Origin of the sequence: Pseudomonas sp. PA-7-1E (assembly GCF_021605325.1) — a bacterium.
Lineage (GTDB): Bacteria > Pseudomonadota > Gammaproteobacteria > Pseudomonadales > Pseudomonadaceae > Aquipseudomonas > Aquipseudomonas fluorescens_BV.
Map to the genome: position 1 here is coordinate 1 of NZ_WKFA01000022.1, position 57671 is coordinate 57671.

Genomic DNA, 57671 nt, shown 5'->3' on the forward strand with positions numbered 1-57671 from the left:
CTTCCAACGGGGAGAGTTCAGGAATTCGGACGCGTTTATCGCCTTTCTTGGTATGGATTTGCGCGTCAACAAGTCAGGACAGAAGGATGGTCGTCGTAGTTTAAGTAAGCGCGGCGACTCAGAAGCTAGGCGCCTGCTGCATAACGCAGCGATGGCGGCTAGCCGAACAGAGACATGGAAAGCGTTTTATCAAGCACAGAGGGCGCGAGGCTATAGCACCACACAGGCGTTGGTAATACTGGCCCGCGAGCTTGCTCGGGTGGTATTCGCTCTGCTGAAAGGGCAAAGCGAATATCAGCCAAAAGTTGGTTGAGGGTTGCCCCTCAACCATAGAATCTCCCACAGTTGGAGTGTGGGAGTCAGGGAGATAAGCGTCGGCTGTCAGGTCTTCACGGGAGCAAGCTCCCTCGCCACAGGTGCAGCGTCGTGCCGAAGTTATTTAGATATTTATGCTGCGATGGCGGTGGGTCAGTTAACTCATCTGTCACTGATATACCGCTATCGCAGGCAAGCCAGCTCCCACATTGGCCATGTATTGCCCACAAAATCGGCGCCCGGCCCAGATCCCCGTGGGAGCGGGCTTGCTCGCGATGGCGATGGGGCAGTTAATTCGTCTGTTACTGATATACCGCTATCGCAGGCAAGCCAGCTCCCACAGTGGCCATGTAGCGCCCACAAAATCAGCGCCCGGCCCAGATCCCTGTGGGAGCGGGCTTGCTCGCGAAGGCGGCGTGTCAGTCACTGAATCTATAACTGAACCACTGCTTTCCCAGGCAAGCCAGCTCCACACATTGGTATTGTGTTCGCTTAGCTGATCGGTATTAGGTGAGCCGTTATTGACCGCCTTTCATCCGCCGGGCAATCAGGTAGAGGCCCAGCCCCACCAGCGCTGTAGCAGCACCGATGTAGCCGGTACTGGTCCAACCCAATCCTGCCGTAATCGCCATCCCCCCAAACCACGGCCCCAGCGCATTCGCCAGGTTAAACGCCGCATGGTTCGACGCTGCCGCCAAGCTCGGCGCTTCGTGGGCGATGTCCATCAACCGAATCTGCAACGGTGCCGCCAACGCGACCATGGTGCCCACCAGCCCCATGCTCACCAGTACGCCCCACAGCGACGCCGCGGCGAAGGGGAAGAACAACAACACCGCCATCGACCATACCAATATCAAACCCACCGCCCGAAACTGCATGCGATCAAACAGCTTGCCACCGGCAATGTTGCCGATGATGCCGCCCACGCCAAATGCCGCGAGGCCGAAGGGGATCCACTGCGGCGAGACTTTGGTCACTTCCAGCATGGTCGGCGCCAGGTAGCTGAATACGCAGAACATGCCGGCAAAGCCAATTGCGCCGATGGACAGGGCCATCCAGACCTGGGGTTTGGTGAAGGCGCGCAGTTCCTTGCGCGGGTCGCTGCGTTGTTCGTCGTGGCGGTGGGGCACGAATTGCCAGACCAGGGCGATGGTGAGCAGGGCGATCACGCTGACCAGAGCGAACGCCGAGCGCCAGCCCAGGTGTTGGCCGAGGAAGGTGGCAATGGGGTTGCCGAGCAGCATGGCCAGGGTCAGGCCCATCATTACGCGGGCCACGGCGCCGGCGCGTTTGTCGGTGGGCACCATGCTGGAGGCGACCACGGCGGCGATGCCGAAGTAGGCGCCGTGGGGCAGGCCGCTGATAAAGCGGAAGGCCACCAGCGAGCCGAAGGTCGGGGTGAAGGCGGTGGCGAAGTTGCCCAGGGCGTACAGGCCCATCAGCAACAGCAGCATGTGTTTGCGCAGCAACTTGGCGCCGAGGATGGCCAGCAGTGGGGCGCCGACCATCACGCCCAGGGCGTAGGCGCTGATGGCGTGGCCGACCTGGGGTTCGCTCAGGCCCAGGTTCTGGGCGATGTCGGGCATCAGGCCCATGATGGCGAATTCGCCGGTGCCGATCGCGAAGGCGCCCACGGCCATGGCCGCTTCCATTTTGGCGGCGCTGCGCGCGGGCAGTACCTGCCCGGATGATTGCTGGATAGTCATGGGTAACTCTGTGTGAAAGGTGTGCACGAAGGACAGTCGCCGATGCTACGCAAGCCGCGACGAAGGTGTCTAGAACCGCCATTTTCGGCAGAGTTCCACGCCTGTGACCGCAGGTCGCGGCTGCCAGGCTTGACAGGGGCGCATTAAAAGCCGCGATTTAGGCCTGTCAATTGGCCAAACGGCGCATAAACGCTGTTTAGCGTGATATTCTGCGCGCCGTCTTGGGCTAGTCTTTCCCTGGTGCGTACACCCGTATACGTCCCAGCGGTTGGCTGTCGCCCAGGTAGCTGAAGCCAATAATGATAAGAAGTCAGCGCAGAAGGGACATAACAGTGAGGTCGATCCATCGGCCTTGTGTGCCCACCCTGCAGCCTTTATGTGACTGTGCAGACCCCGCGGTACGTTGCCTGACGTAGCGTGAACGAGGGTTACTCATGATCGGGGGCGGTAGGGCGGATGGCGTTTTATCATAGGTGCTACTGATGTTTAAAAAAGTAAACACTGCCCTGCTGGGGCTGGCTTTGTCGATGGGGATCACGTCCGTTCACGCGGAAGAGGCAAAGAAAGTCGATGTGCTGCTGATCGGCGGCGGCATCATGAGTGCAACCTTGGGTGTCTGGCTCAATGAGCTGGAACCGGATTGGTCGATGGAGATGGTCGAGCGCCTCGATGGCGTGGCCGAAGAAAGCTCCAACGGCTGGAACAACGCCGGTACCGGTCACTCGGCCCTGGCTGAGCTGAATTACACCCCGGAAGACAAGAACGGCAACGTTGAGATCCCGAAAGCGGTCGAGATCAACGAAGCGTTCCAGATCTCCCGTCAGTTCTGGTCCTGGCAGGTTCAGCAGGGCGTGTTGAAGAACCCGCGTTCGTTCATCAACTCCACTCCGCACATGAGCTTTGTGTGGGGCGATGACAACATCAAGTTCCTGAAAAAACGCTACGAAGCCCTGAAGGCCAGCCCGCTGTTCGCCGGCATGCAGTACTCCGAAGACCCGGCGCAGATCGCCAAGTGGGTTCCGTTGATGATGGAAGGGCGTGACCCGAGCCAGAAAATCGCGGCCACCTGGAGCCCGATCGGTACCGACGTTAACTTCGGCGAGATCACCCGCCAGTTCGTCGCTCACCTGCAAACTACGCCGAAGTTTGACTTGAAGCTGTCGAGCGAAGTGCAGGACATCACTAAGAACGCCGACGGTTCGTGGCGTGTGAGCTACAAAAACCTCAAAGACGGCACCAAGACTGAAACCGACGCCAAGTTCGTGTTCATCGGCGCCGGCGGCGGTGCCCTGCACTTGCTGCAGAAGTCGGGCATTCCTGAAGGCAAGGAATACGCAGGCTTCCCAGTCGGTGGTTCGTTCCTGGTGACCGAGAACCCGACCATCGCCGAGCAGCACCTGGCCAAGGCCTACGGTAAGGCTTCGGTAGGTTCGCCACCGATGTCGGTTCCGCACCTGGACACCCGCGTGCTGGATGGCAAGCGTGTGATTCTGTTTGGCCCATTCGCCACCTTCTCGACCAAGTTCCTGAAAGAAGGCTCGTACCTGGACCTGCTGACCAGCACCACCACCCACAACATCTGGCCTATGACCAAAGTTGGTATTCGTGAATACCCACTGGTCGAGTACCTCGCCGGCCAACTGATGCTGTCTGATGATGACCGTTTCAAGGCGCTGCAAGAGTACTTCCCGAACGCCAAGCAGTCCGACTGGCGCCTGTGGCAAGCCGGCCAGCGCGTGCAGATCATCAAGCGTGATGAAGAGCAAGGCGGCGTGCTGAAGCTGGGTACCGAAGTGGTCAGCTCTGCCGACAACACCATCGCAGGCCTGTTGGGTGCATCGCCAGGCGCGTCCACCGCGGCTCCGATCATGCTGACCGTGCTGCAAAAAGTGTTCAAGGACAAGGTAGCAAGCCCGGCCTGGCAGGAAAAACTGCACCAGATCGTGCCAAGCTACGGCACCAAGCTGAACGACAGCCCTGAAGCGGTTGCCAAGGAATGGGCCTACACTGCCGGTGTGCTGCAACTGACACCACCGCCAGCGATCCCGCAATTGGCCGCTCCACAGGCTACCGAGGCTGCCAAGCCTGCGGCTGAGCCAAGCAAGCCGGTTTCTGACCTGGCGCTGTAAGCCTCACCCACGAAAAAGCCCGCTGAACCGGTGACGGTCAGCGGGCTTTTTTGTGGGGAAATGTTCAGGAGAGCGGCGGGTGTCGCTCCACCGGGGGCAGCTCAACCGCACGCTCGGCCGCCGCCAGCGCAGCCTTCAAGCCAGCCTGGTCCAGGCGCACGCAGTACGCCGGTTTGGCCCGCTCGAATCGCCAGCTTTCATCCAGCTCACCAGCGTCGACGGCATCGAACCCCAACTCATCGAGCAGCTGGGTCACGACGGCCTTCGCGGTGGCGTCATCCGCCGCGACGGGCAGCGCCCGCCGATCAGGTGCACCGTGAGGGCGGGCGTCTTGCGTCAGGTCGGGGGCGAAGATCGCGTTAAACACTTTCACCACGTGTGAATGTGTCAAATGGTCGGCCAGCAAGCGGCTGGTAGTCGTTTCAAAGCGGTCCAGCTCTGGGATATGCCCATCGCGGTCGGGGTAGTAATTGTTGGCATCCATCACCGTTTTACCCTCCAGCCATTGCGCGGGCACGCTGCGGTAGTGTTGAAAGGGAATCGCCACTAGCACCACATCGCCGAACCGTGCGGCATCGTCTGCGCTGCCAACTTGCACACCGAGTATGCCGCTTACCACGCTGCTCATGGTGTGCGGGCCGCGGGAATTGCTCAGCATCACCTCATGCCCGGCGGCCAAGGCCAGTTGTGCCACAGCACGCCCAATGAAACCTGCTCCAATTACGCCAATCTTCATGTGCTTGCTCCGATGGAAGTACGAAGTGGCTATGATGATTGGCAACCATTTGGTGATAAATCGCAGTTGTGGCGCGGCTGTTGTTACTAGGGGTAGGGAATGATGGATCGTTTATCAAGCATGAATGCCTTTGTGATGGCTGCTGAGCTCGGTTCCTACGTGCGTGCCGCTGAGCGCTTGAATATGTCACCGCAAATGGTGGCCAAGCATGTCACCGCCTTGGAACAACGCTTGGGCGCGCGCTTGCTTAACCGTACTACGCGAAGGCAAAGCCTTACGGAGTTGGGGAGCGCTTACTACGAACGTTGCAAGCACATCCTGACGGAGACTAAGGCGGCGGATTCCCTTGCGCAAATCATGAACGACACCCCGCGTGGCAAGCTGAAAATCACCGCTCCGGTGACGTTCGGCTCCTACAGCCTGATGCCGTTGATCACCGGATTCTTGCGTGACAACCCGGATGTGCAAATCGATCTGCACCTTACGGATCGTTTCGTCGACCTGGTAGAGGAGGGCTATGAGGCGGCCTTTCGTATCGGCCCCTTGGGGACCACTGGCCTGACCGCCCGGCCGCTGGCGCCGTATCGCCTGGTTGTCTGTGCGGCACCGGCCTATTTGCAGGCGCGGGGCACACCGATGACGCCGGCAGACCTTGAGCATCACGAATGCCTGGGCTATGCCTTCTGGTCACGCCCGGCAGATCGTGAATGGGTGTTTTACCAAGGTGCGGTCCCGCACAGGGTGCAGGTAAGCAGCCGTTTGCAGATCAACGAAAGCAGGGCGCTGATGTCGGCGGCGCTGGATGGTTTCGGTATCGTGCTCGGCCCTGAAGACTTCTTGCGCAGGGCACTGGCCGAGGGCCAGTTAGTGCGGGTGCTGCCGGACTTTGACGCGCCAAGTCGATCAATGCATTTGGTCTACACCGCGAATCGGCAGCGCACGGCTAAGTTGCGGCGGTTTGTCGACGCCGTATTACAACGTTTTGGCTCGGTTTAAACGCGCGAGCTCTCTCACCTGTTCATGCAGATTCAGCGCCAGCAGTGCCCGTTCGACTTGAGGCCGGTGGGTTCAGCAATCTGACAGACATTTCCTGTTAAAAATAATCAAAGCCCATGCAGGAGCCCGGCTGGAATAAAGGCGGATTACTTTCTGATGCAGGTGCAGGGCGTTCGCGCCCGAGGGTTTTGTATGTTGTTACGTTATGCAGCATTGGCCGCCATGGTGGTGGCGGCGTCCGGGTGTGTACAAGAGCGTGTAGTACATGAACGCAGGCCGGTGCAACGTGAGTATGTTGAGGTGGTGGCGCCGCAGCCGCCTCCGGTGCAGGTGATAGAAGTCGAACCGGCGGTACGCGAGGGTTATATCTGGTCACGCGGTTACTGGCGTTGGGAAGGCGGGCGCTATGTGGCGGTGCACGGCCATTGGGAGCCGGTGCGCCAGGGCTATCGTTATGTACACCCGCATTGGGTGCAGCGTAATGATGGCTACCACTGGCAGATCGGCGGCTGGATACGCTGACCAAACCTCCTCTCCCTCTTCTCTGTAGGAGCGAGCTTGCTCGCGAAAAACGTCAACGGTTACGCGGGCATTCAGATTGCACGCGGTGCCTGTGATTTTTTCGCGAGCAAGCTCGCTCCTACACAAACAAAGCGGGCTAGCCGAGCCGTTTCATCCCCGCAGCCTTGGCCGCGTTCAGATCAAAGGTGGCGGTGTACTCGCAGCCCGCCGCATGACCACAGCGTTCAACCAGGCAGTCGGCAAAGTCGGCTTTGCCTGCGCTGAACTTGCGCAATGCCTGCCAGATGATATCGGCGTGCTCGACGGTCAGTTCCCGCGTGTGCAACAAGGTTTCCAACACCATCACCACCTCGCTTTTGGCCGACTGGTAGCAGGACTGCAACACCCACACCAGCTCCGTAAGCGTCACCAGGCTGACAAAGCCTGGCGAGGCGGCGGTGAGTGATTCGATGAGCTGGGACGCCTTGGCTGATTGAACCGGGTCGTCCTGGGTCACGTAACGCACCAGCACGTTGGTATCCAGGCCGATCATCCAGCTGTTGCTCCCTGGGCCGCGATGGCGCGGTTCATGTCTTCGATAGACACGGCATGGGCAGGCTTGCGGATCAAACCCTTGAGGTCCTTGACGGTTTTGCTCGCGGCAATCATGGAAAACTTGCCGTCTTCCATTTCGACGAATTCCACCCGGTCGCCTGTTTCCAGGCCCAGGGCTGTCCTGACCTGGACTGGGATGGTGATTTGCCCTTTTGAAGTGAGTGTGGCGGTGGCCATAGTGAAGGTCTCCATCGTGACATTCCTTACCTTAAGGTAAGGAGTGACGGAGGACAATATCCGTTGGTCCATAGGTCGCTCGCTGAGGTGAATGAGTCAGAATAGTAAAACCTAGTCCGAACTCTCGTTCCTCACACGCGTTGCTATGTCCCAAACGAATACAAACTATGACCGACCGCCGCTGGCTTATTGCACCACGCGATAGCACGGCACATACGCCGCTCCGCCCGGCAGTTTCATGCGGTGCTGGGCCACGAACGCCTTCAATAATTCATCCAACGGTTTCATGATCGCCGGGTCGCCGTGGATCTCATACGGGCCGTTCTCCTCGATCAGGCGAATACCCTTGTCTTTGACGTTACCCGCCACGATCCCCGAGAACGCCCGGCGCAGGTTGGCCGCCAGTTCATGGGCCGGCAGCGCGTGGTTGAGTTGCAGGCTGGCCATGTTTTCGTGGGTGGGGTCGAACGGGCGCTGGAAGCCTTCGTCGATCTTCAGCAGCCAGTTGAAGTGGAACGCGTCGTTACGCTCGCGGCGGAATTGCTTCACCGCCTTGAGGCCGGTGGTCATCTGGCGGGCCACTTCAGCCGGGTCGTCGATGATGATCTGGTAATGCTTCTGCGCCGCTTCGCCCAAGGTGGCGCCGACGAACGCGTGCAATTGTTCCAGGTAAGGCGCGGCATGTTTCGGCCCGGTGAGCACCACCGGGAACGGCAGGTCGCGGTTGTCCGGGTGCATGAGGATGCCGAGCAGGTACAGGAACTCCTCGGCCGTGCCTGCGCCGCCGGGGAAGATGATGATGCCGTGGCCCACACGCACGAAGGCTTCCAGGCGCTTTTCGATGTCCGGCAAAATCACCAGCTCGTTGACGATGGGGTTCGGCGCTTCGGCAGCGATGATGCCTGGTTCGGTCAAGCCCAGGTAACGGCCATTGGTGATGCGCTGCTTGGCGTGGGAAATGGTTGCACCCTTCATCGGGCCTTTCATCACGCCGGGGCCGCAACCGGTGCACACGTCGAGGCTGCGCAGGCCCAGTTCGTGCCCGACTTTCTTGGTGTATTTGTATTCTTCGGTGTTGATCGAATGGCCGCCCCAGCACACCACGATCTTCGGCTCGACACCCGGGCGCAGCGTACGGGCGTTACGCAGCAGGTGGAACACGTAATCGGTGATGCCTTGGGAGTTGCTCAGGTCGATACGCTGGCTATCCAGCTCGTTCTCGGTGTAGACGATGTCGCGCAGGGCGCTGAACAGCATTTCGCGGGTGCTGGCAATCATTTCGCCATCGACGAAGGCATCGGCGGGGGCGTTGAGCAGTTCCAGACGTACGCCGCGGTCCTGCTGGTGAATACGCACTTCAAAGTCTTTGTAGGCGTCGAGGATGGTCTTGGCGTTGTCGATATGCGCGCCGGTATTGAGAATCGCCAGGGCGCATTGGCGGAACAGGGTGTAGATGCTGCCGGTACCGGCTTCGCTCAGTTGCTGCACTTCACGTTGGGACAGGGTTTCGAGGCTGCCCTTGGGGCTGACGGAGGCGTTGATGACTTGACGTTGGGGCATTCTGATTCCTTGAAAGCATAGCCACCGCGCCCGCTAGGGGGCGATGGCTTAAGAATGGTGAGCGCCAATTAAGGTCGCACGAGACGGTTATTTACCTCAGGCGCAAGGCCCAGCGCAAATGCCGTCCAACACCATCATGCCGCAGAACTTACTGAATCAGCTTCCAGTTTTTGTAGAAAACCCGACGCAGGGTAAAGACCAGGCCGGCAAACCCTGCGATCACGGCGTTGAGCACCGAGGGCAGCAGGGTCGGGCGCACAATATCAATGAACAGGCAGTAGCGTTTGGCGTCGTTTTTGTTGAAGGAGGCGTGCATCAGCGTGTCATCGAAAATAAACAGCGGGTCGTCGTGCCAGTAGTGCTTGTGCTTGCCCACCTGGATGTACACACCTTCATGGTGCGGTGCCGGCGCCATGTTGTAGAGCACACGGAACATCATGCGCAGGGGGCCGAAGTGGAACGAGGTCGAGCGGTTCTCGTTGAACACCGAGACGCCGATGGTTTTCACGAACGGCAGTTTCTTGCGCAGCTGCGGGATATCCAGGGTGGTTTCGATCGGGCGACCGTACCACTGGAAGAACAACATGCCGCGTTTCTTCTCGGCCATGCGCTCGTCCAGGTAGCTGATGATTTCATCCTTGCGGGCCATGGCGTCGTCGATCACCTGTTGCAGGTCTTCGCGCCAGGCCGGTGGCAGGTCGTTCATGGTGTAGACATGCCGGTTGCGGCTGCTGAGCAGGTCGAGCAGGGTGTTGAACGGTGCCAGCACCCAGGTATTACGACCGTTGCCGATAAAATACTTCTTGATGGTGTCGCGGTCGTACAGGCCGTTACGCAGGAAGTCATAAACGCCGCAGCACACCACCAACAGCAGAAACACCAGGCAACTGCGCGGGAAACAATAGATCAATAGCAGAACGCCGAGTACCCACGCCAGGGATACCAGCTTCTTGCCGACAGCATTTTTGCTCATGAAACGAGGCTCCAAAGCCGAAACATATTGAAACAATCTCGTCATCATAGGGGTTTATGGGGCCGGCAGGCGTTTTTAAATAGGGTGAAATTGTGAAGCTGCTGCACAATTTGTAACCGTTGCCGTGCAGGCTCCGACGTTTTGTGGATTGAATTTTGAGAACAGAAGATTTGCGACTATCGTGACGCTTCGGTTTTTCAGGCGTCATAGACCGGTACGATTGAAGTTGAATGGCCACTATTGGCCTTCGGCACCTTGGAAGAGGCAGAAATTTTTATGATCATCAAACCGCGGGTTCGTGGCTTTATCTGTGTGACCGCTCACCCTGTTGGCTGTGAAGCGAACGTCAAAGAGCAGATCGACTACGTAACCAAAAATGGCGTCATCGAGGGCGGCCCTAAAAAGGTACTGGTCCTCGGTGCCTCCACCGGCTACGGCCTGGCCGCGCGCATCAGTGCTGCGTTTGGCTGCGGCGCCGACACCCTGGGCGTGTTTTTTGAGAAAGAAGGCGAAGAAGGCAAGCTGAGCTCCGCCGGCTGGTACAACAGCGCGGCGTTCGAGAAGTTTGCCGTGGAAAAAGGTCTGTACGCCAAGAGCATCAACGGCGACGCGTTCTCCGACGAGATCAAGCGCCTGACCATCGAGACCATCAAGAAAGACCTCGGCAAGATCGACCTGGTGGTCTACAGCCTGGCTGCGCCACGCCGTACCGACCCGCAAGGCGTGGTGCACACCTCCACCCTCAAGCCAATCGGCAAGGCCGTGACCCTGCGCGGGATCAACACCGACAAGGGCGTGGTGGTCGACACCACGCTTGAGCCTGCGACCCAGGAAGAAATCGACGGTACCGTGAAGGTCATGGGCGGCGAAGACTGGCAGCTGTGGATCGACGCCCTGCGTGACGCCGATGTATTGGCCGAAGGCGCCAAGACCACCGCGTTCACCTACCTCGGTGAGAAGCTGACCCAGGACATCTACTGGAACGGCTCCATCGGCGAAGCCAAGAAAGACCTGGACAAGAAAGTGTTGACCCTGCGCGAAAACCTCGCTGCGCTCAAGGGCGACGCCCGTGTGTCGGTGCTCAAGGCCGTGGTCACCCAGGCCAGCTCGGCGATCCCGATCATGCCGCTGTACCTGTCGCTGCTGTTCAAGGTGATGAAAGAGCAGGGCACCCATGAAGGCTGCATCGAGCAGGTCTACGGCCTGTTCAAGGACAGCCTGTACGGCAGCGAGCCGAAACTCGACGCCGATGGCCGCCTGCGTGCCGACCTGGCCGAGCTGGAACCGAAGGTTCAGGACGCCGTGGCCGCACTGTGGAACCAGGTGACCGACGACAACGTCAACGAGATCAGCGATTTTGCCGGTTACAAGGCTGAATTCCTGCGCTTGTTTGGCTTTGAAGTCGACGGCGTGGATTACGACGCGGATGTGAACCCGACCGTCAAAATCAACGGCCTGATCCAGGCTTAAAGCGCGGTCAATAAGGTGGAAACTGGCTTGCCGTGATGCCAGTCAGTTAACGCAAATCCCCTGTGGGAGCGGGCTTGCCCGCGAAGGCGGTGTGTCAGTCGCAGCATCTGAGGCTGTACGACCGCTTTCGCAGGCAAGCCAGCTCCCACATTTGATCTTCGTTGTTTTGAGCATTGCGTCCGCTCAATGAGGCCATGCCTCCCCCCACCTGTCTTTTCAGACACTTCTTACGCCTCGGCGCGCGCCTCCCTCTTGTAGATCTGTCAGACTCCAGCAGCTATCAAGCCATGCTAACGGAGGATCTGATGACGATTCGTGCAGTAGTTTTTGATTTCGGCGGTGTCCTGTTCGACTGGAGCCCGCAGCACCTGTACCGCAAGCTGATTGCCAACGACGTCGAGCGCCAGTGGTTCCTCGACACCATCTGTACCCAGGACTGGAACACCGAGCAAGATGCCGGGCGCTCCCTGGCTGAAGCCACCCGCACCCTGGTTGCCCAATACCCCGAACACACGACCCTGATCCAGGCTTATTACGAGCGCTGGCCCGAAATGCTGCGGGCTGAATTACCCGAGGGCGTGGCGATTCTCGAAGCGTTGCATCAGGTTGAGATGCCGCTGTTCGGGCTCACCAACTGGTCATCTGAAACCTTCCCTTACGCCCGGGCCAACTATCCATTCCTGACGCGTTTTCGCGACATTCTGGTGTCCGGCGAGGTGAAGTTGATCAAGCCTGACCCGGCGATCTACCACGCCAGCCTCACCCAGGTGCGTGCGCACCTGCCGGATGTCCAGGCCAGTGAAGTGGTGTTTATCGACGACGTCGCCGGCAATATCGAGGCCGCTATCGCGTTGGGCTGGCAGGGCATTCACCACGTATCGGCCGAGCGCACCGCCGCGCGTTTGCGTGAGTTGGGCGTGGCGTTCTAGCGCGTCCATTTCTCCATCACAAAGTCGACGAACGCCCGCAGCTTGGGCAGGCGATAGCGGTCCTGGCGATACATCAGGTGCATGGGGCGGCTGGGCAGTTTATAGGTGGTCAGCAAGGCCACCAGCTTGCCGCTCTCCAGGTCCGGTTGCACCAGGGCATCGGCCAACATGCTGATGCCCATGCCGTTGATGGCGGCCTGGCGCAAGCCTTGGGAGCTGTTGATGGTCAATGAGCCAGACACCGGCACCTCCACTTCACCTTCATCGCCGGTCATGCGCCAGAGTTTATCGGTGTCGCGCCAGTTGTCGTTCGCGGGGTAGGCGAATGCCAGGCAGTCATGCTGCTGCAGGTCATCCGGGGTTTGCGGTGTGCCGCGTCGCGCCAGGTAGGCAGGGGAGGCGCAAAGGGTGAGGGTATAGGCCTGCAGAGGCCGGGCGATCAGGCTGGAGCTTTCCAGTTCGCCGAGACGGATCGCCACGTCAAAACCGCTGTCGACCAGGTCCATGCGCTCATTGCTCATCACCACGTACAGGTCGATAAGTGGGTAGCGCTGGGAAAACTCACTCAAGGCCGGCACTAGGCGTTCAGTGCCGAACACCGGGGGGGCGGTGATGCGCAGGCTGCCTTTGGGGGTTTCGCTGTGGACCTGCTCGGCCAATAACTCGGAGTCGGCCACCAGCCCCAGCACTTCCAGGCAGCGCTGATAATACTGCCCGCCAAATTCGGTGAGGTTCTGTTTGCGCGTGGTGCGTTTGAGCAAGCTGACGCCAAGCCGTTGTTCCAGCGCTCGCAGATGGTTGCCCACCATGGTGGTCGAAATCCCGCATTCCTGCGCGGCGGCGGTCATGCTGCCGGTCTCGACGACTTTCACGTACACCGACATTGCCTGGAACAGATCCATTATCAAGCCCTGGTTTAAAGTTATTGCAGCAATTCTGCGTTTATCCAGCGAGGGTGGTTAACCATACTTGATCCACCCCAACGATGCACTGGAGCCGCCACCATGACCGCCGCCTGCCTGATGAGCACTTATCAACCCCTGGCCCTGAGCTTCACCCGCGGCCTGGGCACGCGCCTGTGGGACCAACAGGGCCGCGAATACCTGGACGCCGTGGCCGGCGTGGCGGTGACCAATGTTGGCCATTCCCACCCCAGGTTAGTGGCCGCCATCAGCGAACAGGCCGGCTTGCTGCTGCACACCTCCAACCTCTACAGCATCGACTGGCAACAACAATTGGCCCGGCGCCTGGCCCAACTGTCCGGGCTGGACCGCGCGTTCTTCAACAATTCCGGCGCCGAGGCCAACGAGACGGCGCTGAAGTTGGCGCGTTTGCATGGCTGGAAAAAAGGCATCCAACAGCCGTTGGTGGTCGTGATGGAGAACGCCTTCCACGGCCGCACGCTAGGCACCATGGCCGCCAGCGACGGGCCGTCGGTGCGCCTGGGGTTCCAGCGTCTGCCCGGCGATTTCATCAAGATTGGGTTTGGCGACATGGCGGCCCTGGAGGCGGTCACCGCGCAGTTCGGTACACGCATCGCGGCGGTACTGCTTGAACCGATCCAGGGTGAAAGTGGCGTGTTGGTGGCGCCACCAGGCTACCTGAAAGCCATGCGCGATCACTGCACGCGCCACGGCTGGCTGATGATGCTCGACGAAATCCAGACCGGCATCGGGCGCACCGGCACCTGGTTTGCTTTCCAGCACGAAGGCATCGTGCCGGACGTGATGACCCTGGCCAAAGGCCTGGGCAATGGCGTGCCCATCGGCGCCTGCCTGGCCCGCGCTGCCGTCGCTGAGCTGTTCACCCCAGGCAGCCATGGCAGCACCTTTGGCGGCAACCCGCTGGCGTGTCGCGTCGGGTGTACGGTGCTGGAGATTATCCAGGAGCAAGGCTTGCTCGAGAACGCTGCGCGCCAGGGAGAACACTTACTGGCCCGGTTGCGGATGGAGTTGGAGGAACATCCGCAGGTGCGGGCGATTCGTGGCAAGGGCTTGATGATCGGCATTGAACTGGCCAGCCCTTACCGCGACCTGGCCCAACGGGCAGCGCAGGAGCACGGGCTGTTGATCAACGTCACGCGGGGCAAGGTCATTCGCCTGTTGCCGCCACTGACGCTGGAGCGCAAGGAAGTGGAGATGATCGTGCGAGCCATCACCCGCCTACTGGACTGAAAGACGATGCTCGTTCCCACGCTATGCGTGGGAACGCCTCCTGTGACGCTCCGCGTCACGCGTTAAGAGCGGACGCGGAGCGTCCAGGGCAGCATTCCCACGCAGAGCGTGGGAACGATCAGCAACGATCAGCAGCGTGGGAGCGATCAGAAACACTTACTGGCGCGGTTGCGGATGGAGTTGGAGGAACATCCGCGCGCAGGAGCATGGGCTGTTGATCAACGTCACGCGGGGCAAGGTCATTCGCCTGTTGCCGCCACTGACGCTGGAGCGCAAGGAAGTGGAGATGATCGTGTGAGCCATCACCCGCCTACTGGACTGAAAGACGATGCTCGTTCCCACGCTATGCGTGGGAACGCCTCCTGTGACGCTCTGCGTCACGCGTTAAGAGCGGACGCGGAGCGTCCAGGGCAGCATTCCCACGCAGAGCGTGGGAACGATCAGCAATCAGCAGCGTGGGAGTGATCAGAAAGAGGGGCCATTCAGCCATTCCTGGTTCATCGTTTCGGTGTCCCCCAAGTACTCCAACAACCACGCCATGGCCGGCGACAGTTTGTTCTGCGCCCACGCCACACACGACGGGCTGGCCGGAAATGGCCGGCTCAATTGCAGCGCCACCAACTCCCCGCGCTCGATCCATGGCAACACCTGATGGGCCGGCGCCATCCCTACACACAGGCCATCGCGCAGGCAATCCAGGGCCGACGCCCAGTTGGGCACCACCAGGCGGCGCTGGTTATCCAGGGTCCAGGTGTCGCGCTTGGGCAGGTTGCGGGAGGTGTCGGTCATGCACAGCGAGGCAAAGGGGCGCAGTTGGTCATCACTGAGCAAACCTTCCACCGCCGCCAGCGGGTGCCGGGCGCTGACCACGCACAGCCAGTTCAACAGGCCCATGTCGCGGAAGCTGAAGTGGCTGGCCACCGGCACCGCGCTGGTGGCGCCGATCACGATGTCGGTGCGTTCATCGGCCAACGCATCCCACACGCCGTTGTACACCTCGTATTCGAGCAGCAATTCCACTTCGGGAAACTGCCGATAGAAGTCGAGCACCAATTGCCGGCAGCGCTGGGGTTTGACGATGGAGTCCACGGCCACCTTCAACTGGCCGCTCCAACCATTGGCCACCTGTTGGCACAGGCGCCGGGTGCCGAGCATTTTTTTCATCACGCCGCGGGCTTCGTCGATAAACAGGCGGCCGGCAGGGGTCAGTTCCACGTCGCGATGCCGACGCACAAACAGCGGCACGGCCAACCATTCTTCGAGCTGACGCACGGTGTAGCTGATGGCCGACGGTACACGGTGCAGTTCCTGGGCGGCGGCGCTGAAGCTGCTGTGACGGGCGACGGCGTCCACCACATCCAGGGAATATTCCGACCACATAGGTACTGCCTTCAAAATTATTGATAAGAGTGTCCAATTATTATCGCTTCACACAGATATTGTCAGCCTCATAATGGGCGACAGTCAGCAAATAGTTTGATGGCAGTATCTACAAGGCTTCGATGAAAAATTCTTTTGGTTTTACCTGGTATCTGGCGGGGCTGAGCATGCTCGGTTATCTCGCCATGGACATGTACTTGCCGGCATTTGGCGCCATGGGCGAGCAGTTGAACATTGGTGCTGGCGCGGTGGGCGCCAGCTTGAGCATTTTTCTTGCCGGCTTTGCGCTGGGGCAGTTGCTGTGGGGGCCGCTCTCGGACCGCCTGGGGCGCAAGCCGATTCTGATCGCGGGCCTGAGCCTGTTTGTGCTCGGTTGCCTGGGCATGTTCTGGGTTCAGAGCGCGCCGCAACTGCTGGCCCTGCGCTTTATGCAGGCGATTGGCGTGTGTGCCGCCGCCGTCAGTTGGCAGGCCTTGGTGATTGATCGCTACCCGGCCGACAAGGCTCACCGCGTCTTCGCCAGCATCATGCCGTTGATGTCGCTATCGCCGGCCCTGGCACCGCTGTTGGGCGCCATGGTGCTGAATCACTTTGGCTGGCAGGCGATCTTCGGCGTGTTGCTGGTGGTGTCGTTGTTGCTGTTGTTGCCGACCTTGTTCCTGCGCAATGTGCCCAAGCGTTCGGAGCACAAGGGCAGCCCGGTGCGCCTGGGGTATGGGCAATTGCTCACTTCTCGGGTGTTTACCGGCAATGTGATGATCTTTGCCGCCTGTTCGGCCAGCTTCTTCGCTTGGCTGACCGCCTCGCCGTTCATCCTCGGTGGCATGGGTTACAGCCCGAATGACATTGGCCTCAGCTACGTGCTGCCGACCCTGGCGTTTCTCGTTGGCGGCTACAGTTGCCGCAGCGCCTTGCAGCGCCTGCCGGGTAAAACCCTGCTGCCATGGTTGCTGGTCGCCTATTGCTTGAGCATGGTGGCGTTGTACGTGGTGGCCACCTTGAGTGTGCCGACCCTGACCACCTTGTTGATCCCGTTCTGCCTGATGGCGCTGTGCAACGGCGCCAGCTACCCGATTGTGGTGGCGAATGCGCTGATGCCCTTTGCGGAAAATTCCGGCAAGGCGGCGGCCCTGCAAAATACCCTGCAATTGGGCTTGTGCTTCGTGGCCAGCCTGTTGGTGTCGTCGATGATCGAGCAACCGCTGTTGATCACGGTGATTGTGATGCTGGCGACGGCGCCACTGGCGGTGTTGGGCTATTGGCTGGCACGGCCGAAGGGCAACTCTTCCGAACTGGCCAACGCCTGAGCTGACAATACGATCAAACTGGTAGGAGCGAGCTTGCTCGCGAAAAACGTCAACGATAACGCGGGCTTTCTGAATGAACGCGGCGTCGGTGAGTTTTTCGCGAGCAAGCTCGCTCCTACAAAAAGCCTGCTTCTTCAGTTAGAACGTCACTTCCATGTTCAGCGTCGGTGTTGAGGTGCGGCTGCCACGGCCGCCGTCCACCCCAAACTTGTTATGCCAGTACTCATACCCCACCCCCAGGTACAGGTTAGGCTTGACGCTTTTACCCGGTCGCACCGCCACCATCAGCGCTGTACGCATCAAGGCCTCCGCTGCCGTATCGCGGCCATGGTAATCCTCACCTTTCTCCCCGACGTAATTGATAAACCCCTGGAATTTCGCCGCATGGTTGCCCACCTCGAACGGTCGCATCCAGGTCAGGTTGAGCATGTAGGTAGCGTCGAAGGTGTGGTTCGACTCTTGCGCGCCGGGAATGCCGGTGTGGTTCTTTTCCTTGTAGTACATCAGGCTCAGGTCCAGCACGCCGACAGTGTTGAACTTCAACGTAGGGCCAATCACCAGGGCGCGCTTCTTGGCGGAAGCGAAGTTGTTGTTGCGGTTGGCGTCGAAGCCCAGGGTCAGCGCGTAATCCTTGATCAGCGCCGTGCCCGGCGGCAAGTCGAACACGCGTGAGGCATACAGCTGATGCCGGTACACGGCGTACACCTCGCTGCCACCGTGGTCGGTGCCTTTGCGCGGGTCGCTGCTGTCGGACAGGAATACGTCGAGGTTGAGGAAATTGCTGCCGTAACGGTAGCCGCTGGCGTGGGTAAAACTGTAGATGCGCTTGCTGAAGTCGTCGGGGTTGTTCGGGTTGGTGAAGTGCTGCCCGTAGCGGAACCCGACGCTGTTGTTCATCCATTCCACCGCAACAGCCTCCCCGCCGCCGAGAAGGGTCAATGCGACGGTGGCGCCCTGTAGTGCCTTTTTCATTATTTTTGTCCTTTGGCGTTCTGGCTCGTGACGGCCGGATTGTTTTTGTAACGCCGTTGGAGGGTATCTTGTTCGATTGATTGTATACAACTCTATGGACATACAGTCTGAACATTGCATACAGTGAGCGCACAACAAAAACAGAGAACCCCTCACCATGACTATCCCGAAGGCGTCACCGCAGCGGCCCGAAGATGAAAATCTGGGCGTCGCCGCCAACATGGCTTACGGCCTGCAGCATGTGCTCACCATGTATGGCGGCATCGTCGCCGTGCCGTTGATCGTCGGCCAAGCCGCCGGGTTGTCGCCGGCGGATATCGGTCTGCTGATCGCTGCATCGCTGTTTGCCGGTGGCCTGGCCACGCTTTTGCAAACCCTGGGCCTGCCGTTCTTCGGCTGTCAGTTGCCGCTGGTGCAGGGCGTGTCGTTCGCGGGTGTGGCGACCATGGTGGCGATTGTCGGCAGCGACGGTGCCGGTGGTGTGCCAGCGATTCTCGGGGCGGTGATGGCCGCGTCCTTTATCGGTTTGTTGATTACCCCGGTGTTCTCAAGGATCACCAAGTTTTTTCCGCCGCTGGTGACGGGCATTGTGATTACCACCATCGGCCTGACCCTGATGCCTGTAGCGGCGCGCTGGGCCATGGGTGGCAACAGCCGGGCGGCAGATTTTGGCAGCATGTCCAACATCGGCCTGGCCGCACTGACCCTGGTGCTGGTGCTGCTGCTGAGCAAGATCGGCAGCGCAACAATCTCTCGCTTGTCGATCCTGCTGGCCATGGTGATCGGCACGGTGATCGCGGTGCTGCTCGGCATGGCGGACTTCTCTGGCGTCATGCAGGGGCCGATGTTCGGTTTCCCCACACCCTTTCACTTCGGCATGCCCACCTTCCATGTGGCGGCGATCATTTCCATGTGCATCGTGGTGATGGTGACGCTGGTGGAAACGTCGGCGGACATCCTGGCGGTGGGTGAGATCATCGACACCAAGGTGGACTCCAAGCGCCTGGGCAACGGCCTGCGTGCCGACATGTTGTCGAGCATGTTTGCGCCGATCTTCGGTTCGTTTACCCAGAGCGCATTCGCCCAGAACGTCGGCCTGGTGGCGGTGACAGGGGTCAAGAGTCGGTTTGTGGTGGCCACTGGCGGAGTGTTCCTGGTGGTGCTCGGCCTGTTGCCGTTCATGGGGCGAGTGATCGCGGCCGTGCCCACCTCCGTGTTGGGCGGCGCCGGGATTGTGTTGTTCGGCACAGTGGCGGCCAGTGGGATTCGCACGCTGTCCAAGGTGGATTACCGCAACAACATGAACCTGATCATCGTTGCCACGTCTATCGGCTTCGGCATGATCCCCATCGCCGCGCCGAGCTTCTACGATCAGTTTCCAAGCTGGTTCGCGACCATCTTCCACTCGGGCATCAGCTCGTCGGCAATCATGGCGATATTGCTGAACCTGGCGTTCAACCACTTCACCGCCGGCAACTCGGACCAGCAGTCAGTGTTTGTGGCGGGGACTGAGCGCAGCTTGTGCTTTCGCGACGTGGCTGCGTTGCGCGATGGGGATTACTACCGGGGTGGGAAGTTGTTTGATGCCGAGGGCAAGGAAATTCCCCTGGTAGCAGATACCTCAAAGAAAGCCGCAAAACCCGAAACCACTGAGGTTTAAACAGGTAGGAGCGAGCTTGCTCGCGAAAAACGTCAACGATGACGCGTGCTTCCTGAATAAACACGGCGTCTGATAGTTTTTCGCGAGCAAGCTCGCTCCTACAGAGGGCGGATTTCAGCCGGCCTTGAGGGCTTTGTGCGGCAACGAACACGCCTCATCCAGAAACTTCACCACCGTCCCCATGCACGCCTGGCGCTCTTCCACATGGGGCATGTGACTGGAGTCTTCAAACAGTGCCCAGCGCACGTCCGCTATCTCATCCAGGAATGGCTTGACCACCAACGGTGTGGCTTCGTCATGTCGACCGGAAATCACCAGGGTTGGCACCTTGATGGCTGACAGGCGGCCGATCACATTCCAGTCCTTCAAGCTGCCAATCACGTGGAATTCGGTCGGGCCGCTCATGGCGTGGTACACCGTCGGGTCGGCATCCACCTGGGCGAAGGTGCGTGCCACTTCTTCGGGCCACGGGTTGACCCGGCACACATGCTGGTCATAGAAAATCCGTGAGGTCGCCAGGTATTGCGGGTCTTGGTAGGTGCCGGCCTGCTCGTGCTTTAGCAGGGTTTCATGCACGCCTTCAGGCAACAGCTTGCGCAGGCGGTTGGCTTCGCTGACCCAGGTGCGCATGCAGGTGGGGGAGTTGGCAGGGATAAACGCGCGCAGGCCCTTGGGTTGCAAGATTGCGTGTTCGCTGCCGAGCATGCCGCCCCAGGATTGACCGAGGATCGCGTAGTTCTCACTGATTTGCAGGTGGTCCAGCAGGTTGTTCAACTCGTCGAGGAACAGGCCGATGGTCCAGAACGACGGGTCTTTTTCCGGTAAGTGCGTGGAGCGGCCGTTGCCCAACTGGTCGTAGTGGATGACCGCGTGGCCGCTGGCGGCGACGTCCTTGAAGGCGTCGACGTAATCGTGGGTGCAGCCCGGGCCGCCATGGATGATCACCATGGGCGTGCGGCCTGTGGTCAGGTCGCCGGTGACGCGATACCAGGTCTGATAGGCGCCAAAGGGCGCGTAGCCTTCGCGAACTTTTTCGATGAATTCCATTTCGTACCCTGCTCTGAAAAAAAGGATCAGGGTTACGATAGTCTGAACAAAAAGTTTAGGTAACTAGCAAAACAGATAGGTTTTTGCCGAAAGCTCAACCTTCCAGCAAGCGGTAGTGGGTGGCGCGAACCACGGCCTGAACACGGTTCTTGGCGCCCAGTTTGTGCATGGCCGAGGCCAGGTGCAGAGTGACCACCGCTAGGGAGCGGCTCAATTGCGTGGCGATTTCGGCGGCGGTCAGGCCTTCAGCCGCCCATTTCAGGCATTCGCGCTCGCGCTTGGTCAGGCGTATGTGCGGATAAGCCCGCACCTCCTTGCTGAACAGCGGGTAAGCCGCTTCCTGGAGGGCATGGGTAATCAGGCTGAAATCGGCCAGCGTATGTTGGGCGTCCTTCAATACCGTGCGCGCCTTGCCGGTGCGCAACCCGGTCAGCGAGGCGAAGCCGCCCCGGGGCAGATGAATCGGCACGCTGACGCCGCAGGTCAGCTGACGCTCATGCAGATAAGAAGAAACGGGGGCGTGGCAGGGGTCGATGATCTTTTGCAGGGCCGTCTCAGTCTTGGCCTCATAGGACCAGACAAACGGCGACACTGTGCTCAGCGCCAGGTGTTGCACCGGGTCGATCTGGTAAAACCCTTCGCTGCACCATAAGGCGTGCCAATCGCTCGGTGTGTTGCGCAGTTGCAACAGCGAGGGCGTGATCAGTGCGCCGTTGAGGTCGATGGGCACCGGGGTGTAGTCATACACCAGGGCATCGAAGCCCAGTTGTTGGGCAAGGATAAACGTATTGTCCATCTGTTCATCCAGGCTCCTGCCCGGTATGAGGCGATTATTGAAGGCGGTCAGCTTGGCCAGCATCCGTTCTGCTCCCGAATTCATTTGAATCTCGACTTGCTGCAAGTAGAATGCCACGCCCCGGCGAAGGACTGCCAGGCCAAACCTATAAGAAATACTAGGTTATGGACGCACGGCATCCTCGGTAGTGTTGACCTGATAAACGGCCGCTACCCGCCAGGCCGATACAACACAAGGAATGTATGCATGTGGCGTGAAATTGCCCCCGACCAGCAGTACAACGTGCAAGTCGACGGCCATAACCTCGTGGTCTACAGCTTTGGCGAAGGCGATGAGGTGCTGCTGTGTCTCAACGGCGGGCCGGGCCTGCCGTGTGACTATCTGCGCGACGCCCATGGCTGGCTCAAAGCACATAACCTGCGAGTGGTTGCATTCGACCAGCTTGGCACGGGCGCATCAGCCAGACCGACCGATGCCTCACTGTGGGAAATCCGCCGTTATGTCGAAGAAGTCGAGACCGTGCGCCAGGCGCTGGGCCTGGGCCGCGTGCATCTGCTCGGGCATTCCTGGGGCGGTTGGCTGGGGATCGAATATGCCGTGCATTATCCCGGTGCGCTCAAAAGCCTGATCCTGGAAAACACCGTCGGCGACATTCCCCACCTGTCCCAGGAACTGGAGCGTCTGCGCGGCGCCCTGGGCAGCGAAACCGTGGCCATGATGCAACGCCACGAAGCCATGGGCACCCTCGACCACCCGCAGTACCAGGCCGCCATCACCTTGCTCAACTACCGCCACGTGTGCCGGCTCGACGAATGGCCAGAGCCGGTCAAGCGCTCCCTGGGCGACTGGAACATGGGGCCGTACGAAACCATGCAAGGTCCCAACGAGTTCCTCTATATCGGTAACCTCAAGGACTGGAACCGCCTCAAGGAAATGGCCGAGTTCACGATGCCGATCCTGATCACCACCGGCCAGCATGATGAACTCACCCCCGCCTGTGCGATGCGCATGAAACTTGCAGCCCCCCACGCCGAGTTGCATGTGTTCCCCAACAGCAGTCATATGCCTTTTTACGAGGAGCCACAGGCGTACTTCCCGGTGCTGCTGGACTTTCTCGCTCGCCACCGAGGCTGACGCATGAACCTGGCGCGCTACCGTTTTGTGTTGTCCCGGCCCCTGCAATTGCTGCCGGTGCTGCTGGGCATCAGCCTGATCACCTTCGTGTTGGTGCGCTCGATTCCTGGCGACCCGGCGCGTGCCTTGCTGGGTGCGCGCAGCACGCCGGATGCGCTGCTGAAGATCCGCGCCCAGTTCGGCCTCGACCAGCCCTTGTGGCTGCAATACTTTTACTTCCTGAAAAACCTGCTCAAGGGCGACCTCGGCCAATCGCTGCTGTACAAGGTCGACGCCCTCAAACTGATCGTCACCCGCATCGAGCCGACGCTGGTGCTGGTGCTTGGCAGCGTGGTGCTCGCTTTGTTGATAGCGGTGCCACTGGCAACGATTGCGGCGCGCCAGCAAGGCCGTTGGGCGGACAAGCTGATCCGCGTGTTCACCACGGTCGGCCTGGGCATGCCGGCGTTCTGGCTGGGGTTGATGCTGATCCTGCTGCTCAGCGTGAAATGGGGCTTGTTCCCGGTGTCCGGTTACGGGCGCACTTGGCTGGATAAGGCGCACCACATGCTTTTGCCATGCCTGACCATCGCCCTGGCGCTGTCGGCGGTGCTGGTGCGCAACCTGCGGGCGAGCATGTTGATGGAGTTGCAGGCGGATCACGTCACCGCCGCACGTGCACGCGGGCTGGCGGAAGGCGCGGTGTTTCGCCGGCATGTACTGCCCAACGCTCTGGTGCCGGCGGTCAACCTGCTGGCGGTCAACATCGGTTGGCTGATCAGCGGCACGGTGGTCATCGAAAGCCTGTTCGCGATTCCAGGCATCGGCCAGTTGCTGGTGCGCGGCATTTTCACCCGTGACTACATGGTGGTGCAGGGTGTGGCGATGGTGCTGGCCTGTGCCACGGTGGTGGTCAACTTCCTGGCCGACCTGGTGACGGTGGCCCTCGACCCACGGGTAAAGATGCAATGAGCAGCCGCCCATTGATTGCCCCGTGGCGCTTGCGCCTGCGCTTTGGTTTTCGCAATGGCCGGCTGACCGCCGCATGGGGTTTGTTGATCCTGTTCGCGTGGTTGGCCCTGGCGCTGTTTGCGCCGTGGGTCGCGCCCTATGACCCTATCGCGCAGGACACCAGCATGAGTTTGCTGGCCCCCAGCCTTGCCCATCCGTTGGGTACGGACAATTACGGCAGGGACATCCTGTCGAGGGTGATCTGGGGTGCGCGCATCGACCTGCAGTTGGCGGTTATCGGGGTGATCTTCCCGTTCATCATTGGCACCTTTATCGGTGCGGTCTCGGGTTATATCGGCGGGCGTTTCGACAGTGTCTGCATGCGTGTGATCGATGTGGTGCTGGCGTTCCCGTTCCTGGTGCTGATGCTGGCGATCATGGCCATCCTCGGGCCGGGCTTGCAGAGTTTTTATATCGCCATGGCGCTGGTGGGCTGGGTGTCGTACGCGCGCCTGATTCGCTCGCAGATCCTGGTGCTCAAGGAAAGCGAGTTCGCCCTGGCCGCCAAGAGCCTGGGCTTTGGCCATGGGCGCATTCTGTTCCGGCATTTGCTGCCTAATGCGCTGTTTGGCTCCATTGTGTTTTCCATGTCCGACGCGGTGCTGGTGCTGCTCAACGGCGCCGCCGTCAGTTACCTGGGCCTGGGGGTGCAACCACCGACCGCCGAATGGGGGACGATGGTGGCCGAGGGGCAAGCCTTTATCACCACCGCCTGGTGGATCTGCACCTTTCCGGGCCTGGCCATCGTGACCTTGGCCATGGGCTTCAGCCTGTTGGCCGATGGTGTTGCGCAGGTATTGGGAGAGCGCTCATGAGCCTGTTGCAGGTGCGCGACCTCAGTGTGATCGCCAACAACGCCGGGCGTGAGGTCACCTTGGTGGATCGGGTGTCCTTCGACCTGGCCGAAGGTGAAATCCTTGGCCTGGTGGGCGAGAGCGGTTCCGGCAAGACCATGGCCTGTCGCGGCCTGATGCGTCTGTTGCCATCGCCCAATCTGCGCGTGCAGGGCGGCGCTGTGCAGTTGGCCGGCCAGGACCTGTTGGCACTGGATGATGCCGGCATGCGTGCCGTGCGCGGCGGGCAGTTGGGCATGGTCTTCCAGAACCCCAGCAGCCACCTCGACCCGTTGATGCGCATCGGTGAGCAGATCGCCGAGGGCATCCGCCTGCACCAAGGCGCGTCGAAAAAAGACGCGCGCTTGCAGGCGATCGAGGTATTGCGTCAGGTCGGGATTCCCGACCCGCAGGCGCGGGTCGACAACTACCCCCATGAGTTTTCCGGTGGCATGCGCCAGCGCGCCATGATCGCCGTGGCCCTGGGCTGCAACCCGAAGGTGTTGATCGCCGACGAACCGACCACGGCCCTGGATGTGACGGTGCAGGCGCAAATCCTGCGGCTGTTGCTCGACCTGCGCGACCAGCGTGGCCTGTCGATCATCATGATCACCCATGACCTGGGCGTGGTGGCGCAAACCTGCGATGCCATCGCCGTGATGTATGCCGGGCGCCTGTGCGAGCACGGCAGCAAATACGAACTGCTGGCCCAACCGCAACATCCGTATACCGCAGGCCTGATCGACTGCCAGCCGGCCCACAGCAGCGGGCATGCGTTGTTGCGCACCATTGCTGGTCAGCCGCCGTTGCTCGATGCATTGCCCGACGGCTGCCGCTTCCACCCGCGCTGCCCGCAGGCCGGCGCCTTGTGCACCGAGTTGCTACCCCAGGGCGCACGCGTGGCCTGTCACTACCCGTTGGGAGCGTGCCCATGAGCCTGTTACAGGTCAAGGATCTGGAAGTACGCTTTGCCGCGTCCGGCAGCGGCCTGTTTGGCCTCAACCGCCAGTGGGTGAGGGCGGTGAACGGGGTGTCGCTGAGCCTCGCCGCCGGTGAAACCCTGGGTTTGGTGGGCGAGTCCGGCAGTGGCAAGAGCACCCTGGGCCGGGCAATTCTGCACCTCAACCCGATCAGCGCCGGGCAGGTGTTGTTCGACGGTATCGACATGGCCCATGGCAGTGCCATCGACATCGCCCGGCTGCGGCATGAGACCGCGATGATTTTCCAGGACCCCTACGCCGCGCTCAATCCACGGCACAGCATTGGCGAAACCATCGCCGAGGTACTGCGTGTGCAGCGTAAGGTGGCGGCGCAGCAGATTCCTGATCGTGTGAATGAGTTGCTCGAACTGGTCGGCTTGCGTCCTGAGCTGGCTTCACGCAAGCCCGGCTCCCTCAGTGGCGGCCAGTGCCAGCGCGTGGGTATCGCCCGGGCGCTGGCGGTGGAGCCACGCCTGATCATTGCCGATGAATGCGTGGCCGCGCTGGATGTGTCTATCCAGGGCCAGATCATCAACCTGCTGCTGGAACTGCAACAGCGTATGAACCTGGCGATCCTGTTTATCGCCCATGACCTGGCCATCGTAAGGCGCCTATGCGACCGCGTGGCGGTGATGTACCTGGGCAAGATCGTCGAAGAAGGCCCGGTGGAAGCGGTGTTCACCGCGCCCCGTCACCCGTACACGGCGGCGCTGATCCAGGCCATCCCGGAGATCGATCCGCACCGGCCATTGCCTGCGCAGCCATTGCCCGGCGAACCGCCGAGCCCGCTGAATCTGCCGACAGGCTGTGCCTTTCACCCGCGTTGCCGGTATGCGCAAGCCATGTGTTCCTCGGTATTGCCCCCCACCCATTTCCAGCACGAGCATCGGTACAGTTGCGTGCTTGAAGACCCTTTGCTTTGACTTTCTGCCATTCATTAACAAGGAGTTGTGATATGCACTCGCGCCACTTGAAATTGCTCGCCGCCGCTACCCTCACGGCCTGGTCGCTGACCGCCGGCCTGGCCCATGCCGCCGGTGTGCTCACCATCGGCTGCCGTGAAGACAGTACCACTTTCGACCCGATCAAAAGCGCGCAAAACCGCGACACCTGGGTATTTGCCAACGTCTACGACACCCTGGTGCGCGTGGATAACCTGGGCACCAAGATGGAACCGGGCCTCGCCGAAAGCTGGGACATTTCCAAGGATGGCCTGACCTACACCTTCAAGCTGCGCGAGGCGAAGTTCTCTGACGGCTCGCCGATCACTGCCGCCGACGCCGCGTTCAGCCTGCTGCGCATCCGCGACAACAAGGCCTCGTTGTGGAGCGACCCGTTCAGCCTGATCAACACCGCCACGGCCAGCGATGCCAAGACCCTGGTGGTCACCCTGAAAACCCCGGCTGTGGCCTTCCTCTCGCAACTGGCGTCGCCGACGGTGTCGATCCTGTCGGAAAAAGCCATGACCAAGATGGGCGAAGACGCCTACTCGGAAAACCCGGTGACGTCCGGCGCGTTTACCGTGGACGAGTGGCGCAAGGGCGACCGCGTGATCCTGAAGAAAAACCCGAATTTCTGGCAGGCCGGCAGCGTGAGCCTGGACGGCGTGGAATGGGTGTCGGTGACCGATGACAACACGCGCATGCGCATGGTGCAGAACAACGAACTCGACACGGCGATCTTTGTACCGTTCTCCCGCGTGGAAGAGCTGAAGAAAGACCAGAACGTGGTGATCCACGCCGACCCGTCCACCCGTGAAGATCACCTGTTGATCAACCACGAGCACGGCTTGTTGGCCAAGCCGCAAGTGCGCCAGGCCCTGGACATGGCCATCGACAAGCAATCGCTGGTCAAAGCCGTCACTTACGGTCAAGGCACCGTGGCTTATTCCTACATTCCAAAGGGCTCGCTGTACCACTACGCCAACAACCTGCAACGCCCGTACGACCCGGCCGAAGCCAAGAAGCTGCTGGCCGCTGCGGGTGCCCAGGATTTGAAGCTCAACTACGTGGTCAACGCCGGCAACGAGGCCGACGAGCAGATCGCGGTGATCATCAAGGACCAGCTAGCCAAGGTCGGCGTGACCGCCAACCTGCAGAAAGTCGACCCCACCCAAAGCTGGCAGATGCTGGTGGACGGTGAATACGATATTTCGGTGATGTACTGGACCAACGACATCCTCGACCCCGACCAGAAAACCACCTTCGTACTGGGCCACGACACCAACCAGAACTACATGACCCGCTACAAGAACGACCAGGTCAAGGCATTGGTGGCGGCCGCGCGGATCGAGGCAGACCCGGCCAAGCGTGAGCAAATGTATGTGGAGTTGCAGAAACTGGCCAAGCAGGATGTGAACTGGATTGACCTGTACTACAGCCCGTACATCAACATCTCACGCAAGAACATAAGCAACTTCCTGCAGAACCCGTTGGGGCGCTTCACCCTTGAGGAAGTGGTCAAAAACTGAGTTTTTAACTACACCACAACGCAATGTGGGAGCTGGCTTGCCTGCGATGGCGATGGAATATTCACCACCGCTATCGCAGGCAAGCCAGCTCCCACCTTTGTTTTGCGGTGTGTCAGGGCTTATTGCGCATCGAAGGCCTGGCCATTGATGCCGGCACTGTCGGGTCCCATCAGGTACAGGTACACCGGCATGATCTCTTCCGGCGCCGGCCTTTCCATCGGGTTTTCCCCTGGGTACGCCTGGGCGCGCATGCTGGTGCGGGTGCCGCCCGGGTTGATGCTGTTGGCGCGCACTGCGGCCACATCTTCCAGCTCATCGGCCAGGGTTTGCATCAGCCCCTCGGTGGCGAACTTGGACACGCCATAGGCACCCCAATAAGCACGGCCCTTGCGCCCGACACTGCTGGAGGTGAACAACACCGACGCGTCCTGGGACAGTTTGAGCAGCGGCAGCAAAGTGCTGGTCAGCATGAACATCGCGTTGACGTTGACGTGCATCACCCGCATGAAATTCTCGCCGGACAACTGCTCGATGGGCGTGCGTGGGCCGATGATCGAGGCGTTGTGCAACAGGCCGTCGAGGTGGCCGAATGCCTTTTCGATCATCGCTGCCAGCTCATCGTATTGATGGGGCAGGGCGGTCTCCAGGTTGAACGGGATTACCACCGGCTGTGGGTGGCCCGCGGCTTCGATCTCGTCATACACCTGGGCCAGGTTGGCTTCGGTCTTGCCCAGCAACAGCACGGTGGCGCCATGGGCGGCATAGGTCTTCGCCGCTGCCGCGCCAATCCCGCGACCGGCGCCGGTTACCAGGATGGTTCGGCCTTTGAGCAGTTCTGGCGGTGCAGAGTAATCAAACATAAATAGCCTCGACAAAATTCAAGGTGATACACCACTTGAAGTGGAATCCATTTCCTGTGGGAGCTGGCTTGCCTGCGATGGCGGACTAACTGCCGCCAGATGTGCTGGCTGGCAGGCCGCTATCGCAGGCAAGCCAGCTCCCACATTGATCTCAGCGTTGTTGAGATCTTCGAACAATCAGCAACTGCACAGCGCGTTATCCAGCACCTTGCGCAATTCCAGCGGGTGATCCACCACCACATCCGCGCCCCAGTGGCGGGGGTTGTCATCCGGGTGGATATAGCCATAGGTGACCGCCGCCGTGCGCGTACCCGCGTCGCGGCCGGATTCGATGTCGCGCAGGTCATCGCCCACGAACAGCACGCTGGCCGGGTCCAGGTCGAGCATTTTGCACGCCAGGATCATCGGCTCCGGGTCCGGCTTGCTGTTTTTCACATGGTCCGGGCAGATCAGCACGGCCGAGCGTTCGGCCAGGCCCAGGCGCTGCATGATCGGTTCGGCAAAGCGAACCGGCTTGTTGGTGACCACGCCCCAGATCAGCTTGGCTTTCTCGATGTCTTCCAGCAGTTCGGCCATGCCGTCGAACAGTTTGCTATGCACCGCGCAGTCCTTGAGGTAGCGCTCCAGGAATTCCTGGCGCAGCTCTTCAAAGCCTGGGGATTCAGGATCCATCGAGAAGGTCACGGCAACCATCGCTCGGGCACCGCCGGAGATTTCATCGCGGATGTGCTGCGGGTTGATCGGCGCCAGGCCTCGGTCGGCGCGCATGGCTTGGCAGATGGCGATAAAGTCCGGCGCGGTATCCAGCAGGGTACCGTCCATGTCGAAGAGAACCGCTCGCAACTTCACAGGCTTACTCCTCGCGCAGGGTCTGGATCATGTAGTTGACGTCAACGTCGTTGGCCAGCTTGTAGTGCTTGGTCAGCGGGTTGTAGGTCAGGCCGATGATGTCCTTGACGGTCAGCCCGGCCTGGCGGCTCCACGCACCCAGCTCGGAAGGGCGGATGAATTTCTTGAAATCATGGGTGCCACGCGGCAGCAGCTTCATGATGTATTCGGCGCCAATGATCGCGAACAGGTAAGCCTTGGGGTTGCGGTTGATGGTGGAGAAGAACACCTGGCCGCCGGGCTTGACCATACGGAAACAGGCGCGGATCACCGAGGACGGGTCCGGCACGTGTTCGAGCATTTCCAGGCAGGTGACCACGTCGAACTGCTCGGGCATTTCCTCGGCCAGGGCTTCGGCGGTGATCTGGCGGTACTCCACGCTCACCCCGGATTCGAGCTGGTGCAACTGCGCCACGGCCAGCGGCGCTTCGCCCATGTCGATGCCCATGACGGTGGCGCCGCGCTGGGCCATGGCTTCGCTGAGGATGCCGCCGCCGCAACCGACGTCCAGCACCTTCTTGCCGGCCAGGTTGACGCGCTCGTCAATCCAGTTGACCCGCAGTGGGTTGATATCGTGCAGGGGTTTGAATTCGCTCTCGCGGTCCCACCAGCGGTGAGCCAGGGCTTCAAACTTGGCGATTTCGGCGTGATCGACGTTGCTCATGGTGAATCCTCTGAATCTGATAAGTCGGTGTGTCGCGGCTGAACCCAAGGCTTCAGCCACGTCGTTATTCGCTGTGCCCGCTGATGCGTTGGCCCCAGGCAATGGCCGTGGCGGTCAACTGTTGTTCATCCATGCGGGTCAATTGCCGGTCGTCGAGCAATGGCTTGCCGGCAACCCAAAGGTGTTTCACGCAATCGCGCCCGGTGGCATATATAAGCTGTGAGACCGGATCGTAGATCGGTTGTTGCGCCAGCCCGGAAAGATCAAAAGCGACGATGTCTGCCGCCTTGCCGACTTCCAGGGAGCCAATCTGGCTGTCCAGGCCCATCGCCCTGGCGCCGTTGAGTGTGGCCATGCGCAAGGCGCGGTGGGCATCCAGCGCAGTGGCCGAGCCGGCCACGGCCTTGGCCAGCATCGCCGCCGTGCGGGTTTCGCCGAGCAAATCCAGGTCATTGTTGCTGGCAGCGCCGTCGGTGCCGATGGCCACGTTGACGCCAGCCTGCCACAAGCGCTCCACCGGGCAAAAGCCGCTGGCCAGTTTCAGGTTCGATTCCGGGCAGTGAATGACGCTGGTGTTGCTTTCTACCAGTAAAGCCAGGTCGTCTTCGCTGATTTGGGTCATGTGCACGGCCTGAAAGCGCGGGCCCAGCAGGCCAAGGCGAGCCAGGCGCGCCAATGGCCGCTCGCCGGTCTGCTCGACGGCTTGCTGCACTTCAAAGGCAGTTTCGTGAACGTGCATATGGATCACGGCGTCCAGCTCTTCGGCGATCACCCGGATCTTTTCCAGGTTGGCATCGCACACGGTGTAGGGCGCGTGGGGGCCGAAGGTGATTTTGATGCGCGGGTGGTGCTTGAGGTCGCCGAACAGCTCGATACCCTGGCGAATCGCCTCGTCGGCACTGCTGGCGCCGGGGATCGGGAAGTCGAGGATCGGCAGTGCGATCTGTGCACGCATACCGCTGTTGTGCACGCAATCACTGGCGACCTTGGGGTAGAAATACATGTCCGAGAAGCAGGTGATGCCGCCCTTGATCTGCTCGGCAATGGCCAGATTGGTGCCGTCACGCACGAACGCTTCATCGACCCACTTGGCTTCGGCGGGCCAGATGTGCTTTTCCAGCCAGGTCATCAGTGGCAAATCGTCGGCCAGGCCGCGGAACAGGGTCATGGCTGCATGGCCGTGTGCATTGACCAGGCCGGGGCTGAGCAGCATGCCGGGCAGTTCGCGCACCTCTTGCGCTGCCAGCTTCAACGCCGCGTCCCGTGGCCCGATAAAGGCAATGCAGCCATCGCGGATACCCAGGCCGTGCTCCTTGAGCACCACCCCAGCGGGCTCGACGGGTACCAGCCAGGTCGGCAGCAGCAACAAGTCGAGCGGGGCGGCAGTGGAGGTCATCGCAGGCTTCTTCCCAGGCAGCTATAAAAGAAGGGCGAAGTATACCCGAGCGTCCCGGCTGGCGGATCGCTATAATCGGCGGCTTTTGTTCATGAGTGCGGGGTAAGGGATGCGCGACCGACTGTTGGCTGCAGAGAACGTGAAGGCCATCGAATGGCGTGATGGCGCGCTGCACCTGCTCGACCAGCGTGTTTTGCCGTCCCGGGAGCACTGGGTGGCCTGCGGTACCGTTGAAGCGGTGGCTGACGCCATTCGCACCATGGTGGTGCGGGGCGCACCGGCCATCGGCATCTGCGCTGCCTATGGCTTGGTGCTCGCCGCCCGCGAGCGCATCGCCGAGGGCGGTGACTGGCAGGCCGCGTGGGAAGAAGACTACGCCTTGCTGGCCCATACCCGGCCGACCGCATCGAATTTGTTCTGGGCCTTGCAGCGCATGCGCGACCGCCTGGATCGCCTCAAGCAGGACGCCGACCCGCTGGTGGTGCTGGAGGCCGAAGCCGTCGCGATCCATGAGAGTGATCGGGAAGCCAATGTGGTCATGGCCCAGTTGGGTATGGAGCGGATTCGCAAGCATCAGGGCAATGCCCAGGCGATCCTTACCCATGGCAATGCCGGCGCGTTGGCTTCCGGCGGCGTTGGCACAGCCCTCGGGGTGATTCACGCGGCGTATCTGGAAGGGTTGGTCGAGCAGGTCTATGTCAATGAAACCCGCCCATGGCTGCAAGGCTCGCGTCTGACGGCGTGGGAGTTGGCGGGCCAGGGCATCCCGGTGGCGGTGAATGCCGACTCCGCGGGGGCGCATATCCTCAAGACCAAAGGCGTGACCTGGGTGGTGGTGGGTGCTGACTGTGTTGCGGCCAATGGCGATGTGGTCAGCAAGATCGGCACTTATCAACTGGCCGTCTGTGCCATGCACCATGGCGTGCGCTTTATGGTGGTGGCGTCAAGTTCGACCCTCGATTTGATGATGGCTACGGGGGAGGATGTTGCGCTGGAGCAGCGCGATATGGGTGAGTTGCTTGAGGTTGATGGGCAGCGGTTGGATATCGCGGCGCTTAACCCTGTATTTGATGTGACGCCTGCGGACCTGATTGACGTGATCGTCACCGAAAAAGGCATTGTCGAGCGGCCAGACACCGCAAAACTGGCCAAGTTGATGTGTCGTAAGCGGCTGCATTGAGTGTGTGGGTGCCTGTGGGGGCGCCATCGCAGGCAAGCCAGCTCCCACCTTTAACTGTATTCACAAATCAAAGGTGGGAGCTGGCTTGCCTGCGATCGGCCCTTGCAGTCAACAAAACGTCTGCATTCCACCCTCGCAAAAAAGCACCATCGCGCCTCTGAGCCCCTCTCGTCCCCTTCAAGCCTGTCATCCGTCAAATTACTAGCCTCCATGCGCATCAGGGGGATAGGTGCGTGGCGGCGATTGTGATAACATCCGGCGGTTTCCAGGGCTGCCCCGAGGGGTTGCCTATAACGTGCAGATCCGTGTCATAACTCGTTGATTTGTCGTAAGTCGTTGTCAGGCACCGTGCCGGCAGCGGCGAGCTTCGTTCGTCCCGAATGGATGTGACGAGGTTTCACCCGAAAAAGGAATCAGGCTTCTCATGGGCGAACTGGCCAAAGAAATCCTCCCGGTCAATATCGAAGACGAGCTGAAACAGTCCTACCTCGACTACGCGATGAGCGTAATTGTCGGTCGGGCACTGCCTGATGCGCGCGATGGCTTGAAGCCCGTGCACCGGCGTGTGCTGTTCGCGATGAGCGAGCTGGGTAACGACTGGAACAAGCCGTACAAGAAATCTGCCCGTGTTGTCGGTGACGTGATCGGTAAGTATCACCCTCACGGCGACACTGCGGTGTACGACACCATCGTTCGGATGGCGCAGCCGTTTTCCTTGCGCTACCTGCTGGTAGACGGCCAGGGCAACTTCGGTTCGGTGGACGGCGACAACGCCGCAGCCATGCGATACACCGAAGTGCGCATGACCAAGCTGGCGCACGAGCTGCTGGCCGACCTGCATAAAGAAACCGTGGACTGGGTGCCGAACTACGACGGCACCGAAATGATCCCGGCTGTCATGCCCACCAAGATTCCCAACCTGCTGGTCAACGGTTCCAGCGGTATCGCCGTGGGCATGGCCACCAACATCCCGCCGCACAACCTCGGTGAAGTCATCGACGGTTGCCTGGCCCTTATCGACAACCCTGAGCTGACCGTCGATGAGCTGATGCAATACATCCCCGGCCCGGACTTCCCGACCGCCGCGATCATCAACGGTCGCGCCGGCATCATCGAAGCCTACCGCACTGGCCGCGGGCGCATTTACATGCGTGCCCGCTCGATGATCGAAGACATCGACAAGGTCGGTGGCCGCCAGCAGATCGTCATCACCGAACTCCCTTACCAGCTGAACAAGGCACGCCTGATCGAGAAGATCGCCGAGCTGGTTAAAGAGAAGAAGCTGGAAGGCATCACCGAGCTGCGCGACGAGTCCGACAAGGACGGTATGCGCGTGGTCATCGAGCTGCGCCGCGGCGAAGTGCCCGAGGTGATCCTTAACAACCTCTACGCCCAGACCCAGCTGCAAAGCGTGTTTGGTATCAACGTGGTTGCCCTGATCGACGGCCGCCCGCGCATCCTGAACCTCAAGGACCTGCTGGAAGCCTTCGTGCGTCACCGTCGCGAAGTAGTGACCCGCCGTACCGTGTTCGAACTGCGCAAGGCCCGCGAGCGCGGCCATATCCTGGAAGGCCAGGCGGTTGCGTTGTCGAACATCGATCCGGTGATCGCCCTGATCAAGGCCTCGCCAACCCCGTCGGAAGCCAAGGAAGCGCTGATCAGCACGCCTTGGGAATCCAGCGCCGTGGTCGCGATGGTTGAGCGCGCTGGCGCCGACTCGTGCCGCCCCGAGACCCTGGACCCGCAATACGGTCTGCGTGAAGGCAAGTACTTCCTGTCGCCAGAGCAGGCCCAGGCCATCCTGGAACTGCGCCTGCACCGCCTGACTGGCCTGGAGCACGAGAAGCTGCTGGCCGAGTATCAGGAGATCCTCAACCAGATCGGCGAGTTGATCCGCATCCTCAGCAGCGCCGTGCGCCTGATGGAAGTGATCCGCGAAGAACTGGAAGTGATCCGCGCCGAATACGGCGACGTGCGCCGCACCGAAATCCTCGATGCGCGCTTGGACCTGACCCTGGGTGACATGATCCCGGAAGAAGAGCGCGTGGTGACCATCTCCCACGGCGGCTATGCCAAGACCCAGCCGTTGGCGGCCTACCAGGCCCAGCGTCGTGGTGGTAAGGGTAAATCGGCTACCGGCGTGAAGGATGAGGACTACATCGCTCACCTGCTGGTCGCCAACAGCCACACCACGCTGCTGCTGTTCTCCAGCAAGGGCAAGGTGTACTGGCTCAAGACCTACGAGATCCCGGAAGCCTCCCGCGCTGCCCGTGGCCGTCCGTTGGTCAACCTGCTGCCCCTGGACAGTGATGAATACATCACCACCATGCTGCCGGTCGAGGAATACACCGAAGGCCACTTCATCTTCATGGCCACCGCCAAAGGCACCGTGAAGAAGACCCCGTTGGAATCCTTCAGCCGTCAACGCAGCGTGGGCCTGATCGCCCTGGAGCTGGATGAAGGCGACGTGCTGATTTCCGCAGCCATCACTGATGGCGAGCGCGAAGTCATGCTGTTCTCCGACGGCGGCAAGGTCACACGTTTCAAGGAATCCGACGTGCGTGCCATGGGCCGTACCGCCCGGGGTGTACGCGGCATGCGCCTGCCGGAAGGGCAGAAGCTGATTTCGATGCTGATCCCGGAAGAAGGCAGCCAGATCCTCACCGCTTCCGAGCGTGGTTATGGCAAGCGTACCGCCATCAGTGAGTTCCCGGAGTACAAGCGTGGCGGCCAGGGCGTGATCGCCATGGTCAGCAACGACCGCAACGGCCGTCTGGTCGGCGCGGTGCAGGTGCTCGATGGCGAGGAGATCATGCTGATTTCCGACCAGGGCACCCTGGTGCGTACCCGTGTGGCGGAAGTGTCGAGCCTGGGCCGTAATACCCAGGGCGTGACCCTGATCAAGCTGGCCAAGGACGAAAAACTGGTCGGCCTGGAGCGTGTGCAGGAGCCTTCGGAAGTCGAAGGTGAAGAGCTCGAAGGTGAGGAATTTGAAGGCGAGGTGATCGCAGCTGGCGATGACAACGTTGACGAGCCAACCCTCGACGCTGCCGCAGACGAAGAAGAACCGCAGGAGTAAGCGGACACACAGGGGGCGGATGAAGATTCGCCCCCTTGTTGTTTGTCCCGTATGAAATACAGCGCCCTTTGCCTGGACGCGGTCCATGTGGGAGCTGGCTTGCCTGCGATACAGGCGCCTCGGTCATTCAGTGATACCGCGGCGCTGCTATCGCAGGCAAGCCAGCTCCCACAGATGTCCGCTCCAGAACGAGGGCGTTGCTGACATGATTGCAGCCCCACCAGATCAGAGTGAGATTGGATGTGAGCAAGAGAGCCTATAACTTCTGTGCCGGTCCCGCGGCGCTTCCTGAAGCAGTCCTGCAGCGTGCGCAGGGTGAACTCCTCGACTGGCATGGAAAAGGCCTCTCCGTGATGGAAATGAGCCATCGCAGCGATGAGTTCGTGTCTATCGCCAACAAGGCCGAGCAGGACCTGCGCGACCTGCTGGACATCCCATCCAATTACAAAGTGCTGTTCTTGCAGGGTGGTGCGAGCCAGCAGTTCGCCCAGTTACCGCTGAACCTGCTGCCCGAAGGCGGCACTGCCGACTATATCGACACCGGTATCTGGGGGCAGAAGGCCATAGAGGAGGCCTCGCGCTACGGCCATGTGAACGTGGCGGGCACCGCCAAGCCCTACGACTACTTCGCCATTCCCGGTCAGAACGAGTGGAAGCTGACCAAGGACGCGGCCTACGTTCACTACGTCGCGAACGAAACCATCGGCGGCCTGGAATTTGATTGGGTGCCGCAAGTCGGTGACGTTCCGCTGGTGTGCGACATGTCTTCGGACATCCTCTCGCGCCCGATCGACGTGTCCAAGTACGGCATGATCTACGCCGGCGCGCAGAAGAACATCGGCCCGAGCGGCATCCTGGTCAATATCATCCGCGAAGACCTGCTGGGTCGCGCCCGCTCGGTGTGCCCGACCATGCTCAACTACAAGGTCGCGGCCGATAACGGCTCGATGTACAACACCCCGCCGGCGTTTGCCTGGTACCTGTCGGGCCTGGTGTTCGAATGGCTCAAGGAGCAGGGCGGCGTGGCGGCCATGGGCAAGCTCAACGAAGAGAAGAAGCGCGTCCTGTACGACTTTATCGACGCCAGCGGCCTGTACAGCAACCCGATCAACCTCAGCGACCGCTCGTGGATGAACGTGCCGTTCCGCCTGGCCGACGACCGCCTGGACAAGCCGTTCCTTGCCGGCGCCGACGCGCGCGGCCTGCTGAACCTCAAGGGCCACCGCTCGGTGGGTGGCATGCGCGCCTCCATTTATAACGCCGTTGACATCCACGCCATCAATGCGCTGGTTGCCTACATGGCAGAGTTCGAGAAGGAACACGGCTAATGTCTGAGCAAGAACTCAAGGCCCTGCGCGTACGCATTGACAGTCTGGACGAAAAGGTCCTGGAACTGATCAGTGAGCGCGCGCGCTGCGCCCAGGAAGTGGCCCGGGTGAAAATGGCGTCCCTGGCGGAAGGCGAAGTGCCGGTGTTCTACCGGCCCGAGCGTGAAGCCCAGGTGCTCAAGCGTGTGATGGAACGCAACAAGGGCCCGTTGGGCAACGAAGAGATGGCGCGGTTGTTCCGTGAAATCATGTCCTCGTGCCTGGCGCTGGAGCAGCCGCTGAAAGTGGCTTACCTCGGCCCTGAAGGCACCTTCACCCAGGCGGCAGCCATGAAGCACTTCGGCCATGCGGTGATCAGCAAGCCGATGGCGGCCATCGACGAAGTCTTCCGTGAAGTCGCGGCCGGTGCGGTGAATTTTGGCGTGGTGCCGGTGGAAAACTCCACCGAAGGCGCGGTCAACCACACGCTGGACAGCTTCCTTGAGCACGACATGGTCATCTGCGGTGAGGTGGAGCTGCGTATCCACCACCACCTGCTGGTGGGTGAAAACACCAAGACTGACAGCATCAGCCGTATCTATTCCCACGCCCAGTCCCTGGCCCAGTGCCGCAAGTGGTTGGACGCCCATTACCCGAATGTAGAGCGCGTTGCGGTGTCCAGCAACGCCGAGGCGGCCAAGCGGGTCAAGGGTGAGTGGAACTCGGCGGCGATTGCCGGCGATATGGCTGCCGGCCTGTACGGCCTGACGCGCCTGGCCGAAAAGATCGAAGATCGCCCGGATAACTCCACGCGCTTTTTGATGATCGGCAGCCAGGAAGTGCCGCCGACCGGCGACGACAAGACCTCGATCATCGTCTCCATGAGCAACAAGCCCGGCGCGCTGCATGAGCTGCTGGTGCCATTCCACGACAACGGGATTGACCTGACGCGCATCGAGACTCGTCCTTCGCGCAGCGGTAAGTGGACCTACGTATTCTTTATCGACTTCATGGGCCATCACCGCGACCCTCTGGTCAAGGGCGTGCTGGAGAAAATCAGTCAGGAAGCCGTGGCACTCAAGGTGCTGGGCTCTTACCCGAAAGCGGTTTTGTGAGGCTTTGACATGAGTGGCAACTTCCTCGCCCTGGCGCAGCCGGGCGTGCAACAACTCTCGCCTTACGTTCCAGGCAAGCCTGTGGACGAACTGGCCCGCGAGTTGAATCTGGACCCGTCCAAAATCGTCAAGCTGGCGAGTAACGAAAACCCGCTGGGCCCGAGCCCAAAAGTGTTGGCGGCGATTCGTGAAGAGCTGGCCGAACTGACCCGTTATCCCGATGGCAACGGTTTTGCGCTCAAGTCTTTGCTGGCGGACAAGTGCCGGGTCGAGCTCAACCAGGTGACCCTAGGCAATGGCTCCAACGACATCCTTGAGCTGGTCGCCCGTGCTTACCTGGCGCCAGGCTTGAATGCGGTGTTCAGCGAGCACGCGTTTGCGGTCTACCCGATCGTGACTCAGGCGGTGGGGGCGGATGCTCGCGTGATTCCTGCCAAGGACTGGGGCCATGACTTGCCGGCGATGCTGGCGGCCATCGATGCCCAGACTCGCGTGGTGTTTATCGCCAACCCGAACAACCCGACCGGCACCTGGTTTGACGAGCAGGCACTGAACGAATTCCTGCAGGACGTGCCGGGGCATGTGCTGGTCGTGCTGGACGAAGCCTACATCGAGTACGCCGAAGGCAGCGAGCTGCCCGACGGCCTGGATTTCCTCGCGGCCTACCCGAACCTGCTGGTGTCGCGTACGTTCTCCAAGGCTTATGGCCTGGCGTCGTTGCGGGTTGGTTATGGCTTGTCCACCCCCGTGGTCGCCGATGTGCTGAATCGCGTGCGCCAACCGTTCAACGTCAACAGCCTGGCCCTGGCGGCCGCCTGTGCGGCGGTGAAGGATGCCGAATACCTGGAAGAAGGCCGTCGTCTCAACGAAAGCGGCATGCTGCAATTGCAGGAAGGTTTTCGTGAGCTGGGCCTGGGCTGGATTCCGTCCAAGGGCAACTTCATCTGCGTCGACCTCGGCCAGGTGGCTGCGCCGGTGTTCCAGGGCTTGCTGCGCGAGGGCGTGATCGTGCGCCCGGTGGCCAACTACGGCATGCCGAACCATCTGCGTATCACCATCGGTTTGCCGGCTGAGAACAGCCGCTTCCTTGAGGCGTTGGCCAAGGTTCTGGCCCGTGGTTGATGTCACTGCATTGCAACCTGCTGTGCCTATGATCGGTCGCCTGGTGGTGGTCGGCCTGGGGTTGATCGGTGGCTCCTTCGCCAAGGGCCTGCGTGAAAGCGGGCTGTGTGGCGAAGTGGTGGGCGTGGACCTCGACCCGCAGTCGCGCACGTTGGCGGTGGAGTTGGGCGTGGTGGACCGCTGTGAAGCGGACCTGGCCGTTGCGTGCCAGGGCGCGGATGTGATCCAGCTCGCCGTGCCGATCCTTGCCATGGAGAAATTGCTGGCAGTACTGGCTGGTATGGACCTCGGGCAAGCGATTCTTACCGATGTGGGCAGCGCCAAAGGCAACGTGGTGCGTGCGGCACGATTGGCGTTTGGTGGGATGCCGCCGCGCTTTGTGCCGGGCCATCCAATCGCGGGGTCCGAGCAGAGCGGGGTGGAGGCATCCAATGCGCAGCTGTTCCGTCGGCATAAGGTCATCCTGACGCCGCTTGCGCAAACCGATCCCACGGCGTTGGCAGTTGTGGATCGTCTCTGGCGCGAGCTGGGCGCGGATGTAGAGCATATGCAGGTCGAGCGTCACGACGAAGTGTTGGCAGCGACCAGTCACTTGCCGCATCTGCTGGCATTTGGCTTGGTGGATTCTTTGGCCAAGCGCAACGAGAACCTCGAGATTTTCCGCTACGCCGCCGGCGGCTTCCGCGATTTCACGCGGATTGCCGGCAGCGATCCGGTGATGTGGCACGACATCTTCCTCGCCAATCGCGAAGCGGTGTTGCGCACTCTGGACACCTTCCGCAGTGACCTCGACGCCTTGCGCGATGCGGTGGATGCGGGAGACGGCCATCAACTGCTGGGCGTGTTCACCCGTGCACGGGTGGCGCGTGAACATTTCAGCAAGATCCTCGCGCGCCGGGCCTACATGGAAACCGCAGTGAGCACCGATGACTTGACCTTCATCGCCAGCCCGGGTGGCCGCTTGAGCGGGCGCATCCGCGTGCCGGGTGACAAGTCGATCTCTCATCGCTCGATCATGCTGGGGTCGTTGGCCGAAGGTGTGACCGAGGTGGAGGGCTTCCTTGAGGGTGAAGATGCCCTGGCGACCTTGCAGGCCTTTCGCGACATGGGCGTGGTGATCGAGGGCCCGCACCATGGGCGCGTGACCATTCACGGTGTCGGCCTGCATGGCCTGAAGGCTGCGCCGGGGCCGATCTATGTGGGTAATTCCGGCACATCGATGCGCCTGTTGGCCGGTGTATTGGCGGCGCAGCGCTTCGACAGCGTGCTGACCGGCGATGCCTCGCTGTCCAAGCGCCCGATGAACCGCGTAGCCAAGCCGCTGCGGGAAATGGGCGCAATCATCGAGACGGGGCCGGACGGGCGTCCGCCACTGAGCATTCGTGGTGGGCAGTCGCTCAAAGGCTTGAACTATGTACTGCCCATGGCCAGTGCCCAGGTGAAATCCTGCCTGTTGTTGGCGGGGTTGTACGCTGAGGGTAAAACCTCGGTGACCGAGCCAGCACCGACCCGCGACCATACCGAGCGCATGCTGCGCGGCTTTGGTTACCCGGTGGCGGTGCAGGGCGCGACGGCGTCGCTGGCGTCGGGGCATGGGTTGACCGCTACGCGTATTGAAGTGCCGGGGGATATTTCGTCTTCGGCGTTTTTCCTGGTGGCGGCCTCGATTGCCGAGGGCTCCGAGCTGCTGCTGGAGCATGTCGGTATCAACCCGACCCGCACCGGGGTAATCGATATCCTGCGGCTGATGGGGGCTGATATCGCCCTCGAAAATCAGCGCGAGGTGGGCGGCGAGCCGGTTGCGGATTTACGTGTGCGTGCCGCCGCGCTCAAGGGCATCGAAATTCCAGAGGCCCTGGTGTCGTTGGCGATTGATGAGTTCCCTGTGCTGTTTATTGCCGCAGCCTGCGCTCAAGGTCGCACCGTTTTGCGCGGTGCCGAGGAGTTGCGGCTCAAGGAGTCCGATCGTATCCAGGTGATGGCCGACGGTCTGTTGGCCCTGGGCGTGAAGTGTGAACCCACGCCTGATGGGATTATCATTGACGGTGGCCCGATGGGCGGCGGTGAAGTGCATGCCCATGGCGATCACCGGATTGCCATGGCGTTCAGTGTGGCTTCCCTGCGGGCGATGGCGCCTATTCGTATCCTTGACTGCGCCAATGTTGCTACGTCTTTTCCGAACTTTCTGACACTGTGTGCCCAAGTCGGCATCCGTGTTGCCCAAGAGGCTCAATTGTGAATATCAAAGCACCGGTGATTACCATCGACGGGCCTAGTGGCTCGGGCAAAGGCACAATCGCTGGCATTCTGGCCAAGCGCCTGGGTTGGTGCCTGCTGGATTCTGGCGCGCTGTACCGCCTGCTGGCGTTTGCTGCGCACAACCATGGTGTTGACCTGACCAACGAAGAATTGCTGACGAAGCTTGCCGCCCATCTGGATGTGCAGTTCATTGCGGCGACCGAGGGTCAGTTGCAGCGCATCATTCTGGAAGGTGATGAAGTCAGCGATGTGATTCGCACCGAGAGTATCGGCGCGGGCGCCTCCCAAGTGGCTGCGCTGCCCGCCGTGCGCGAGGCGCTGCTGCAGCGCCAGCGCGCATTCCAGGAGGCGCCGGGCCTGGTGGCCGATGGCCGCGACATGGGCACGGTGGTGTTTCCCGAGGCGCCGCTGAAGATTTTCCTGACCGCCAGCGCCGAGGAGCGGGCACGCCGCCGTTACTTGCAGTTGAAGGGCAAAGTCGATGGTGTTAGTCTGTCGAGTCTGCTAGATGAGATCCGTGCACGCGATGAGCGTGATACCCAGCGTGCGGTAGCCCCGCTCAAACCGGCGGCTGACGCCATACAGCTGGATTCCACGGAGCTGTCCATCGAGCAGGTGCTGGAACGCATCATGAGTGAAATCGCCATTCGCGATATCGCCGGGTGATCAAGAAGGCCGCAGGGGACCAGTCATAGTCCTGCGGTGGCTTCTTTTAACTGAAACTGACCCACACCGTCTGGGGTGTGGAGATGGGCGTATTCTTCGCCCTTATCAACAGGAATTAAAATGAGCGAAAGCTTTGCGGAACTCTTTGAAGAAAGCCTAAAAACCCTGAACCTTCAGGCAGGCTCCATCATCACCGGTGTTATCGTTGATATCGATTACCAAGCTCGCTGGGTAACCGTTCACGCTGGTCTGAAGTCTGAAGCTCTGATCCCGCTGGAACAGTTCTACAACGATGCTGGTGACCTGACTATCAATGTCGGTGACGAAGTTCACGTTGCTCTGGACTCGGTTGAAGACGGTTTCGGTGAAACCAAGCTGTCCCGTGAAAAAGCCAAGCGCGCTGAATGCTGGATTGTTCTCGAAGCAGCCTTCGCAGCTGAAGAAGTGGTCAAGGGCGTTATCAACGGTAAGGTTAAAGGCGGCTTCACTGTCGACGTTAACGGCATCCGTGCGTTCCTGCCAGGTTCTTTGGTCGACGTTCGTCCAGTGCGCGACACCACGCACCTGGAAGGCAAAGAACTCGAATTCAAAGTCATCAAGCTCGACCAGAAGCGCAACAACGTTGTCGTTTCCCGTCGCAGCGTGCTGGAAGCAGAGAACTCCGCCGAGCGTGAAGCTCTGCTGGAATCCCTGCAGGAAGGCCAACAAGTCAAAGGTATCGTCAAGAACCTCACCGATTACGGCGCATTCGTCGATCTGGGTGGCGTCGATGGCCTGCTGCACATTACCGACATGGCTTGGAAGCGTATCAAGCATCCTTCCGAAATCGTCAACGTTGGCGACGAGATCGATGTCAAGGTTCTGAAGTACGATCGTGAGCGTAACCGCGTTTCCCTGGGCTTGAAGCAGCTGGGCGAAGATCCATGGGTTGCTATCAAGGCTCGTTACCCAGAAAGCACTCGCGTAACCGCGCGTGTTACCAACCTGACCGACTACGGCTGCTTCGCAGAGCTGGAAGAAGGCGTGGAAGGCCTGGTACACGTTTCCGAAATGGACTGGACCAACAAGAACATCCACCCTTCGAAAGTCGTACAAGTCGGCGACGAAGTGGAAGTTATGGTTCTGGACATCGACGAAGAGCGTCGTCGTATCTCCCTGGGCATCAAGCAGTGCAAATCTAACCCATGGGAAGATTTCTCTGGCCAGTTCAACAAGGGCGATAAAATCTCCGGCACCATCAAGTCGATCACCGATTTCGGTATCTTCATTGGTCTGGACGGCGGCATCGACGGCCTGGTTCACCTGTCCGACATCTCCTGGAACGAAGTTGGCGAAGAAGCTGTTCGTCGTTTCAAGAAGGGCGACGAGCTGGACACCGTTATCCTGTCGGTTGACCCAGAGCGCGAGCGCATCTCCCTGGGTATTAAGCAACTGGAAAGCGATCCGTTCTCCGAGTACGTTCAAGAGAACGACAAAGGCGCCATCGTTAAAGGCACTGTGAAAGAAGTTGACGCCAAAGGCGCCATCATCGTTCTGGCCGACGATATCGAAGCGACTCTGAAAGCCTCCGAAATCAGCCGTGACCGCGTTGAAGACGCGCGCAACGTTCTGAAAGAAGGCCAGGAAGTAGAAGCCAAGATCATCAGCGTTGACCGCAAGAGCCGCGTGATTCAGCTCTCCATCAAGTCGAAGGACGAAGTGGAAGAGAAAGAAGCTATCCAGAGCCTGAAAGAAGCTGCTCCGGAAGCTGCTGCTGACACCACCATGGCGGCACTGCTGCGCCAGGCAATGGCTAAGCAGAACTAAGTTCTGTAAAGCTGTAGAAAAAGGGCGACCTCGGTCGCCCTTTTTTGTGCCTGAAATTTGATGAAGCAACTGCACCGAACGAAGGTGTTCAGCCCAATGTCAGAACTGACTATAGTTTTAAAAACGGCTATTTCGCGTTGCTGACTCAATAAGGGTTTGAATGAACAGAATTATCGTAGTATTCGCTTTGCTGGCGCTTGCAGGCTGCTCCTCTACCAGCGCCAAGACCCACGCCAAGCGTGGCGTCAGCGGCATCGAGATCGACTGCTCTGGCTTGGGTAATAAGTGGGAAAAATGCGAAAAACGCGCCGCCCGTGAGTGCAAGATGCAGGGCTATAAGGTCATTACCCGCTCCAGTGATGCGGAGGACGAAGAGGGCGACTACCTGTTCGGCTGGAACCCTGCTGGCGCGGTGACGCGGACCATGTTGGTGATCTGTAAGTAAGGGGTTGACCGCTCGCTGAGCGTGTTTATTCAGCCCCACATAAGTTGACGCATGGGCTGTTCAAATTCATCAACTCATGCTAAAACCTTCGGAGCGCTTTTCCTAGCTGCTTGAAAAAGAAGGGAAAAATATGACGAAGTCGGAGTTGATCGAACGAATTGTCACCCATCAAGGGCTGCTCTCATCCAAGGATGTGGAGCTGGCTATCAAGACCATGCTTGAGCAAATGTCCCAATGCCTGGCCACCGGAGATCGCATCGAAATCCGCGGCTTCGGCAGCTTCTCCCTGCACTACCGCGCACCGCGCGTAGGCCGCAACCCAAAAACCGGCCAATCCGTCAGCCTTGACGGCAAATTCGTTCCCCACTTCAAACCGGGCAAGGAATTGCGCGATCGGGTGAACGAAGAAGAGGAAGAAGGCGTCTGAGTGTTTTTGGGGAAGGAGAAGAGTATGCGTGGGGTTAAGCGCGTTGTTGCGGTGTTGATTGCAGTGCTTGCGGCTTTGGTGGTTCTGGCGTTTGTGCTGGAGAACCAGCAGGGCGTGGCGCTGTCATTCCTGGGGTGGAGTACTGCGCAGATGCCGGTGGCGGTGTTTGTGGTGGTGGCTTTGATTTTGGGGATGTTGATTGGGCCGCTGATTGCTATCTTCATCCGCGGTAGAAGAGGTGGGGCGATGAGGGCAGAGCGGGTTTAGAGTGGATTGTCACTAGCTCGTTCACCGGCTTTGTAGGCTGCAGCTTTTACCGCCTGTCAGATAAATATCTTCCACAAAGCTTTTCACGCCGCATTTGATCGGGATGCTGAATCAAGGGAGGGGGCGTGCGTGTCCATTTTATTGAATGGCGTGGGGCTGATTTAGAATTTTTTTCATGTTTGTGTCTGGGAGAGGGGCTAAAGCGATTTTTCTTTCGAATTTTAGGAAAGTTCCTATAGGAATTCAAGACTTGTATTATGGCTGGGAGATGGCAAAATGGAATCTGTTCTCGATAACGGGCATTTTGTGCGCTAAAAATTTGGCAGAGACGCTGAGTTTTTAGCGGTCATCCAACTAAAATAAAAGTACACACACAATCTTGTCTGCATAACGAGCCCGCAGTTTCTCTTTGAAGGCAGGTTTTTGTTGTGAGTAGTAGCTTCCGCGCTCCGCCGGTACCCCCGTCCGACGAAATTGATCTTGCGCAACTCATGCGCGCTGCCTGGCTGCATAAGAAATTAATTTTAGGCGCGTCCATTGTTTTTGGGTTGCTGGCTGGCTTTTATGCCTATTCAGTGGTTCCGGAGTATGAGGTCAGCAGCGTGCTGCGACCTGCTGCGATCAACGAACTCGACGCGCTTAATCGCTCGGAAATTTATCAACTGCCGCCTAGTGCAGCACTCATCAGGGTGGGGGCTTCTCTGGAGTCCTACGACACCCGGTTGGGGTTTTTCCGTTCCAATCCAAAGCTCTTTCAGGCGTTTGAGCGCCCCGGCAGAACGTTGGAGCAAAGCTTCGAAGAGTTTAATCGCAACTCCATTCGTCTTATTCTCACTGATCCAAAAAAGGTAGATGCTCTCAGTTCCTTTATTGGCGTCGAGATGACATACCCGCAGGGGGTTGATGGTGTCGCGATTATCAACGGTTTTGTTGATTACGCCATCGCCACTGAGCGAGACCAAATTGCTGGCGATCTGCGTGTAATCGTTAAAAATCGCTTGAGTGAGCTCAAGGGCAAGTTGGAGGCTGCTCGTTCCAGTTACCAAATTGGAAAAGAGGCCAAGATTGCGGCTTTGCGAGAGACTGATAATTTGCGCCGCGCGCAATTGCAGGATGAGCTCAAGGCTTTGCGTGCGCAGCTAAAGGCGTTGCGTGGGGATCGTATCGCACAGCTTACGGAGGCGATCGGCATTGCCAAGTCACTTGGGATACGCAAGCCTACTACGCCCTCATCGCTTGGCGACTCGGATCGAGCCAGTTCGACTGGGACCATGCGTACTGAAATCAATAATCAGCAGATTCCGTTGTACTTCATGGGTGTCGAAGCTCTCGAGGCTGAGCGCTCAGCGTTGGCGCAGCGTAAGTCTGATGATTTTACCGATGGTCGAATTGCCCAGATCGCAAAAGAGCTTCAACTGCTGCAGGCTAACCGCGAGGCAGAAGTATTGGGCCGGCGCGATAATGAAGATATTTTTCTAGGTGGTGTGGAGTCTCTCAGGGCCGAAGAGGCCCGCCTGTCCGCACTCAGTATCGACATAAGCCGGCTCAAGCTGGTGACGGTGGATAAACGAGCACTGGAGCCTTTGGCGCCAATTCGGCCTAAAAAGACACTGATCATTCTTGCAGGCCTGGCACTTGGCCTCCTGTTAGGATTGGTAGTAGTGTTGGGCCGTTATCTTTTCGAAACCTCAGGGATTAACTCGCGGAATAGGCTGCGTGCGTCAAGCTCACTTGCGGGCGCCCAACTGTCGATTGCGAGCCGAGAAAAATAGTGCCGTAAGCACTGTAGAGAGGGGCGAGCAATGCCAGGCATTAAAGTCACTGAGCAATTGTGAGGGTGAGAGCGACTTTTTGGTTTGGTTTCGGAACTCGCTCGTTCGCGTCGTATCCAATCCGACAGGCCGAGATCATCGCATTTTGCTCTGTTTCGGGCGCGCTTTACGCTTGCTGGCCTGGCACCGTCCCTGTGCAGGTTTGGTCGGCTCCTGTTTAAACTTCTATCAAATGGCACCCGATCAGTAAATTTGACTGTTTTTTTCACCCGCTACACTGAGTGTTGGTTCAAAATTGGATACCGCTTGCTATCACTCTTGATGTTTAAACGTTGAGAATGGTCAGGGGAATTCTCTAAGCAGTTTTTGAGGGAGCGAGAATGGTGTCGAATGTGCTGCCTGTGAAGTTTATCTGGCTGGCGACGCTTGTGGAGTGGCCGATCGTCACTCAAAGGTCGGGCACTCATAATGTCTGATGTGATCGCGCGTGCTGGGGCCTCTGAGGCTGCCCGAGCGCTATTCTGGGATGTTTTCTTTTCCTCTCGTGGCCGTGGGGTTAGCTTGCAGGTTCATTTTCCCTGGTTGGAAAATGATCGGGAAGTGACTTGCCTTGAAATCAGAGACCCCTCCAACCTGGAGTCTGCCATAGCCGCTCTGATTATCAGGGTAATTGAGCTACCCACCGGTGAGTCGGTAGGACTGATCGGCTTAGTCTGCGTACATGAGGAGTGGAGGGGGGCAGGCTTGAGTGTTGAATTGATGTCGGCTGCGATGGACCATGCTATGCATAATGGTCTATCCGCATTGGTGCTCTGGACTCAGAAACCAGGCATCTACGACCGGCATGGCTTCCGTTTTGACGAGCGAGACTCAATAGGGTCGATCTATCTCCCTAGCGAGTGTGCTGAAAATATTGAATACGTAACGAGCGACTGGCCTGGCTCGGATACGCACGACCGAGAACGTGGTCTTCCGCCGTTTGCTTTACATGGGAAACGGATTAAAAGCGAATGCGCTGAGTTGATTCTTTTAGGCGGAGCAAATCGCGTAACCTTGGCCGAGTGGCAAGGGGAGGACTCGCAGGTGGCGAGTTTGATCCAGGCTGTTATGGCAGAGCCTTGGGTCATCAATGTCTGCGCACAGAGTACATTGGTGGCGGAGTTGACTAAAAGAGGCTTCAGAGTTGATCTTGTGCCGGGAGCGGTTCGAATGATCAAGTGGTTAACAAGCCGTCCCTTGAAAGTGCACCCTATTAAACTTATTGATCGGATCTAAATGAATGTCTAGTAGTCTTCCAATGTTACCTATTGTTAAGGTCGCAATGCCTCCCAAAGAGGTACTGATGCCCGCCTTGGAAGCGGTGCTCTATAGCGGAATGATTGGAGAGGGCGAGTTTGTTTATCAATTCGAAGCGGCATTTGCGCAATTGTTTGGTCTCCAGAACGTAGTCGCCACGAGCAGCGGTACGGCCGCCTTGCACTTGGCTATGCTGCTTGGCGGGATCGAGCCTGGGGATGAGGTCATCACCACCTCAATGACGGCTGAGCCGACGAATACGACGATTCTACAAATCGGTGCCAAGCCAATTTTCGCAGACGTTGACAGTCTGACAGGTAATCTTGACCCCTCAGCTGTGGAAGCCCTGATTACAGAGAATACAAAAGCTATTTGTGTTGTCCATTATGCCGGATATCCTGCGCGGTTGACTGAGCTGCGATCCATAGCCGATCGTCACGGGCTTTGTCTGATAGAAGATTGCGCCCATGCACTGGGAGCGTCTTATGGAAATCAGTCCATTGGAACGATTGGTGATTATTCGATCTTCTCCTTTCAGGCGATCAAGCACATGACCACCGTGGACGGCGGTGCCTTGGTGGTGAAGGATGCTGCGAAAATTGCAGAGGCGCGTCGCTTGCGTTGGTTTGGATTGGCCAAGGGCGTTCCTCGCACCGAAGTCGATATAACGCGTGTGGGTTATAAATACAACATGCATAACGTGGCGGCCGTTATCGGGCTCAAGCAACTTGAATATATAACGCCACTGTTGAAGCGGCATCAGGCTAACGGCCGATACCTAGATCAGGCATTACAGAATATCCCTGGACTTCAGCCAGCTAAGTATGAAGCCAATGCACAGTCTGCCTACTGGCTTTATACGCTACTAGCGGATGATTCGGATGATGTTGAGCGTATCTTGGCTGAAGAGAGCGTAATGGCGTCGAAGTTGCACCGTCCCAATCACTTTCATTCGGTATTCAAAGAGTTCGTGAGGCCGATGCCACAATTGGACGCTTTCTATAAAAAATTGATTCATGTACCTTGCGGTTGGTGGGTCTCGGATGAGGATCGTGAGAAAATTGTTACAGCCTTGAAACGCGGCTGATTAGAGATTTGACTATGCTCAACAACGTCCCTCTGTATAACTCGGTCATGCTTCCTGAAATGGAACAAGCTGCTGTGGAAGTTTTACGTTCCGGGAGAATCGCGGGCGGAGAGTGGGTGGCAAAGTTTGAGTCCGAGTTGGAAAAAATTGCCGGCTTGCCCCATGTAGTTTCCACCATCGATATGACGACGGCTTTATATCTTGCTCTGTATTTGGCTGGTGTAAAGGATGGGGATGAGGTGCTCACCACGGCGTTTGCCTGTCTCTCCACCAACTCAGCAATTGCACAGAGTAAAGCGGTTCCTGTCTGGGTGGATGTTAGCCCGCGCTCGGTTACCATGGACGTTGCAGACCTCGAATCGAAGATCACGCCAAAGACTAGAGCTGTTATTCTATATCATGTTGCTGGCTATCCTGGGCCAGCCCGTGAAATAGCAGAAATATGCAAGAAGCATAATCTTGTCTTGATAGAAGACTGTGATAACGCTTTGTCTGCTATGCACGCTTCGCTACCGGTTGGCGCTTATGGTGACTTTGCCATTTATTCGTTTTATCCAAACCGACAGATCAATACCACTGAAGGTGGCGCGCTGGCATGCCGAAGTATTGACATGGCGAAAAGAGCCCGCAAACTACGGCGCTTTGGTATCGACTTCGGCACTTTCCGATCAGCTATTGGCGAGATAAATAGCAGCTCGGATGTGCCAGAAATTGGCTGGAGCATGACGCTGAATAATATGTGCGCGGCTTTGGGATATGCTCAAATGACATCCTTGCAGTCCCGGCAGGCAGCTACACAGTCTAATGCCAAAGCGTTGCTGGAGTTAACTAGGGATATGGACGGTTTGACACCTGTGCCTGTATTGGAGGGTGATCAATCCGCCTATTGGGTGTTACTGTTTTTTGTTGAAAATAGAGATGAAGTGATTTGCCGGCTCAAGCAGTCCGGAGTCATGGTTTCAAGTATTCATCAAAGAAACGATATCTACAGTGGGTTTGACGCGGCGCCGCAATATCTGCCGAACACCGATTTCCTTCAGCATCATATAATAGGTGTGCCATGTGGTTGGTGGCTCGATGAGGATGACTTGCTGACGGTCACAGCGTCTTTGAAGGGCGTACTGAGAGGCCCTGCGGATACTATGACCGATTGTGCGAAATGATGAATATGTCCGTTATTAGCAGGATGCTGATGCTGTACGCTGGGCGATCGTCCAGCCTATTGGTAGCTTTTGTTTTTTTACCTATTTATAGCCGTATGCTCGGTGCGAGTCAGTTTGGCAGCATCGCGGTGATTCTGTCCTTTCAAGCCCTTCTGGTGATGATGGACTTGGGGATGTCAACGCTGCTGGGAAGGGAGGTTTCTGTATCAGACAAAGATAAATCCCCCTTAATCAAGTTGCTTAGAAGTGCGGAGCTTAGTCTCGCTGGATTTTATGGGTTTTTGTTTTTTGTTGCAGTGGGCGTCAAGCTGTTTATTACTGAGCTGGGCATCAGCTGGGGGGCGATCGTTGCGGTAGTCCTACTGTTTTGGTTTTTGGTGCTGCAAAACCTTTACTATTCGATGCTGATCGCCAACAGGCAATATATATCGGGTAGCGCTTTGCAGGTGATAGGTGTGTCGCTAAGAGCAGCCTTAACTGTCATTGCAATGTACGTGTTTTCAGCGACTCTGGATGTGTTCATATACACCCAACTGGTAACTACGATTATTCATTGGTGGGTGTCTCGACTGATCTTGATAAAAGATCTGTCGGACACATCACTCGGGGTCCAAAAGGCTGATTGGCCATCTTTTTCTGAAGCATTCAACCTCACGAAGGCGGGTGGTGCGCTGGTTATCTTCTCTGCGGCGGGTGCCGCGGTGACGCAGCTCGACAAACCAATCATCTCATTTTTTACTTCTGCTGCCAGTGTCGCGCCCTATTACCTCGCCAGCTTGCTTTGCATGGCCCCGATTTCGATTCTCGCAGGGCCAGTCAGCCAGTATTTTCAACCGATCATGCTGCGTACAGCAGCGAGCGGAGTGCGCAGTGACGCGCGTAAGATAATTATCAGGTTCACCATCTCGGTCTTCGTAGTGACCGCGCTACCGACCTTTGTACTCTGGTGGTTCCGTGAACCTCTCATCACGCTTTGGGTGGGGCCAGGTGCTAATAACGAGCTGATTTCAGCCTATCTCGCGATACTTTTACCCGGTGTTGCGATCGGGGCTTTCGGATTTATCCCTTATAGCCTGTTAATCTATGCCAAAGACTTCAGGTTTCAGGCGACCATGTCAGGCTTATTGACGATCGCTACGCTGGTCATGACGATATTGGCCGCCTCCGCTGGCGACGTAAAAGCGATCTGTTATGTGTACTCGGCCTATCATGCGTCATCGACTATGGTTTCGTGGGGCAGGGCGATGACCCTGCCGGATGTAAAAGGCTACGCGAGAGTTTCGGCGCTATTGGTGTCTTCAGCAGTGATGTTGTTTGTAGCGGTGGTAGCGCTGCTGTTTTTCTTCTTGGTTTGATTGGTGAAGGTATGTTTGACAATAAGGTTTTGATGATCACCGGTGGCACAGGCTCATTCGGTAATACTGTCCTGAAGCGTTTTCTCGACACTGCGGTTAAGGAGATCATCGTGTTCAGTCGCGATGAGAAGAAGCAGGAAGACATGCGGATTGCACTGAACAATCCCAAGGTGAAATTTCACATTGGCGATGTGAGAAATTACGAGAGCATCAGTCGCGCAATGGCCGGGGTCGATTACGTATTTCATGCTGCCGCACTGAAGCAAGTGCCGTCTTGTGAGTTTTACCCGATGGAAGCTGTATTGACCAATATCATCGGTACAGAGAACGTACTCAATGCGGCGATTGATAACAAAGTACAACGCGTTGTTCTGCTGAGTACAGATAAAGCGGTCTACCCTATCAACGCTATGGGTATTTCCAAGGCGATGGGCGAGAAGGTATTGATCGCAAAGTCGCGGACAGTCCGCGACGGCGGCCCAGTGTTGTGCGCAACCCGTTACGGTAATGTAATGGCCTCCCGTGGCTCGGTCATTCCGTTGTTCGTGGATAAAATCAAAGCGGGTGTCCCTCTCACGGTGACTGACCCGAACATGACCCGGTTCCTCATGAGTCTTGAAGACTCCGTGGACTTGGTATTGCATGCGTTCGAACATGGCGAGCAGGGTGATATCTTCGTGCAGAAGGCGCCGGCCAGTACCATCGGTGATCTGACGAACGCGTTGAAGGAGCTTTTTGATAGCCACGTGCCGGTTAATATTATTGGTACTCGACACGGCGAAAAACTCTATGAGTCTTTGGTGTCTCGAGAAGAAATGGCCAAAGCCAAAGACATGGGACGTTACTATCGAATTCCGGCGGATAACCGCGACCTGAACTATGATAAATTTATTATTGAAGGTCAGCCAGAGGCAAACGCAATCGACGACTATACGTCGCACAATACAGAATTGCTGAAAGGCGAAGATATTAAGAAGTTGCTCATGACATTGTCCTATATTCAGCACAGTCTTGGTCAATAGTATGAGCATTCTGAGTGTCATTATCCCTACGCATAATCGGGCGCGCTACGCGATTCCGTCAATCCGATCTATATTGGATTTGTCGGAAGAAATTCAAGTAGTGGTTTGTGACTCAAGCCCGGTTGACGAAATATCAGAAGCCTTTAAAGGTCTATATCCAGAAACACGCTTGAAGTTGGTTCGTTCGACTGAGGGCATCAGTGTGGTCGATAACTTCAACCTTGGGTTGCAGTCGGCAGATGGTGATTATTTAGTTTTCATCGGCGATGATGATTTCGTCGCGAAGGAAATAATTGATGTTGCCCATTGGGCTAAAAAACACGATGTTGATGCGCTGAAATTCAATTTTCCTGCGTTGTACTACTGGGATGATTTCAAACATTCAACCCGTGGCGATTCTTATTTTGGCACGCTGCACATGAGCCCGTTCACAGGTGATGTGGTTCGACACGACGTCAAAGCGTCGGTCAATTACGCTCTGGATAATTTTGGCGGTGGCGTATTTGGTATGCCGCGAGCGTATGCAGGTATGATTTCAAACACATTGGCCAAGAGGATTGAGGGGAAGTACGGCGCGCTGTTTGGCGGCGTCAGTCCTGATATCTACAGTTCATTGCTGATCGCCACTGAGTCCACCTCGTGCGTGCTGGTCGATTATCCGGTCATCGTACCAGGCGCCTCGGGTCAAAGTACTTCAGGCAAGAGCGTAACGGGCGGGCACTACGGAGCGTTAAGAGATAATGCTCATATTGCGCCGTTCAAAAACTTGGTGTGGGATGCCCGAATACCCGAATTTTATTCGGTTCCCACGGTGTGGTCGTATTCTTTGCTTAAGGCCGTCGAGAGAGTTCAGTCCCAAGGCGGTAAGAGCCTGAATCCGAATTTTGGCAGGTTGTTATTGAAGTGTTTCGTTTACTTTCCAGGCTCGTATAAATATACATTGGCTTCCCTGAAGGCAGCTTGCGCAGAATTTGGTGTTCTGAAGATTACTGCACAGTTAGTATTTTCAGTGTGTTCAGAATTTGTATGGGGCTTGTCAAGGATAATTAACCGGGTTCGTGCACGATACGTCGAGAAGAATGTCGAGGTTTTTGATCAGCTCAACAACACGTTGATCGGCAGCGAAAAACTACGTGAAGTCTTAGATGCGCGCGGCTCGAAGATCAATTTTCCTGAGTCAAATTCGTGAACTTCTGTTACTTCATAATTACGAAGGTGTGAGCCAGAACATGCTGTGTGAAAAGGGCGCCCGTAGCGCCACGTCTGCTAACGTGAGCGTTGTGATTCCTTGTTATCGCTGCAAGGGAACAATTCGGCGTGCGCTTGATTCAGTGTTTGCCCAGACGCTGAGACCGGCCGAGGTATTGCTGGTCGACGACGCAAGTCCGGACGGCACTCTAGACTTTCTTCAGTCATTGGTCACAGAGTACCCGGAGGACTGGGTGCGGGTTTGCGCGTTGGAAAAAAACGCAGGACCCGCAGCGGCTCGCAACACGGCATGGGAAATGGCGTCGCAGCCCTATATTGCGTTTCTAGACTCCGATGATAGTTGGCACCCACAGAAAATCGAGCTTCAGTATGGCTGGATGCTGGAAAATCCAGAGGTGACGCTAACCGGACAGATCTGTGAGACGCTGAGTTCGGAGTCGATGCCGCATCAAGTTTATAACGCTTCGCAGGCAGGATTCTATCAAGTTACCTTCCCGGCTTTATTGAAATCCAATAGATTTTCAACGCCCTCGGTCATGATCAAGAAAGATGTGGCTTTTCGTTTTTCAACGGATAAGAGGTTCTGCGAGGACTACCTGCTGTGGTGCGAGTTGCTGGGTAGTGGCGCTCGCGGCTATTCATTTGAGTTGCCCTTGACGTTTTGCCACAAGCCCATTTATGGGCATGCCGGACTGAGCAGTAATATGTGGGCAATGGAAAAGGGGGAGCTGGATGTCTATGACCATCTTTTTCGTGAGGGTCGAATTGGATCTGTCCGTCGGAGTCTCCTAAAAGGGTGGTCGGTCATGCGTTATATACGCAGAGTGCTTAAGATTAAGTTGGGATCAAGCCTGGGATGATATATCTAATTGGCTGGGGCATACTGTATCTCATGTTTTTCCTGACCGGGTTGGCGGGTAACAGGACGCGCCTGTTTATCGCAATATCTTTGATTGTATTTATGGTGTTTTCGGTCATGCGCGGTGCCGTAGGCACAGACACGGCCAACTACGAGTTGATCGTTGAAGGCTTTTCGGCAGACTATGTCTGGGGTGGCATGGAGCCGGGTTTCGTATTATTGGGTAAAGCGTTATTGTCTGTTTCAGACTCAGGCGTCATCGCAGTGAGGGTGCTCAGCTTTCTGATTTTTGCGATGTTGTTTCTATACTTGGGTCGTGCCGACAAGAACGAACGTTTTTTGCTCATCGCCTATATTTTGCCGACCTTTGTTTATCAGTACAGCATGAACGGGTTACGAATTGGACTGGCGGCAATGTTGCTGTTGCTGGCCACGCAGAACGTGCGTCAGCTTAGGTATAAATCTGGAATGGTGCTGGCGGTATCTGCCCTGTTGTTTCACTACTCGTCTCTGGTGTCGTTGCTGTTTATCTGGGCATCGTGGTCTCGTTGGGTGAAGACAAGTAATGTCTTGGTTGTCCCGTTTGTAGTATGTGCATTGTTGTTTTTACTGAGTTTGAATGGTGACTACTTTCTCGCCAAATTGCTGTCTTATCAGGATTCAGAGTCTCCAAATCCGCTGTCGGGCCTGAGTAAGGTCGGGGTATTATTGCTGTTCGTGGCAGCGTTGTTCTTTTCAAAACTTCCAAATGCGGAAAAAACCAAACTCATAGTGTTAGGCGCTGGTTTCACCATTTCTTTTTGGTTGGTGTCAGCGGTGTCGTATGCCGGTTTGCGATTTTTGGATTTGATATCCTTCGCCTTTCCCGTTGCGATTCTCTTGACCTATAGCCGTCTGGCCTTGAAATTTGACACAACAATCAAACTCGCCTTCATTATGGCGGGCGTTTTGAGCGCGGCGAGTGGCTACAGGAATTTTGTAGCCGAGGAGGGTATTGGGCCCTCTCCGTTCATGCCTTATCATTTTATCGGCTTTCCCAATGGAGATTAGAGAGGCAGCCTCATTCTGCATCTAGTGAACAGCAGCAGAGCGTGTATCTGGCTCTCGATCATTTTATATTCATGCGGTCGTGAAGGGCCGTTGGAGACGAAGTTGTGAAGATATTAGTAACTGGAGGTGCTGGCTACATAGCATCTCATACGGTGGTCGAGTTACTGGGCGTCGGTTGGGACGTTGTCGTGCTTGACAACCTGGCTAATAGCTCCGAGGTCTCCTTGGTTCGGATTGCCCAGATAGCTGGACGCGAGCCATTATTTGTCCTCGGCGACATTCTGGACGAGGCACTCCTCGCGACGCTTTTTCGCGAGCATAAATTCGATGCCGTAATCCATTTTGCTGGGTTGAAAGCTGTTGGGGATAGCGTTAAAGACCCCCTTGCATACTACCAAACCAATGTTGCGGGCAGCCTTTCACTATTTTCTGCCATGGCGGCAGCGGGCGTGTTCAGGCTTGTGTTCAGTTCGTCGGCAACAGTGTATGGCGAGCCAGAAGTCATGCCTATCTCTGAGCAATATCCCGTTGGTGCGCCCAAAAGCCCCTATGGTCGTTCCAAGCTTATCGTTGAGCAGGTACTCGAAGACCTGGTTCGCGCCGATGATCGATGGGCGATAGCGACACTTCGGTACTTCAACCCGGTGGGGGCTCATCCCAGCGGGCTGATTGGGGAAAACCCGAATGGCACGCCTAATAATTTACTGCCGTATATCAGTAAAGTAGTAACCGGTAAGCTGCCCTATTTGTCCATCTACGGTAATGATTATCCAACGTGTGATGGAACGGGCGTGCGCGATTACATTCATGTTGCTGATTTGGCGAACGGCCACATTAGCGCATTGCGGTATATAGCAGAGAAGACTGGGTTACATGCTTGGAACTTAGGCACCGGCGTGGGCTATTCTGTCTTGCAAGTGATCGCTGCATTTGAAAAAGTGTCAGGAGTGGAAGTCCCCCAGAAAATCTGTGAGCGCAGGCCGGGAGATATTGCCGAATGTTGGTCTGACCCCTCGAAGGCGTTGAGAGAACTAGGGTGGCGTGCGGAATTAGACCTTGAGGATATGATGCGGGATACTTGGAGATGGTTACAGAGCAACCCGGATGGATATCAGTCCAAATGAAAATTGCTTTGATAGGAACTACTGCTGCCTGTGTGTTGGGCTTTCGTGCTGATCTAATCCGTGCGATGACGGAGCAAGGCCACGTTGTTTACGCATTCGCTCTGGACTACGACAGTGCAAGTCGCGAGGGCGTCAGGGCGTTGGGCGGCATTCCAATGGATTATCACATTAGCAGGGCAGGATTAAACCCGTTAAATGACCTTGCCTCGACGCTGAAATTATCCAGAATTCTTCGCTCCATCGCGCCAGACATGGTTTTTTCATATTTTGCAAAGCCTGTGATATTCGGTACTTTCGCGGCTGTGTTGGCAGGTGTCAAACGCAGGGTTGGAATGTTGGAAGGCCTCGGCTACGTATTTACGGAGCTCCCTGAGGGGATGGGGTTTAAACGCAAGCTGTTAAA

At 58.2% G+C, this 57671-nt stretch carries 53 protein-coding genes (1 of these 53 running past the window's edge); 38 read left to right on the forward strand and 15 right to left on the reverse strand.

The annotated features are described in order from the left end of the window. Positions 1-313, forward strand: a 313-nt coding sequence (locus GIW79_RS15805) for a transposase (RefSeq protein WP_236454148.1), incomplete at its 5' end; no start/stop codon positions are given. Positions 314-833: 520 nt separating this feature from the next. Here GIW79_RS15805 and GIW79_RS15810 read toward each other — a convergent pair. Further along, positions 834-2021 carry an MFS transporter gene (locus tag GIW79_RS15810; protein WP_236454151.1) on the reverse strand — a complete coding sequence of 396 codons (1188 nt, stop codon included), beginning with the start codon at positions 2019-2021 and terminating at the stop codon, positions 834-836. A 482-nt stretch (positions 2022-2503) separates the two neighbouring features. On the opposite strand from GIW79_RS15810, the gene mqo reads away from it, so the two are divergent. Further along, a complete protein-coding gene (mqo, locus tag GIW79_RS15815; protein ID WP_034126666.1) occupies positions 2504-4150 on the forward strand; it encodes a malate dehydrogenase (quinone) in 1647 nt (548 codons plus the stop codon). 64 nt (positions 4151-4214) lie between these two features. Here mqo and GIW79_RS15820 read toward each other — a convergent pair whose 3' ends face one another. Then, a complete protein-coding gene (locus GIW79_RS15820) occupies positions 4215-4919 on the reverse strand; it encodes an NADPH-dependent F420 reductase (protein WP_254914269.1) in 705 nt (234 codons plus the stop codon). Between the two features lie 66 nt (positions 4920-4985). On the opposite strand from GIW79_RS15820, the gene GIW79_RS15825 reads away from it, so the two are divergent. Together GIW79_RS15825 and GIW79_RS15830 are read left to right on the forward strand one after the other, a co-directional pair. Then, positions 4986-5882 (forward strand): LysR family transcriptional regulator, encoded by an 897-nt coding sequence (locus GIW79_RS15825; protein WP_054898631.1) that lies wholly within the window; start codon positions 4986-4988, stop codon positions 5880-5882. A 192-nt stretch (positions 5883-6074) separates the two neighbouring features. After that, positions 6075-6404, forward strand: coding sequence for a YXWGXW repeat-containing protein (locus tag GIW79_RS15830; protein WP_034127032.1), 330 nt, complete (start codon positions 6075-6077; stop codon positions 6402-6404). Positions 6405-6540: 136 nt separating this feature from the next. On the opposite strand, the gene GIW79_RS15835 is transcribed toward GIW79_RS15830, so the two are convergent. From GIW79_RS15835 to GIW79_RS15850, 4 genes are all read right to left on the reverse strand, one after another. Continuing rightward, complete coding sequence (locus GIW79_RS15835; RefSeq protein ID WP_054919810.1) at positions 6541-6936, reverse strand: PIN domain-containing protein; 396 nt, start codon at positions 6934-6936, stop codon at positions 6541-6543. Then, positions 6933-7190 (reverse strand): AbrB/MazE/SpoVT family DNA-binding domain-containing protein, encoded by a 258-nt coding sequence (locus tag GIW79_RS15840; protein ID WP_072446755.1) that lies wholly within the window; start codon positions 7188-7190, stop codon positions 6933-6935. Before GIW79_RS15840 ends, GIW79_RS15835 begins: the two co-directional genes overlap by 4 nt. A 171-nt stretch (positions 7191-7361) precedes the next feature. Next, on the reverse strand, positions 7362-8735 hold the full coding sequence (gene ppnN, locus GIW79_RS15845; protein WP_032892811.1) for a nucleotide 5'-monophosphate nucleosidase PpnN: 1374 nt from the start codon (positions 8733-8735) through the stop codon (positions 7362-7364). Positions 8736-8883: 148 nt separating this feature from the next. Further along, positions 8884-9708 (reverse strand): aspartyl/asparaginyl beta-hydroxylase domain-containing protein, encoded by an 825-nt coding sequence (locus GIW79_RS15850; RefSeq protein WP_032900476.1) that lies wholly within the window; start codon positions 9706-9708, stop codon positions 8884-8886. A 276-nt stretch (positions 9709-9984) separates the two neighbouring features. Between GIW79_RS15850 and fabV the strand changes: the two genes are divergently transcribed. Together fabV and GIW79_RS15860 are read left to right on the forward strand one after the other, a co-directional pair. Then, positions 9985-11178, forward strand: coding sequence for an enoyl-ACP reductase FabV (gene fabV / locus GIW79_RS15855; RefSeq protein WP_054898637.1), 1194 nt, complete (start codon positions 9985-9987; stop codon positions 11176-11178). A 305-nt stretch (positions 11179-11483) separates the two neighbouring features. Next, positions 11484-12107, forward strand: a complete 624-nt coding sequence (locus GIW79_RS15860) for an HAD family hydrolase (protein ID WP_236454154.1) — start codon at positions 11484-11486, stop codon at positions 12105-12107. Here the strand turns inward: GIW79_RS15860 and GIW79_RS15865 are convergent. Continuing rightward, positions 12104-13009 (reverse strand): LysR family transcriptional regulator, encoded by a 906-nt coding sequence (locus tag GIW79_RS15865; RefSeq protein ID WP_200648159.1) that lies wholly within the window; start codon positions 13007-13009, stop codon positions 12104-12106. The genes GIW79_RS15860 and GIW79_RS15865 overlap by 4 nt on opposite strands. Before the next feature lie 102 nt (positions 13010-13111). Between GIW79_RS15865 and GIW79_RS15870 the strand changes: the two genes are divergently transcribed. Together GIW79_RS15870 and GIW79_RS15875 are read left to right on the forward strand one after the other, a co-directional pair. Beyond that, positions 13112-14281: an aspartate aminotransferase family protein gene (locus tag GIW79_RS15870; protein ID WP_236454158.1), complete on the forward strand. Its 1170-nt coding sequence runs from the start codon at positions 13112-13114 to the stop codon at positions 14279-14281. A 136-nt stretch (positions 14282-14417) separates the two neighbouring features. Continuing rightward, positions 14418-14579, forward strand: a complete 162-nt coding sequence (locus GIW79_RS15875) for a hypothetical protein (RefSeq protein WP_229999651.1) — start codon at positions 14418-14420, stop codon at positions 14577-14579. Between the two features lie 167 nt (positions 14580-14746). Here the strand turns inward: GIW79_RS15875 and punR are convergent, their stop codons facing one another. Continuing rightward, the gene (punR, locus tag GIW79_RS15880; RefSeq protein ID WP_054919795.1) at positions 14747-15661 is read right to left on the reverse strand and encodes a DNA-binding transcriptional activator PunR; all 915 of its coding nucleotides are present in this window, start codon (positions 15659-15661) and stop codon (positions 14747-14749) included. A gap of 122 nt (positions 15662-15783) precedes the next feature. Here punR and punC point away from each other — a divergent pair, with 122 nt between their 5' ends. Continuing rightward, positions 15784-16968: a purine nucleoside transporter PunC gene (punC, locus tag GIW79_RS15885; RefSeq protein WP_054898625.1), complete on the forward strand. Its 1185-nt coding sequence runs from the start codon at positions 15784-15786 to the stop codon at positions 16966-16968. A 138-nt stretch (positions 16969-17106) separates the two neighbouring features. On the opposite strand, the gene GIW79_RS15890 is transcribed toward punC, so the two are convergent. Then, on the reverse strand, positions 17107-17940 hold the full coding sequence (locus tag GIW79_RS15890) for a hypothetical protein (protein WP_054898624.1): 834 nt from the start codon (positions 17938-17940) through the stop codon (positions 17107-17109). 157 nt (positions 17941-18097) lie between these two features. Between GIW79_RS15890 and GIW79_RS15895 the strand changes: the two genes are divergently transcribed. Next, positions 18098-19600, forward strand: coding sequence for a nucleobase:cation symporter-2 family protein (locus GIW79_RS15895; RefSeq protein ID WP_032892803.1), 1503 nt, complete (start codon positions 18098-18100; stop codon positions 19598-19600). 114 nt (positions 19601-19714) lie between these two features. Here the strand turns inward: GIW79_RS15895 and GIW79_RS15900 are convergent, their stop codons facing one another. Both GIW79_RS15900 and GIW79_RS15905 read right to left on the reverse strand, forming a co-directional pair. Further along, positions 19715-20647, reverse strand: coding sequence for a proline iminopeptidase-family hydrolase (locus GIW79_RS15900; protein WP_236454161.1), 933 nt, complete (start codon positions 20645-20647; stop codon positions 19715-19717). Positions 20648-20741: 94 nt separating this feature from the next. Continuing rightward, a complete protein-coding gene (locus GIW79_RS15905; protein WP_054919787.1) occupies positions 20742-21506 on the reverse strand; it encodes a LuxR family transcriptional regulator in 765 nt (254 codons plus the stop codon). A gap of 183 nt (positions 21507-21689) precedes the next feature. Between GIW79_RS15905 and GIW79_RS15910 the strand changes: the two genes are divergently transcribed. Genes GIW79_RS15910 through GIW79_RS15935 form a run of 6 tightly spaced genes read left to right on the forward strand, consistent with a single transcriptional unit; the run spans position 21690 to position 27850 of the window. After that, positions 21690-22577 carry a proline iminopeptidase-family hydrolase gene (locus GIW79_RS15910; RefSeq protein ID WP_034126678.1) on the forward strand — a complete coding sequence of 296 codons (888 nt, stop codon included), beginning with the start codon at positions 21690-21692 and terminating at the stop codon, positions 22575-22577. 3 nt (positions 22578-22580) lie between these two features. Next, the gene (locus GIW79_RS15915; protein ID WP_072446751.1) at positions 22581-23528 is read left to right on the forward strand and encodes an ABC transporter permease; all 948 of its coding nucleotides are present in this window, start codon (positions 22581-22583) and stop codon (positions 23526-23528) included. After that, positions 23525-24382 carry an ABC transporter permease gene (locus tag GIW79_RS15920; protein ID WP_054898622.1) on the forward strand — a complete coding sequence of 286 codons (858 nt, stop codon included), beginning with the start codon at positions 23525-23527 and terminating at the stop codon, positions 24380-24382. Before GIW79_RS15915 ends, GIW79_RS15920 begins: the two co-directional genes overlap by 4 nt. Further along, on the forward strand, positions 24379-25335 hold the full coding sequence (locus GIW79_RS15925) for an ABC transporter ATP-binding protein (protein WP_236454164.1): 957 nt from the start codon (positions 24379-24381) through the stop codon (positions 25333-25335). The genes GIW79_RS15920 and GIW79_RS15925 overlap by 4 nt, the downstream gene beginning before the upstream one ends. Continuing rightward, on the forward strand, positions 25332-26303 hold the full coding sequence (locus GIW79_RS15930; protein WP_060764557.1) for an ABC transporter ATP-binding protein: 972 nt from the start codon (positions 25332-25334) through the stop codon (positions 26301-26303). The genes GIW79_RS15925 and GIW79_RS15930 overlap by 4 nt, the downstream gene beginning before the upstream one ends. A gap of 32 nt (positions 26304-26335) precedes the next feature. Further along, complete coding sequence (locus tag GIW79_RS15935; RefSeq protein WP_054898619.1) at positions 26336-27850, forward strand: ABC transporter substrate-binding protein; 1515 nt, start codon at positions 26336-26338, stop codon at positions 27848-27850. A 119-nt stretch (positions 27851-27969) separates the two neighbouring features. Here GIW79_RS15935 and GIW79_RS15940 read toward each other — a convergent pair whose 3' ends face one another. The 4 genes from GIW79_RS15940 to GIW79_RS15955 all read right to left on the reverse strand — a co-directional run bounded on the left by GIW79_RS15940 (position 27970) and on the right by GIW79_RS15955 (position 31658). Further along, positions 27970-28710, reverse strand: coding sequence for a YciK family oxidoreductase (locus GIW79_RS15940; RefSeq protein WP_236281172.1), 741 nt, complete (start codon positions 28708-28710; stop codon positions 27970-27972). Between the two features lie 177 nt (positions 28711-28887). Beyond that, positions 28888-29559, reverse strand: a complete 672-nt coding sequence (mupP, locus tag GIW79_RS15945) for an N-acetylmuramic acid 6-phosphate phosphatase MupP (RefSeq protein WP_003189759.1) — start codon at positions 29557-29559, stop codon at positions 28888-28890. Between the two features lie 4 nt (positions 29560-29563). After that, positions 29564-30262 (reverse strand): bifunctional 2-polyprenyl-6-hydroxyphenol methylase/3-demethylubiquinol 3-O-methyltransferase UbiG, encoded by a 699-nt coding sequence (gene ubiG, locus GIW79_RS15950; RefSeq protein WP_003189760.1) that lies wholly within the window; start codon positions 30260-30262, stop codon positions 29564-29566. A gap of 64 nt (positions 30263-30326) precedes the next feature. Then, entirely contained in the window at positions 30327-31658 is a 1332-nt protein-coding gene (locus GIW79_RS15955; RefSeq protein WP_034126684.1) for a TRZ/ATZ family hydrolase, read from the reverse strand. A 109-nt stretch (positions 31659-31767) separates the two neighbouring features. Between GIW79_RS15955 and mtnA the strand changes: the two genes are divergently transcribed. The 22 genes from mtnA to GIW79_RS16065 form a co-directional block, all read left to right on the forward strand. After that, on the forward strand, positions 31768-32838 hold the full coding sequence (gene mtnA / locus GIW79_RS15960; protein ID WP_186526631.1) for an S-methyl-5-thioribose-1-phosphate isomerase: 1071 nt from the start codon (positions 31768-31770) through the stop codon (positions 32836-32838). Between the two features lie 424 nt (positions 32839-33262). Beyond that, positions 33263-35917: a DNA gyrase subunit A gene (gene gyrA / locus GIW79_RS15965; RefSeq protein WP_032892792.1), complete on the forward strand. Its 2655-nt coding sequence runs from the start codon at positions 33263-33265 to the stop codon at positions 35915-35917. Positions 35918-36159: 242 nt separating this feature from the next. Then, the gene (serC, locus tag GIW79_RS15970; protein ID WP_054921888.1) at positions 36160-37245 is read left to right on the forward strand and encodes a 3-phosphoserine/phosphohydroxythreonine transaminase; all 1086 of its coding nucleotides are present in this window, start codon (positions 36160-36162) and stop codon (positions 37243-37245) included. Next, complete coding sequence (gene pheA, locus GIW79_RS15975; RefSeq protein ID WP_032902668.1) at positions 37245-38339, forward strand: prephenate dehydratase; 1095 nt, start codon at positions 37245-37247, stop codon at positions 38337-38339. Before serC ends, pheA begins: the two co-directional genes overlap by 1 nt. A 9-nt stretch (positions 38340-38348) precedes the next feature. Next, positions 38349-39461 (forward strand): histidinol-phosphate transaminase, encoded by a 1113-nt coding sequence (gene hisC / locus GIW79_RS15980; RefSeq protein WP_054898454.1) that lies wholly within the window; start codon positions 38349-38351, stop codon positions 39459-39461. 28 nt (positions 39462-39489) lie between these two features. Then, positions 39490-41700 (forward strand): bifunctional prephenate dehydrogenase/3-phosphoshikimate 1-carboxyvinyltransferase, encoded by a 2211-nt coding sequence (locus GIW79_RS15985; RefSeq protein WP_236454193.1) that lies wholly within the window; start codon positions 39490-39492, stop codon positions 41698-41700. After that, positions 41697-42386 carry a (d)CMP kinase gene (cmk, locus tag GIW79_RS15990; RefSeq protein WP_003189772.1) on the forward strand — a complete coding sequence of 230 codons (690 nt, stop codon included), beginning with the start codon at positions 41697-41699 and terminating at the stop codon, positions 42384-42386. Before GIW79_RS15985 ends, cmk begins: the two co-directional genes overlap by 4 nt. A 120-nt stretch (positions 42387-42506) precedes the next feature. Further along, positions 42507-44192: a 30S ribosomal protein S1 gene (gene rpsA / locus GIW79_RS15995; protein WP_003189774.1), complete on the forward strand. Its 1686-nt coding sequence runs from the start codon at positions 42507-42509 to the stop codon at positions 44190-44192. A 160-nt stretch (positions 44193-44352) separates the two neighbouring features. After that, entirely contained in the window at positions 44353-44637 is a 285-nt protein-coding gene (locus GIW79_RS16000; RefSeq protein WP_034126690.1) for a lipoprotein, read from the forward strand. A gap of 130 nt (positions 44638-44767) precedes the next feature. Continuing rightward, positions 44768-45064 (forward strand): integration host factor subunit beta, encoded by a 297-nt coding sequence (gene ihfB, locus GIW79_RS16005; protein ID WP_003189779.1) that lies wholly within the window; start codon positions 44768-44770, stop codon positions 45062-45064. Between the two features lie 24 nt (positions 45065-45088). Continuing rightward, the gene (locus tag GIW79_RS16010) at positions 45089-45331 is read left to right on the forward strand and encodes a LapA family protein (RefSeq protein WP_054921884.1); all 243 of its coding nucleotides are present in this window, start codon (positions 45089-45091) and stop codon (positions 45329-45331) included. Between the two features lie 428 nt (positions 45332-45759). Further along, on the forward strand, positions 45760-47103 hold the full coding sequence (locus GIW79_RS16015) for a Wzz/FepE/Etk N-terminal domain-containing protein (protein WP_072446741.1): 1344 nt from the start codon (positions 45760-45762) through the stop codon (positions 47101-47103). A 468-nt stretch (positions 47104-47571) separates the two neighbouring features. Continuing rightward, positions 47572-48378 carry a GNAT family N-acetyltransferase gene (locus GIW79_RS16020; protein ID WP_197901034.1) on the forward strand — a complete coding sequence of 269 codons (807 nt, stop codon included), beginning with the start codon at positions 47572-47574 and terminating at the stop codon, positions 48376-48378. Between the two features lie 67 nt (positions 48379-48445). After that, positions 48446-49486: a DegT/DnrJ/EryC1/StrS family aminotransferase gene (locus GIW79_RS16025; RefSeq protein WP_197901033.1), complete on the forward strand. Its 1041-nt coding sequence runs from the start codon at positions 48446-48448 to the stop codon at positions 49484-49486. Positions 49487-49500: 14 nt separating this feature from the next. Next, a complete protein-coding gene (locus tag GIW79_RS16030; RefSeq protein WP_236454168.1) occupies positions 49501-50649 on the forward strand; it encodes a DegT/DnrJ/EryC1/StrS family aminotransferase in 1149 nt (382 codons plus the stop codon). Next, entirely contained in the window at positions 50649-52004 is a 1356-nt protein-coding gene (locus GIW79_RS16035; RefSeq protein ID WP_172415458.1) for a lipopolysaccharide biosynthesis protein, read from the forward strand. Before GIW79_RS16030 ends, GIW79_RS16035 begins: the two co-directional genes overlap by 1 nt. 11 nt (positions 52005-52015) lie before the next feature. After that, positions 52016-53026: a polysaccharide biosynthesis protein gene (locus GIW79_RS16040; RefSeq protein ID WP_072446735.1), complete on the forward strand. Its 1011-nt coding sequence runs from the start codon at positions 52016-52018 to the stop codon at positions 53024-53026. Position 53027: 1 nt separating this feature from the next. Beyond that, on the forward strand, positions 53028-54215 hold the full coding sequence (locus GIW79_RS16045; protein ID WP_054921868.1) for a glycosyltransferase family 2 protein: 1188 nt from the start codon (positions 53028-53030) through the stop codon (positions 54213-54215). Further along, positions 54172-55095 carry a glycosyltransferase family 2 protein gene (locus tag GIW79_RS16050; RefSeq protein WP_236477386.1) on the forward strand — a complete coding sequence of 308 codons (924 nt, stop codon included), beginning with the start codon at positions 54172-54174 and terminating at the stop codon, positions 55093-55095. The genes GIW79_RS16045 and GIW79_RS16050 overlap by 44 nt, the downstream gene beginning before the upstream one ends. A gap of 32 nt (positions 55096-55127) precedes the next feature. Then, a complete protein-coding gene (locus GIW79_RS16055) occupies positions 55128-56144 on the forward strand; it encodes an EpsG family protein (RefSeq protein WP_236477387.1) in 1017 nt (338 codons plus the stop codon). Positions 56145-56248: 104 nt separating this feature from the next. Continuing rightward, positions 56249-57268 carry a UDP-glucose 4-epimerase GalE gene (galE, locus tag GIW79_RS16060; protein ID WP_072446731.1) on the forward strand — a complete coding sequence of 340 codons (1020 nt, stop codon included), beginning with the start codon at positions 56249-56251 and terminating at the stop codon, positions 57266-57268. Beyond that, positions 57265-57671, forward strand: partial view of a glycosyltransferase family 4 protein gene (locus GIW79_RS16065; protein ID WP_054921858.1) — the beginning only. 718 nt of this gene lie beyond the right edge of the window; the window shows 407 of its 1125 coding nt (coding positions 1-407); it begins with the start codon at positions 57265-57267; the stop codon falls past the right edge of the window. Before galE ends, GIW79_RS16065 begins: the two co-directional genes overlap by 4 nt.

Excerpts from the sequence above, each read along its gene's own strand:
- GIW79_RS15810 (WP_236454151.1), bottom strand. The coding sequence starts at position 2,021 with ATGACTATCCAGCAATCATCCGGGCAGGTACTGCCCGCGCGCAGCGCC.
- mqo (WP_034126666.1), top strand. The coding sequence starts at position 2,504 with ATGTTTAAAAAAGTAAACACTGCCCTGCTGGGGCTGGCTTTGTCGATG.
- GIW79_RS15825 (WP_054898631.1), top strand. The coding sequence starts at position 4,986 with ATGATGGATCGTTTATCAAGCATGAATGCCTTTGTGATGGCTGCTGAG.
- GIW79_RS15830 (WP_034127032.1), top strand. The coding sequence starts at position 6,075 with ATGTTGTTACGTTATGCAGCATTGGCCGCCATGGTGGTGGCGGCGTCC.
- GIW79_RS15835 (WP_054919810.1), bottom strand. The coding sequence starts at position 6,936 with ATGATCGGCCTGGATACCAACGTGCTGGTGCGTTACGTGACCCAGGAC.
- GIW79_RS15840 (WP_072446755.1), bottom strand. The coding sequence starts at position 7,190 with ATGGAGACCTTCACTATGGCCACCGCCACACTCACTTCAAAAGGGCAA.
- ppnN (WP_032892811.1), bottom strand. The coding sequence starts at position 8,735 with ATGCCCCAACGTCAAGTCATCAACGCCTCCGTCAGCCCCAAGGGCAGC.
- GIW79_RS15850 (WP_032900476.1), bottom strand. The coding sequence starts at position 9,708 with ATGAGCAAAAATGCTGTCGGCAAGAAGCTGGTATCCCTGGCGTGGGTA.
- fabV (WP_054898637.1), top strand. The coding sequence starts at position 9,985 with ATGATCATCAAACCGCGGGTTCGTGGCTTTATCTGTGTGACCGCTCAC.
- GIW79_RS15860 (WP_236454154.1), top strand. The coding sequence starts at position 11,484 with ATGACGATTCGTGCAGTAGTTTTTGATTTCGGCGGTGTCCTGTTCGAC.
- GIW79_RS15865 (WP_200648159.1), bottom strand. The coding sequence starts at position 13,009 with ATGGATCTGTTCCAGGCAATGTCGGTGTACGTGAAAGTCGTCGAGACC.
- GIW79_RS15870 (WP_236454158.1), top strand. The coding sequence starts at position 13,112 with ATGACCGCCGCCTGCCTGATGAGCACTTATCAACCCCTGGCCCTGAGC.
- punR (WP_054919795.1), bottom strand. The coding sequence starts at position 15,661 with ATGTGGTCGGAATATTCCCTGGATGTGGTGGACGCCGTCGCCCGTCAC.
- punC (WP_054898625.1), top strand. The coding sequence starts at position 15,784 with ATGAAAAATTCTTTTGGTTTTACCTGGTATCTGGCGGGGCTGAGCATG.
- GIW79_RS15890 (WP_054898624.1), bottom strand. The coding sequence starts at position 17,940 with ATGAAAAAGGCACTACAGGGCGCCACCGTCGCATTGACCCTTCTCGGC.
- GIW79_RS15895 (WP_032892803.1), top strand. The coding sequence starts at position 18,098 with ATGACTATCCCGAAGGCGTCACCGCAGCGGCCCGAAGATGAAAATCTG.
- GIW79_RS15900 (WP_236454161.1), bottom strand. The coding sequence starts at position 20,647 with ATGGAATTCATCGAAAAAGTTCGCGAAGGCTACGCGCCCTTTGGCGCC.
- GIW79_RS15905 (WP_054919787.1), bottom strand. The coding sequence starts at position 21,506 with ATGCTGGCCAAGCTGACCGCCTTCAATAATCGCCTCATACCGGGCAGG.
- GIW79_RS15910 (WP_034126678.1), top strand. The coding sequence starts at position 21,690 with ATGTGGCGTGAAATTGCCCCCGACCAGCAGTACAACGTGCAAGTCGAC.
- GIW79_RS15915 (WP_072446751.1), top strand. The coding sequence starts at position 22,581 with ATGAACCTGGCGCGCTACCGTTTTGTGTTGTCCCGGCCCCTGCAATTG.
- GIW79_RS15920 (WP_054898622.1), top strand. The coding sequence starts at position 23,525 with ATGAGCAGCCGCCCATTGATTGCCCCGTGGCGCTTGCGCCTGCGCTTT.
- GIW79_RS15925 (WP_236454164.1), top strand. The coding sequence starts at position 24,379 with ATGAGCCTGTTGCAGGTGCGCGACCTCAGTGTGATCGCCAACAACGCC.
- GIW79_RS15930 (WP_060764557.1), top strand. The coding sequence starts at position 25,332 with ATGAGCCTGTTACAGGTCAAGGATCTGGAAGTACGCTTTGCCGCGTCC.
- GIW79_RS15935 (WP_054898619.1), top strand. The coding sequence starts at position 26,336 with ATGCACTCGCGCCACTTGAAATTGCTCGCCGCCGCTACCCTCACGGCC.
- GIW79_RS15940 (WP_236281172.1), bottom strand. The coding sequence starts at position 28,710 with ATGTTTGATTACTCTGCACCGCCAGAACTGCTCAAAGGCCGAACCATC.
- ubiG (WP_003189760.1), bottom strand. The coding sequence starts at position 30,262 with ATGAGCAACGTCGATCACGCCGAAATCGCCAAGTTTGAAGCCCTGGCT.
- GIW79_RS15955 (WP_034126684.1), bottom strand. The coding sequence starts at position 31,658 with ATGACCTCCACTGCCGCCCCGCTCGACTTGTTGCTGCTGCCGACCTGG.
- mtnA (WP_186526631.1), top strand. The coding sequence starts at position 31,768 with ATGCGCGACCGACTGTTGGCTGCAGAGAACGTGAAGGCCATCGAATGG.
- gyrA (WP_032892792.1), top strand. The coding sequence starts at position 33,263 with ATGGGCGAACTGGCCAAAGAAATCCTCCCGGTCAATATCGAAGACGAG.
- pheA (WP_032902668.1), top strand. The coding sequence starts at position 37,245 with ATGTCTGAGCAAGAACTCAAGGCCCTGCGCGTACGCATTGACAGTCTG.
- hisC (WP_054898454.1), top strand. The coding sequence starts at position 38,349 with ATGAGTGGCAACTTCCTCGCCCTGGCGCAGCCGGGCGTGCAACAACTC.
- GIW79_RS15985 (WP_236454193.1), top strand. The coding sequence starts at position 39,490 with ATGATCGGTCGCCTGGTGGTGGTCGGCCTGGGGTTGATCGGTGGCTCC.
- rpsA (WP_003189774.1), top strand. The coding sequence starts at position 42,507 with ATGAGCGAAAGCTTTGCGGAACTCTTTGAAGAAAGCCTAAAAACCCTG.
- GIW79_RS16000 (WP_034126690.1), top strand. The coding sequence starts at position 44,353 with ATGAACAGAATTATCGTAGTATTCGCTTTGCTGGCGCTTGCAGGCTGC.
- ihfB (WP_003189779.1), top strand. The coding sequence starts at position 44,768 with ATGACGAAGTCGGAGTTGATCGAACGAATTGTCACCCATCAAGGGCTG.
- GIW79_RS16010 (WP_054921884.1), top strand. The coding sequence starts at position 45,089 with ATGCGTGGGGTTAAGCGCGTTGTTGCGGTGTTGATTGCAGTGCTTGCG.
- GIW79_RS16020 (WP_197901034.1), top strand. The coding sequence starts at position 47,572 with ATGTCTGATGTGATCGCGCGTGCTGGGGCCTCTGAGGCTGCCCGAGCG.
- GIW79_RS16025 (WP_197901033.1), top strand. The coding sequence starts at position 48,446 with ATGCCCGCCTTGGAAGCGGTGCTCTATAGCGGAATGATTGGAGAGGGC.
- GIW79_RS16030 (WP_236454168.1), top strand. The coding sequence starts at position 49,501 with ATGCTCAACAACGTCCCTCTGTATAACTCGGTCATGCTTCCTGAAATG.
- GIW79_RS16035 (WP_172415458.1), top strand. The coding sequence starts at position 50,649 with ATGAATATGTCCGTTATTAGCAGGATGCTGATGCTGTACGCTGGGCGA.
- GIW79_RS16040 (WP_072446735.1), top strand. The coding sequence starts at position 52,016 with ATGTTTGACAATAAGGTTTTGATGATCACCGGTGGCACAGGCTCATTC.
- GIW79_RS16045 (WP_054921868.1), top strand. The coding sequence starts at position 53,028 with ATGAGCATTCTGAGTGTCATTATCCCTACGCATAATCGGGCGCGCTAC.
- GIW79_RS16050 (WP_236477386.1), top strand. The coding sequence starts at position 54,172 with ATGCGCGCGGCTCGAAGATCAATTTTCCTGAGTCAAATTCGTGAACTT.
- GIW79_RS16055 (WP_236477387.1), top strand. The coding sequence starts at position 55,128 with ATGTTTTTCCTGACCGGGTTGGCGGGTAACAGGACGCGCCTGTTTATC.